The organism is Pantoea sp. Mhis, from assembly GCF_009830015.1.
The window spans coordinates 1-57,671 of sequence record NZ_SZZX01000004.1; the positions used below are offsets into that span (position 1 = coordinate 1).

At 28.5% G+C, this 57,671-nt stretch carries 46 protein-coding genes, 4 tRNA genes and 4 pseudogenes; 38 read left to right on the forward strand and 16 right to left on the reverse strand.

What is annotated here, in order from left to right:
- Window positions 1–768: 768 nt before the first annotated feature.
- From rapZ to kdsD, 6 genes are all read right to left on the reverse strand, one after another.
- Window positions 769–1,656 carry an RNase adapter RapZ gene (gene rapZ, locus FD727_RS01965; protein WP_159938492.1) on the reverse strand — a complete coding sequence of 296 codons (888 nt, stop codon included), beginning with the start codon at window positions 1,654–1,656 and terminating at the stop codon, window positions 769–771.
- Window positions 1,657–1,724: 68 nt separating this feature from the next.
- A complete protein-coding gene (gene ptsN, locus FD727_RS01970) occupies window positions 1,725–2,192 on the reverse strand; it encodes a PTS IIA-like nitrogen regulatory protein PtsN (RefSeq protein ID WP_159938493.1) in 468 nt (155 codons plus the stop codon).
- Window positions 2,193–2,943: 751 nt separating this feature from the next.
- Window positions 2,944–3,669 carry an LPS export ABC transporter ATP-binding protein gene (lptB, locus tag FD727_RS01975; protein ID WP_159938494.1) on the reverse strand — a complete coding sequence of 242 codons (726 nt, stop codon included), beginning with the start codon at window positions 3,667–3,669 and terminating at the stop codon, window positions 2,944–2,946.
- Window positions 3,670–3,691: 22 nt separating this feature from the next.
- The gene (lptA, locus tag FD727_RS01980; protein ID WP_159938495.1) at window positions 3,692–4,231 is read right to left on the reverse strand and encodes a lipopolysaccharide transport periplasmic protein LptA; all 540 of its coding nucleotides are present in this window, start codon (window positions 4,229–4,231) and stop codon (window positions 3,692–3,694) included.
- 15 nt (window positions 4,232–4,246) lie between these two features.
- Complete coding sequence (gene lptC, locus FD727_RS01985) at window positions 4,247–4,768, reverse strand: LPS export ABC transporter periplasmic protein LptC (protein ID WP_159938496.1); 522 nt, start codon at window positions 4,766–4,768, stop codon at window positions 4,247–4,249.
- Between the two features lie 95 nt (window positions 4,769–4,863).
- A complete protein-coding gene (gene kdsD, locus FD727_RS01990; RefSeq protein ID WP_159938497.1) occupies window positions 4,864–5,847 on the reverse strand; it encodes an arabinose-5-phosphate isomerase KdsD in 984 nt (327 codons plus the stop codon).
- Between the two features lie 935 nt (window positions 5,848–6,782).
- On the opposite strand from kdsD, the gene mlaF reads away from it, so the two are divergent.
- The 26 genes and pseudogenes from mlaF to FD727_RS02115 form a co-directional block, all read left to right on the forward strand.
- Entirely contained in the window at window positions 6,783–7,598 is an 816-nt protein-coding gene (gene mlaF / locus FD727_RS01995; protein ID WP_159938571.1) for a phospholipid ABC transporter ATP-binding protein MlaF, read from the forward strand.
- 4 nt (window positions 7,599–7,602) lie between these two features.
- The gene (gene mlaE, locus FD727_RS02000; RefSeq protein WP_159938498.1) at window positions 7,603–8,385 is read left to right on the forward strand and encodes a lipid asymmetry maintenance ABC transporter permease subunit MlaE; all 783 of its coding nucleotides are present in this window, start codon (window positions 7,603–7,605) and stop codon (window positions 8,383–8,385) included.
- A gap of 4 nt (window positions 8,386–8,389) precedes the next feature.
- A complete protein-coding gene (gene mlaD, locus FD727_RS02005; RefSeq protein ID WP_159938499.1) occupies window positions 8,390–8,872 on the forward strand; it encodes an outer membrane lipid asymmetry maintenance protein MlaD in 483 nt (160 codons plus the stop codon).
- A gap of 54 nt (window positions 8,873–8,926) precedes the next feature.
- Window positions 8,927–9,556, forward strand: a complete 630-nt coding sequence (gene mlaC, locus FD727_RS02010) for a phospholipid-binding protein MlaC (RefSeq protein ID WP_159938500.1) — start codon at window positions 8,927–8,929, stop codon at window positions 9,554–9,556.
- Window positions 9,557–9,558: 2 nt separating this feature from the next.
- Window positions 9,559–9,873, forward strand: a complete 315-nt coding sequence (gene mlaB / locus FD727_RS02015) for a lipid asymmetry maintenance protein MlaB (RefSeq protein ID WP_159938501.1) — start codon at window positions 9,559–9,561, stop codon at window positions 9,871–9,873.
- 41 nt (window positions 9,874–9,914) lie between these two features.
- Complete coding sequence (gene ibaG, locus FD727_RS02020; RefSeq protein ID WP_159938502.1) at window positions 9,915–10,169, forward strand: BolA family iron metabolism protein IbaG; 255 nt, start codon at window positions 9,915–9,917, stop codon at window positions 10,167–10,169.
- 56 nt (window positions 10,170–10,225) lie between these two features.
- Window positions 10,226–11,500, forward strand: a complete 1,275-nt coding sequence (murA, locus tag FD727_RS02025) for a UDP-N-acetylglucosamine 1-carboxyvinyltransferase (protein ID WP_159938503.1) — start codon at window positions 10,226–10,228, stop codon at window positions 11,498–11,500.
- Between the two features lie 671 nt (window positions 11,501–12,171).
- Window positions 12,172–12,510: a 50S ribosomal protein L21 gene (rplU, locus tag FD727_RS02030; protein ID WP_159938504.1), complete on the forward strand. Its 339-nt coding sequence runs from the start codon at window positions 12,172–12,174 to the stop codon at window positions 12,508–12,510.
- A complete protein-coding gene (gene rpmA, locus FD727_RS02035; RefSeq protein ID WP_159938505.1) occupies window positions 12,500–12,766 on the forward strand; it encodes a 50S ribosomal protein L27 in 267 nt (88 codons plus the stop codon). Before rplU ends, rpmA begins: the two co-directional genes overlap by 11 nt.
- A gap of 217 nt (window positions 12,767–12,983) precedes the next feature.
- Window positions 12,984–14,006: pseudogene (cgtA, locus tag FD727_RS02040) on the forward strand (Obg family GTPase CgtA); the annotation flags it as partial.
- Between the two features lie 684 nt (window positions 14,007–14,690).
- Complete coding sequence (gene greA, locus FD727_RS02045; RefSeq protein ID WP_159938507.1) at window positions 14,691–15,167, forward strand: transcription elongation factor GreA; 477 nt, start codon at window positions 14,691–14,693, stop codon at window positions 15,165–15,167.
- 432 nt (window positions 15,168–15,599) lie between these two features.
- Complete coding sequence (gene rlmE, locus FD727_RS02050) at window positions 15,600–16,229, forward strand: 23S rRNA (uridine(2552)-2'-O)-methyltransferase RlmE (protein ID WP_159938508.1); 630 nt, start codon at window positions 15,600–15,602, stop codon at window positions 16,227–16,229.
- Between the two features lie 171 nt (window positions 16,230–16,400).
- Window positions 16,401–18,326, forward strand: a complete 1,926-nt coding sequence (ftsH, locus tag FD727_RS02055) for an ATP-dependent zinc metalloprotease FtsH (protein ID WP_159938509.1) — start codon at window positions 16,401–16,403, stop codon at window positions 18,324–18,326.
- 80 nt (window positions 18,327–18,406) lie between these two features.
- The gene (folP, locus tag FD727_RS02060; protein WP_159938510.1) at window positions 18,407–19,240 is read left to right on the forward strand and encodes a dihydropteroate synthase; all 834 of its coding nucleotides are present in this window, start codon (window positions 18,407–18,409) and stop codon (window positions 19,238–19,240) included.
- A 4-nt stretch (window positions 19,241–19,244) separates the two neighbouring features.
- Window positions 19,245–20,582, forward strand: a complete 1,338-nt coding sequence (gene glmM / locus FD727_RS02065; protein WP_159938511.1) for a phosphoglucosamine mutase — start codon at window positions 19,245–19,247, stop codon at window positions 20,580–20,582.
- 221 nt (window positions 20,583–20,803) lie between these two features.
- Entirely contained in the window at window positions 20,804–21,136 is a 333-nt protein-coding gene (secG, locus tag FD727_RS02070) for a preprotein translocase subunit SecG (protein WP_159938512.1), read from the forward strand.
- Window positions 21,137–21,161: 25 nt separating this feature from the next.
- Window positions 21,162–21,245: transfer RNA gene (locus FD727_RS02075), tRNA-Leu, on the forward strand.
- A 55-nt stretch (window positions 21,246–21,300) separates the two neighbouring features.
- Window positions 21,301–21,374: transfer RNA gene (locus FD727_RS02080), tRNA-Met, on the forward strand.
- A gap of 553 nt (window positions 21,375–21,927) precedes the next feature.
- Window positions 21,928–22,035: pseudogene (locus tag FD727_RS04135) on the forward strand (hypothetical protein); the annotation flags it as partial.
- Window positions 22,036–22,059: 24 nt separating this feature from the next.
- Window positions 22,060–23,547, forward strand: coding sequence for a transcription termination factor NusA (gene nusA / locus FD727_RS02085; RefSeq protein WP_159938513.1), 1,488 nt, complete (start codon window positions 22,060–22,062; stop codon window positions 23,545–23,547).
- Between the two features lie 17 nt (window positions 23,548–23,564).
- Window positions 23,565–26,267: a translation initiation factor IF-2 gene (gene infB / locus FD727_RS02090; protein WP_159938514.1), complete on the forward strand. Its 2,703-nt coding sequence runs from the start codon at window positions 23,565–23,567 to the stop codon at window positions 26,265–26,267.
- A 36-nt stretch (window positions 26,268–26,303) separates the two neighbouring features.
- Entirely contained in the window at window positions 26,304–26,711 is a 408-nt protein-coding gene (gene rbfA, locus FD727_RS02095; protein ID WP_159938515.1) for a 30S ribosome-binding factor RbfA, read from the forward strand.
- A 6-nt stretch (window positions 26,712–26,717) separates the two neighbouring features.
- Window positions 26,718–27,656, forward strand: coding sequence for a tRNA pseudouridine(55) synthase TruB (truB, locus tag FD727_RS02100; RefSeq protein ID WP_159938516.1), 939 nt, complete (start codon window positions 26,718–26,720; stop codon window positions 27,654–27,656).
- 165 nt (window positions 27,657–27,821) lie between these two features.
- Window positions 27,822–28,091, forward strand: a complete 270-nt coding sequence (rpsO, locus tag FD727_RS02105; RefSeq protein ID WP_159938517.1) for a 30S ribosomal protein S15 — start codon at window positions 27,822–27,824, stop codon at window positions 28,089–28,091.
- Window positions 28,092–28,321: 230 nt separating this feature from the next.
- Entirely contained in the window at window positions 28,322–30,445 is a 2,124-nt protein-coding gene (pnp, locus tag FD727_RS02110) for a polyribonucleotide nucleotidyltransferase (protein WP_159938518.1), read from the forward strand.
- A gap of 688 nt (window positions 30,446–31,133) precedes the next feature.
- Window positions 31,134–32,819, forward strand: a pseudogene (locus tag FD727_RS02115) (DEAD/DEAH family ATP-dependent RNA helicase); the annotation flags it as partial.
- Window positions 32,820–33,238: 419 nt separating this feature from the next.
- Here the strand turns inward: FD727_RS02115 and FD727_RS04035 are convergent.
- From FD727_RS04035 to pepA, 7 genes and pseudogenes are all read right to left on the reverse strand, one after another.
- Window positions 33,239–33,586, reverse strand: a pseudogene (locus FD727_RS04035) (Rid family hydrolase).
- Between the two features lie 95 nt (window positions 33,587–33,681).
- On the reverse strand, window positions 33,682–34,122 hold the full coding sequence (pyrI, locus tag FD727_RS02120) for an aspartate carbamoyltransferase regulatory subunit (RefSeq protein ID WP_159938572.1): 441 nt from the start codon (window positions 34,120–34,122) through the stop codon (window positions 33,682–33,684).
- Between the two features lie 43 nt (window positions 34,123–34,165).
- On the reverse strand, window positions 34,166–35,101 hold the full coding sequence (gene pyrB / locus FD727_RS02125; protein WP_159938520.1) for an aspartate carbamoyltransferase: 936 nt from the start codon (window positions 35,099–35,101) through the stop codon (window positions 34,166–34,168).
- 74 nt (window positions 35,102–35,175) lie between these two features.
- On the reverse strand, window positions 35,176–35,397 hold the full coding sequence (locus FD727_RS04140; protein ID WP_159938573.1) for a hypothetical protein: 222 nt from the start codon (window positions 35,395–35,397) through the stop codon (window positions 35,176–35,178).
- Window positions 35,398–35,547: 150 nt separating this feature from the next.
- Window positions 35,548–35,817: a hypothetical protein gene (locus FD727_RS02135; protein ID WP_159938521.1), complete on the reverse strand. Its 270-nt coding sequence runs from the start codon at window positions 35,815–35,817 to the stop codon at window positions 35,548–35,550.
- 770 nt (window positions 35,818–36,587) lie between these two features.
- Window positions 36,588–39,443: a valine--tRNA ligase gene (locus tag FD727_RS02140; RefSeq protein WP_159938522.1), complete on the reverse strand. Its 2,856-nt coding sequence runs from the start codon at window positions 39,441–39,443 to the stop codon at window positions 36,588–36,590.
- A 539-nt stretch (window positions 39,444–39,982) separates the two neighbouring features.
- Window positions 39,983–41,497, reverse strand: coding sequence for a leucyl aminopeptidase (pepA, locus tag FD727_RS02145; protein WP_159938523.1), 1,515 nt, complete (start codon window positions 41,495–41,497; stop codon window positions 39,983–39,985).
- A 241-nt stretch (window positions 41,498–41,738) separates the two neighbouring features.
- On the opposite strand from pepA, the gene lptF reads away from it, so the two are divergent.
- The 3 genes from lptF to FD727_RS02160 all read left to right on the forward strand — a co-directional run bounded on the left by lptF (window position 41,739) and on the right by FD727_RS02160 (window position 44,070).
- Window positions 41,739–42,839 carry an LPS export ABC transporter permease LptF gene (gene lptF, locus FD727_RS02150; protein WP_159938524.1) on the forward strand — a complete coding sequence of 367 codons (1,101 nt, stop codon included), beginning with the start codon at window positions 41,739–41,741 and terminating at the stop codon, window positions 42,837–42,839.
- The gene (gene lptG / locus FD727_RS02155; protein ID WP_159938525.1) at window positions 42,839–43,918 is read left to right on the forward strand and encodes an LPS export ABC transporter permease LptG; all 1,080 of its coding nucleotides are present in this window, start codon (window positions 42,839–42,841) and stop codon (window positions 43,916–43,918) included. Before lptF ends, lptG begins: the two co-directional genes overlap by 1 nt.
- A 70-nt stretch (window positions 43,919–43,988) precedes the next feature.
- Window positions 43,989–44,070: transfer RNA gene (locus tag FD727_RS02160), tRNA-Leu, on the forward strand.
- A gap of 240 nt (window positions 44,071–44,310) precedes the next feature.
- On the opposite strand, the gene FD727_RS02165 is transcribed toward FD727_RS02160, so the two are convergent.
- Window positions 44,311–44,394: transfer RNA gene (locus FD727_RS02165), tRNA-Leu, on the reverse strand.
- Between the two features lie 2,607 nt (window positions 44,395–47,001).
- Between FD727_RS02165 and FD727_RS02170 the strand changes: the two genes are divergently transcribed.
- Both FD727_RS02170 and thrA read left to right on the forward strand, forming a co-directional pair.
- Entirely contained in the window at window positions 47,002–47,472 is a 471-nt protein-coding gene (locus FD727_RS02170) for a CreA family protein (protein ID WP_159938526.1), read from the forward strand.
- A gap of 437 nt (window positions 47,473–47,909) precedes the next feature.
- The gene (thrA, locus tag FD727_RS02175; RefSeq protein WP_159938527.1) at window positions 47,910–50,378 is read left to right on the forward strand and encodes a bifunctional aspartate kinase/homoserine dehydrogenase I; all 2,469 of its coding nucleotides are present in this window, start codon (window positions 47,910–47,912) and stop codon (window positions 50,376–50,378) included.
- Between the two features lie 18 nt (window positions 50,379–50,396).
- On the opposite strand, the gene FD727_RS04070 is transcribed toward thrA, so the two are convergent.
- Complete coding sequence (locus tag FD727_RS04070; protein WP_255454569.1) at window positions 50,397–50,531, reverse strand: hypothetical protein; 135 nt, start codon at window positions 50,529–50,531, stop codon at window positions 50,397–50,399.
- A 228-nt stretch (window positions 50,532–50,759) separates the two neighbouring features.
- Between FD727_RS04070 and FD727_RS02180 the strand changes: the two genes are divergently transcribed.
- The 3 genes from FD727_RS02180 to FD727_RS02190 all read left to right on the forward strand — a co-directional run bounded on the left by FD727_RS02180 (window position 50,760) and on the right by FD727_RS02190 (window position 51,655).
- Window positions 50,760–50,897: a hypothetical protein gene (locus FD727_RS02180; RefSeq protein ID WP_159938528.1), complete on the forward strand. Its 138-nt coding sequence runs from the start codon at window positions 50,760–50,762 to the stop codon at window positions 50,895–50,897.
- Window positions 50,898–51,056: 159 nt separating this feature from the next.
- Window positions 51,057–51,212: a hypothetical protein gene (locus tag FD727_RS02185; protein ID WP_159938529.1), complete on the forward strand. Its 156-nt coding sequence runs from the start codon at window positions 51,057–51,059 to the stop codon at window positions 51,210–51,212.
- A 242-nt stretch (window positions 51,213–51,454) separates the two neighbouring features.
- Window positions 51,455–51,655, forward strand: coding sequence for a hypothetical protein (locus tag FD727_RS02190; protein ID WP_159938530.1), 201 nt, complete (start codon window positions 51,455–51,457; stop codon window positions 51,653–51,655).
- Between the two features lie 377 nt (window positions 51,656–52,032).
- On the opposite strand, the gene FD727_RS02195 is transcribed toward FD727_RS02190, so the two are convergent.
- Window positions 52,033–52,173 carry a hypothetical protein gene (locus tag FD727_RS02195; RefSeq protein WP_159938531.1) on the reverse strand — a complete coding sequence of 47 codons (141 nt, stop codon included), beginning with the start codon at window positions 52,171–52,173 and terminating at the stop codon, window positions 52,033–52,035.
- Between the two features lie 6 nt (window positions 52,174–52,179).
- Between FD727_RS02195 and FD727_RS02200 the strand changes: the two genes are divergently transcribed.
- The 4 genes from FD727_RS02200 (at window position 52,180) to dnaJ (ending at window position 57,524) form a co-directional block, all read left to right on the forward strand.
- Entirely contained in the window at window positions 52,180–52,425 is a 246-nt protein-coding gene (locus FD727_RS02200) for a hypothetical protein (protein WP_159938532.1), read from the forward strand.
- 498 nt (window positions 52,426–52,923) lie between these two features.
- Window positions 52,924–53,877: a transaldolase gene (gene tal / locus FD727_RS02205; RefSeq protein ID WP_159938574.1), complete on the forward strand. Its 954-nt coding sequence runs from the start codon at window positions 52,924–52,926 to the stop codon at window positions 53,875–53,877.
- Window positions 53,878–54,371: 494 nt separating this feature from the next.
- Window positions 54,372–56,285: a molecular chaperone DnaK gene (gene dnaK / locus FD727_RS02210; RefSeq protein ID WP_159938533.1), complete on the forward strand. Its 1,914-nt coding sequence runs from the start codon at window positions 54,372–54,374 to the stop codon at window positions 56,283–56,285.
- A gap of 102 nt (window positions 56,286–56,387) precedes the next feature.
- Window positions 56,388–57,524, forward strand: a complete 1,137-nt coding sequence (gene dnaJ, locus FD727_RS02215; RefSeq protein WP_159938575.1) for a molecular chaperone DnaJ — start codon at window positions 56,388–56,390, stop codon at window positions 57,522–57,524.
- The last annotated feature ends 147 nt before the right edge of the window (window positions 57,525–57,671 follow it).

Below are 57,671 nucleotides of genomic sequence, written 5' to 3' on the forward strand. Positions count from 1 at the left end.
TCGTAATTATCATGACAACGTACCCTTTACTATCTTCGATGAGACACTCCACAGCTTGTTTTACTTCCACAAAAACTTGAGCAGGAATTTGACGATCGTTCAAGATTTAGATCCACTTGATATTAGCCCAAAAACATAATTAGTTAACAATGTAATCGATACATGGTTGTTTTGGTACCCTCTTGAAAGAAACATAGCTTAACTCTTTGATCCGTTTCCATATCGCTGGTCGGGAAGAAGGATGTCATATCTCAAAAAAACCGAATCCTCCAAACATTTATTTAAAAAATCCATAATGAATTTCGGCTCAAAAGAAAAATTGAATGTGATCAAACTTTGTAAATAGTATCTTTATGACTAGTCCAGGCATTTACCGATATATTCCTTTGAGACATCACCGAAATTAAAAAAATAAAATATAGATATGACTAAAGGTAATTTTTGACTACTGACTGAAATATGAAAATTTAATTTCGAGTGGAAATTAAAGTAAATAAAGATGTGACATATTTGTCTAGAGAAATCAATTAATTTAAAGTTTATTTATATAATATATTATATATATTATATAAATTAATTATTAATTTTATCTATATATATTTTGAGCTATTTTTATTAAAATAATTTATATTTACATTATTTATAACATTTGCTCATTTATAAAAATGATACAATGAAGATTTAATTAAGTAGTGGTATATTATTATAATAATAAAATTGTATTATTATAATTAATCTTAATATTAAATAAGTAATGTAATTCATGTCTTAACTTAATGTACAAGTTTGTGCTTTACGTCTATAATTTATGACTTTTTCTAGGGTACGATGGCGTATTAATACATTTTTACCGCATGAGCGGAAATAAGTGGCTAACTGTTCAACTATATAGACCGATCGATGTTTACCTCCTGTACAACCAATAGCTACAGTAAGATAACTTCGATTATTGTTTTCTAACATAGGGAGCCAAATTTCTAAATAATTACGTGTTTGATAAATAAAATTGCGTACTTCATTGTGACAATCCATAAATGCTATGACTAGACGATTTAGACCTGTCATAGAACGCAATTTAGGATCCCAGTGAGGATTTGGAAGAAAACGTACATCAAAAACATAATCTGCATCCATAGGAATACCGTATTTAAAACCAAAAGATTCAAATACTATTGTAAGTTCACGTCCATGTTTACCCAATAAACGGGTACGTAATATTTCTGCTAATTTATGTACAGACATTTCTGATGTATCAATGATTAAATCTGCACGCGAACGAAGACATTTAAGTAAATTATTTTCTTCATCTATAGCATGTTCTAATGATAAAGTTTTACTAGAGAGTGGATGAAGTCGTCGCGTATCGCTATAACGACGGATGAGTGTTTTGCAATCAGCATCTAGAAATAGTAATTGCGGTGAATAAGAATTGGATAAATTATTAATTACTTTATCAAAGATTTCTGGTGATTCAGGCATGTTACGAACATCAATACTAACCGCCGCGGATATACTACGCTTCATTAAAGTATTTGCTAATTCAGGTAACATTTGTATTGGTAAATTATCAACACAATAGAAGCCCATATCTTCAAGTACACGCAGTGCAACTGATTTTCCTGAACCAGAGCGTCCGCTGACGATCATCATCACCATTGCATTTTCTCCATTTAAACCAGTATATAAATTCCGGTAAGAGCTTTTGTTTTCTGAGATTAGACTATTTATGATTCTGTAATAATTGCATAAAGTTCAGCATCATTTTGTGCTGCACGTAAATTTTTACAAACTGTTTTATCGGTTAAGCGTTTTGCGACTAGCGATAAAGTATGTAAATGTGTTTTGCATTGATTTGCTGGGACTAAAAGAGCAAATAATAAATCTACAGGTTGATTATCAACAGCGTTGAAAGCAATTGGTTGATCAAGACTAATTAGTACACCTACAGCACATAATCTATCCGTTTCTAATTTTCCATGAGGAATAGCTATACCATTCCCAATGCCAGTGCTACCCATACGTTCGCGAGTTAAAATTGCTTTAAAAAGTTTTTGATATGGTAAATTAATTTGCTTAGAAGCTAATTCACTAATAATTTCTAGTGCATGTTTTTTACTTTTACAGTGTATACCACTGCGAGTACAGTCCTGAGAAAGAACCGAGCTTAATTCTATCGTTAAATCGTTGTTCATATTTGTTTCACTTGCTAGTTTACATACTCAAAAGGATGATTCAATTTTATCGTAAAGCGAAAAATTGTAGTTTACCTAAAGTAGTTTGTACAGAATACAAATGGGGCGAATTAATCGCCCCATTTGTATTATTGTGATCCACAAACTGCATAGTACTCTGCAAACCTGCAGTAAGTTAGCATATTTTAGTGATTTAGTTTAATTACTTAATATTAAAAAATCTAAATAATTAACTGTATTATTTTTCATTTTTTTTTACATATATAGTGTATATATTATTAAAATTAGTATATGAATATTAATATTTATCTGAACTATTTTACTATTTTAGATTGAATATATATATATATATATTCAAATATGATACATATACTTAGAACCTTTAAAATATTTAAATAAATAATTTTTATTTAAAATGAATGTATTTTCATACACATTAATCAAATTTTTGATAAAATATAGCAATATTTATTTAAATATTTTTCAAAGATTATTTAAATAATTACATATAAAAATTTATTAAATACCAAAAAATATTTTGCTTATTCAAAATTTATATAGTATTTTCCTCATTAATACACATATGTGTCTATGTTTGTTTTGAATAGTTTATTAAGATTTAATTTAATTATGTGATGATTAAATTTAAAATCATATTAACGATATATTATATATTACTATATGTAATATATATGTATAAAATTAATCAATATATATTAAATTTCATAATTTAATATTAAATATAAATAATTTATAAAGTGAAATTTTCTCCTAAATACACGTGTTTTACTTCTTTATTTGAAAGAAGTAAGTTCGGTATACCTTGTGCTATCATAGAACCTTGATTAATAATATATGCTCGTTTACACACACTAAGAGTTTCTCTTACATTATGATCAGTTATTAAAATTCCTAAACCTTTACTACGCAATTGTTCAATAATTTTTTTAATATCTATTACTGATATTGGGTCAATTCCTGCAAAAGGTTCATCTAATAAAATAAATTTAGGATTAGCTGCTAGTGTACGAGCAATTTCTACCCTTCGACGTTCACCACCAGATAATGTTTGACCAATATTTTTAAAAAGATATGTAATATTAAACTCTTCCATTAATTCATTAGCAATAATTTTGCATTGTTTTTTATTTAAATCTTTACGTATCTCTAACACAGACATTAAATTATCATAAACACTCAAACGACGGAAAATAGATGACTCTTGTGGTAAATAACCAAGACCTAGACGTGCTCTTGCATATAGAGGTAAAAAACTGATATCTTCATTGTTAATACTAATTTGACCTTCATCATGAGCTACTATACCTATTACCATATAAAACGTTGTGCTTTTTCCCGATCCATTTGGACCAAGTAATCCAACTATTTCTCCACCCATTAATTTTAAAGTAATATTTTTTACTACACATCTACCTTTATAGGATTTTACTAGATTTTTAGCAATTAAAGTATTCATAGTAACAATTAATTAATATTGTCTATTTTAAAAATAAATGATTTGTTTTTTGTAATTGAGATGGAATTATTACAGTAGTAACTCGTTTTTTTTGATTTAGACTATATGCTTGTATTTTTTTTTCTTTTATTAAATACTTAATACGATCTCCCTTAATATAATTATTTTGCTTTTGAATAGATGCGTTCCCTATTAACTCGATAAAATTTTTAGCAGAATCATAGCTCAACTCATTAGTATTACCTATAATTATTTTACCATCGTTCTCTACCTGAGAGAATATCACTGGATTACCGTAAGCATGAATTGTTATTTTATTATTTTGATTATTTAGACGTAAAGCTACTACTTTTTGAGCAGAAATTTTAATTGAACCTTGAGTAACTATTACTTTTCCGTTAAAAATTGATATATTATTCTTCAGATCTATTAGTTGTTTTAGAGCTATTATATTAATAGGTTTATCTGTATCTCCTGTTAAAGCTAATATTGGTGAATTTATTATTAAAAGTATTATTGCTATAAATAATCTAAATTTATTTAACTTAATTTTCTTTTTCATAAGAACTTATCTTTTTTAAACAGAGTTTGCACGTTTTTTATACAAATATTTATCAAATATATTAGGAATTAAATATTGATCATAAAAAGTGATTTGATCGTTAGTAATTATTTGTTGTGTATTTAAATTAACTTGAACATTCTCAGTTTTAATATACTTAAGTTGTATATTCTTAATTAATGTATCTAATTCAACATGACCATAAAGATACAAGATATAATTTTTAGTTAATTTTCCTTTATCGGCATGTATGAACCAAGTTGGATTGTTATTTTTAACATATATAATCATATTTGGATGTTCGAACCAGGTTAATTCACTAGATGAAAAATAACTGATTTTATCTGACATTAATTTGTAATTTAAATGACCATAAGAGTCATACATCAAAGTTTTTATATGTTCACAGGTATAAGTAGGTGTATCATCATTAATGTTTATTGATATTTTATTATTATTTACATCAAATTTCCAAATAATAAATATTAAAGTTATAGAGAATAAAACTAAAATCAACCAAAGTTTACTTTCAATCATAATACTATCTCTTTATTGGATCAATTATATTAATTTTAAATTATAAAGATTTCTTTAATTATATTAATTTTAATAATAATTATTATTTTATAATTTTATATTACAGCGGCACGTAACATATCATGTAAATGTATTACTCCTAATAATTTATCATTATCATCAGATACCAATAAAGCATTTATATTTTTATTTTGTATTAAATTAAGTGCGTCAATAGCTAGCATATTTGGAGGTACTCTAATACCTCCATGCGTCATTACATCCTGAATAAAAGTTAGTGTAAAATCTATACCTAAGCTCAAAGCCCGACGTAGATCGCCGTCAGTAAAAATTCCTTCAATTTTCATAAAATGATCAACAATAACTGTTAATCCAAGTTTTTTGCGAGTGATTTCTAATAATGCATCACGTAATAAGGTATCACGTGTAACATGGGGAATATCTTGTCCACTATGCATAATGTCACTAACATGTAGTAATAATTTTTTACCTAATGCTCCACCAGGATGTGATAACGCAAAATCTTGCTGAGTAAAACCACGTGCTTCTAATAACGCTACAGCTAATGCATCACCCATTACTAATGTTGCCGCACTACTGCTAGTAGGAGATAGTCCAAGCGGACATGCTTCCTGCGGTACTTTTATACACAAATGTATATCGGAAGCTTGACCCATACTACTTTCTGGACGACTGGTAATACATATAAGTAGTATGTTTTGACGTTTTAGCATAGGAATTAGCATAAGTATTTCATTACATTCTCCACTATTAGATATTGCTACTACAATATCATTAGTGCTCACCATTCCCAAATCACCATGACACGCTTCTCCAGGGTGTACAAAAAACGCTGGAGTTCCAGTACTAGCTAAAGTTGCTGCTATTTTGCTACCAATATGTCCAGATTTTCCTATACCCATTATTATCACTTTGCCACAACAGGTCAGAATCATTTCACAAGCACGACTAAAATCTATATTTATATATTGATCGAGTTGTTCAATGCTTTCGTGCTCGATCCGTACTACTCTTTTACCTACTGATTGATAATCAAAATTTGATTGCTGATTCAACATGTTAAATTTGCCCTTAATACAGTGTTGACATTGAGATAAAATCAAAATTAACAGTATAAATGCAGTTAATATATAAATTATCATGAGAGAAATGTGTTAAGTAGTATATCTAATACTATAATAATTTTTATAGAGTAATCGTAGAGGTTGGTAGATAGCAGATTATTATCTATTTAGTGTAAAGTTTTATTAATTATGTGCAATATTTAAAATAATTATTGATATTATTAGACTCAATAAGTAATGATTATTTTTTTGCTTATTAAGCAATAAAATATTTTAAAAACTGCTGTATTAAAAATATTTTTGTTAACTTTATTTTTCATTCATTTATATTAAATAAATATATAGGACTACAACTATATAAACGTCTATTATAATACGAGTTAAATATAAAATAAATAATTTATAATCAATAAGTTTTATCTATGCAATTTAATTCATGTATATAATGTATGACCATGATTCATATTATTTTAATGATATTATATAATTAATTATATTGCATAAATCATTTACTTATTTAATAACCTATTGTTTTTCTATGAATTTATATTTATAAATAAACTATAAAAATAATAATATAAAATAAATCTCTATAAGAAAATAGCAGTGCTATAGTAATTCATACATAAACAATAGATAATTGCATATAAAGATCAATTTTATATAAAAATAAGTAGAAGAATAACATTCTAATACCATACATATTAATAGTTATATATTTATGATTTAGATCATAGATATAATATATTACGTTGAATAATAATTTCAATTCAAGCGTATTAATAAAGTGGAAACAAACTACAATCCAATTTTGTTATAAATACAAAACAAGTTTCTATAAAATTATTGTGTAATAAAATTTAGTCATTTAGCATTCATGTGTTTTATTTTGTAGTATAAAAATCGCTTGATATATCAAGAGGTAAATGATGATGGAGCAGCAAACGAATCTAGTAGAGGTTCGTAGCGTCAGTTTCTCACGCGGAGATCGTGTCATTTTCGACGATATTTCTCTAACAATTCCCATTGGGAAAGTAACTGCAATCATGGGGCCTTCTGGTACCGGCAAAACCACATTATTACGTCTAATTGGCGGTCAATTACATCCTGATAAAGGTGATATTTGGTTCCGTGGAAATAATATCACAGCTCTTTCGCGTAGTAAGTTATATGAAGTGCGCAAAAAAATGAGTATGTTATTGCAATCCGGTGCACTTTTTAGTGATTTTAATGTTTATGAAAATACCGCTTGGCCTTTACGAGAACATACAAAGTTACCAGAACCTCTATTACATAGCACAGTAATGATGAAATTGGAAGCAGTAGGTTTACGAGGAGCTGCTAAATTAGAACCTGCAGAACTTTCAGGGGGTATGGTACGTCGTGCTGCTTTAGCAAGAGCTATTGCATTGGAACCAGATTTAATCATGTTTGATGAGCCTTTTGTTGGACAAGACCCAATTACTATGGGTGTACTAGTAAAATTAATTAATGAATTGAATCATGCATTAGATGTAACTTGTATTGTAGTATCGCATGATGTACCTGAAGTGTTAAGTATAGCCGATCATGCTTATATTATAGCTAAACAAAATATTATTGCTCAAGGAAATGCAATAGAGTTATGGGAAAATCCAAATCCTCATGTGCGCCAATTTATTGAAGGACGTGCTGATGGTCCAGTATCATTTCGTTATGCTGCAGGTGATTACCTTAGCGATTTAATTCGTATAAGGAGAATCTAAATAGATGTTATTAGATATATTAGTCTTATTTGGTAATAAGGGTATTAAAATTTGTTCTGGTTTCGGTCGGGCAGGTTTAATGTTATTTCATTCATTAATAGGGAAACCTGCTTTTCGTAAACACTTATCATTAATAATTAAACATCTTTATGATATTGGAGTATTATCTTTATTAATCATCGGGATATCTGGATTATTTATTGGTATGGTTTTAGGATTACAAGGTTATTTAATATTAAGTACTTATAATATACAAAGTAGTTTAGGAATGTTAGTTGCAATTTCATTATTACGTGAACTTGGTCCGGTAGTTACTGCATTATTATTTATTGGTCGAGTAGGATCTGCATTAACAGCCGAAATAGGTTTAATGAAAACTACTGAACAACTTTCTAGTATGGAAATGATGGCAGTTGATCCTCTCCGTCGCGTAATATCACCGCGTTTTTGGGCTGGTTTTTTAAGTTTACCTTTGTTGGTAATGATATTTACTACTATGGGAATTATAGGAAGTATATTAATAGGTGTAAGTTGGAAGGGTGTTGATTTTGGTTTTTTTTGGTCTGAAATTCAGAATGCAGTAAATTTTCGTACTGATGTGGTCAACTGCATAATCAAAAGTATAATTTTTGCTATTGCAGCAAATTGGATAGCATTATTTAATGGTTATGATTCCATTCCAACTGCAGAAGGAATTAGTCAGGCAACAACACGTACAGTGGTACATGCTTCATTAGCTATACTTAGTTTAGATTTTGTATTGACAGCACTAATGTTTGGAAATTGATGTTATGCAAAGCAAAAAAAATGAAATATTGGTAGGTGTATTCATGTTAATAGCATTAGCTTCATTGCTATTTCTTAGCTTACGAGTTTCTAATCTCAAAGAGTTTAGCACTGAACTTACTTGGAAACTATATGCTACCTTTGATAATATTGGTACTTTAAAAATTAATTCACCTGTAAAGATTGGAGGAGTAGTTATTGGCCGTGTCATTAATATTACGTTAGATAAAAAATCTTTATTGCCATATGTCACTATGTCAATTAATAAAGCATATATAAATAAAATTCCAGATAATAGCTCTTTAGCAATTCGTACACAAGGATTATTAGGAGAACAATTTATAGCATTAAATTTGGGGTTTGATGGCCCTGAATTAGGTTCAAAAATGTTAAAAGATGGTGAAATATTACGTGATACTAAACCTACAATGGCATTTGAAGATCTTTTGGGTCAATTTCTTTATAAAAGCTGTAATAATAACGGTTAATAAAAAATCAAAAACATTTAGCATAATTATCATTTATAATAAAAGGTAAAAATTATGTTTAAATATTTATTAATGATTATTATGCTAGCACTTATACCTTTAACAGTTAAAGCTTTAGATAAAAATAATCCTTATAAATTAATGGAGGAAGTAGCCTTAAAAACATTTACTCGTTTGAAAGATGAGCAACTTAAAATTAAGCAAAATCCCAATTATTTACGTGATATAGTACGTGAAGAATTATTACCTTATGTACATATTAAATATGCTGGTGCACTAGTTCTTGGTCGTTGCTATGGTAAGGCAACACCATCACAACGTGCTGCTTACATTGCAGCTTTTGGTGATTATTTAGCACAGGTTTACGGACAGACTTTAGCATTGTATCATGGACAGACTTATAAAATTCAACCGGAGCAACCAATTGGTGATGCCAGAAATATAATAATTCGTGTAACTATATTTGGAATAAACGGACATCCACCAGTTCGTCTTGATTTTCAATGGCGTAAGAATACTCAAACAAACCGTTGGCAAACGTATGATATGGTAGCTGAAGGTATTAGCATGATCACTACAAAACAAAATGAATGGAGCAAATTACTTCGTACTAAAGGTATTGATGGTTTAACTGCTCAGTTAAAAACTTATTCTTCACAATCTATTACACTGGATATACCGTAATTATGAACAACAGAACATTACATTGGCAATGTACTTCTAGTAAATTAGTTCTAAGCGGTAAGCTAGATCGAGATACATTAATGGTATTATGGCAACAACGTAAAAGTATAATGACTAATATTAATACAATTGATGTTAGAGCATTAGAGAGAGTTGATTCAGCTGGTTTAGCATTGTTAGTGCATTTACGTGAAATAGTAAGAATGCAAGGTGATACACTAATCTTTACTGGTATTACTGATAAATTACAATCATTAATTATTCTTTATAATTTACAACAAATTATTGTTTCTGAAAAAGAAACAATATCATTATAATTTCTATTATAGATAAAATTAGAATCAAGTGAAAATAAACAATGGAAAATATTGAAGTGCAAGCTGTTTTAATGCGATCATTACCTTTACAAGCAGTACATGTAATAAGCAATGATAATAGTCATTTTCAAGTAATTGCGATAGGTGAAATATTTAATAATTTAAGTCGAGTAAAAAAACATCAAGCTGTATATGCACCACTAATAGAATATATTGCAGATAATCGTATTCATTCAGTATCTATCAAAACTTATACACCTGCTGAATGGGCACGTCATTGTATGTTAAATAGTTGATTACTTATAAGGTTAATACATAGACATAGAGCTAATAAATTATTAAGGCAGTTTCAATGGATAAATTTTGCATACAAGGTTCCACTAGCTTAAATGGAGAGGTAATTATTTCTGGAGCAAAAAATTCTGCTTTACCTATTTTATTTGCAACTCTTCTTTCAGAAGAATCTATAGAAATTCAGAATGTTCCTAAATTACTTGATATTTATACGACCATGAAACTGCTGCGGCAAATGGGTGCAGATATTGAACATAGTGATTCGATCCATATTAATACTTGTGCAGTTAATGTTTTTTGTGCACCATATGAACTGGTTAAAACAATGCGTGCTTCAATATGGGTTTTAGGTCCGTTAGTAGCTCGATTTGGACAAGGACAAGTTGCTTTACCAGGTGGATGTGCTATTGGTGCAAGGCCAGTAGATTTGCATCTTAAAGGACTTGAACAGTTAGGTGCTAAAATTAAATTAGAAGAGGGATATGTTAAAGCTTATGTTGATGGTCGTTTAAAAGGAGCACATATTATTATGGATAAGATTAGCGTAGGTGCAACAGTGACTATTATGACTGCAGCAACATTAGCTATTGGTATTACCGTTATTGAAAATGCAGCACGTGAACCAGAAATTGTTGATATAGCAAATTTTCTTATTGTTTTAGGAGCAAAAATTCATGGTGCAGGAACTGATAAAATCATTATTGAAGGCGTAAATAGCTTATCAGGAGGTGTCTATCGAATTTTACCAGATCGTATTGAAACGGGTACCTTTCTCGTAGCAGCTGCGATTTCTCGTGGTAAAGTGTTATGTCGAAATACTCAGCCAAAAATATTAGATTCTGTATTAACAAAATTACGTCATACTGGTGCAGATATTAAAATTGGTGAAGACTGGATTAGTCTTGATATGCATGGTCAGCGACCAAAAGCTGTCAATGTAAGTACTGCACCATATCCTGGTTTTCCTACAGATATGCAGGCACAGTTTACATTACTAAATTTAGTAGCAAAGGGAATAGGTATAATTACTGAAACGATTTTTGAAAATCGTTTTATGCATATTCCGGAACTTATTCGTATGGGTGCACATGCAGAAATTATAAATAATACAGTTATTTGTTACGGTGTAGAAAATCTTTGTGGTACTCAAGTAATGGCAACCGATTTACGTGCTTCTGCAAGTTTAGTATTAGCTGGTTGTATTGCGGAAGGAATAACTTTAGTGGATCGTATATATCATATTGACCGTGGTTATGAATGTATTCAAAATAAATTAAAAATGATTGGTGCAAAAATTACTCGAATAAGTATAAAAAATAATTTATGTCCTTAATAAAAGATCTAATAATATCTATTATATTTTTTAAAAATTTCATGATTTTTACTTATTTTGATAAATTGTCTCATATTGCCTAATAATTTAATTATTAATTTTTTATACTTCAAGTATTATTACTATTTTTTATAAAGACAAATTCATTCATACGTGAATTAATCATTTATTAATTATAATTATCATTATAAGAATTTTCTAACTTTAAAAATTATTATTGTGTACAGTTATTCTAATTAATATAACTGTAAATAATTCTATTGATATTAATAAAGATATAATTCTAGTAAAATTATGTATTTGCTTATTATTATAAATGCTAAAATAGATAACTAATGTTTTTAAATTATATTTAATGTGTTTATTACATTAATATTCGTAAATAATATACATATATTTAAATTATTGTACTGCATCATTAGTATATACATTTATTGAACATTTATGATAGTAGTCATATATAGTATATTAATTATTTGTATATATAAATCACTGATCAATCAACTAGATATATGTAATTGATTGATTAGAAATAATTTATTTATGCAATGCATCAAAAAGTTTTTTATTTTATATTAAAGAGTTGCATTACATTATTATGTAATAGTCAATATTCATAATTTACCTAATGAATAAATCATAGGATAACAAAAAAGCGGAGTTTTATATTTATGTACGCTGTTTTCCAAAGTGGTGGTAAACAACATAGAGTTAGCCCGGGTCAAACTATTCGTCTCGAAAAACTAAATATTGAAGCTGGTAAAATAATTAAGTTTAATCAAATTTTAATTATACAAAAAAATAATAACGTAATAATTGGTACCCCATTAATTTTAGGAGGGATAATTGAAGCTGAAGTCCTTGCTCATGGTCGTAATAAAAAAATAAGAATTGTTAAATTTCGTCGTCGTAAACATTATAGGAAACAAACAGGACACCGCCAGTGGTTCACTGATGTAAAAATTACTAGTATCAGTTTTGATACAGGAGATATGTTAAATGGCACATAAAAAAACTGGTGGTTCAACTCGTAACGGTCGCGATTCTCATTCTAAACGTTTGGGTATAAAACATTTTGGTGGTGAAAGAGTATTAGCAGGAACTATTATTATTCGTCAACGTGGTACTAAATTTCATGCTGGAAATAATATGGGATGTGGACGTGACCATACCTTGTTTGCTACAGCAAATGGAACTGTAAAGTTTGAGATAAAAGGTTTAAAAAACCGTAAATATATTAGTATTATTACTACAAAAAATATTTAAATACAATCGTATTTGAATGATAAATTAATATCTATGAAATCTATAGATTTTTGTATTATTTAAGAAATAGTTATTATGTAATAATGCTATTCATATATATTAACTATAATGCTTGTTGTAAATAATATAATAAAATTGATATTTATCAATTTTAGAAAATTATAAATATTTTATTTATAATCAATTATTATTAAAATTTAAATATAATGAGGAAACAATGAAGTTTGTTGATGAAGCCATAATTTCAGTTATTGCCGGTAATGGAGGTAATGGTTGTATTAGCTTCCGACGCGAAAAATATATTCCTAAAGGAGGTCCAAACGGTGGTGATGGCGGAGATGGTGGAGATATTTATCTATTATCAGATGAAAATCTTAATACTTTAATTGATTGTCGTTTTAAAAATTTTTTTCAAGCTGAAAATGGTCAAAATGGTCAAAGTCATAATTGTACTGGTAGACGCGGTAAAGACGTTTTTATTAAGGTGCCCGTAGGAACTAGGGTAAGAGATCAAAATACTTGTGAAGTACTAGGTGATTTAACGTATCATCGTCAAAAATTAATGGTAGTTAAAGGAGGTTGGCATGGTTTAGGTAATACTCGTTTTAAATCATCTTTAAATCGTACACCAAGACAAAACACAATAGGTACACTTGGTGAGAAACGTAATTTACATTTAGAGTTAATATTAATAGCTGATGTAGGCATATTAGGCATGCCAAATGCAGGCAAATCGACACTCATTAGCTCAATATCTTCAGCTAAACCTAAAATAGCAGATTATTTATTTACTACATTAATTCCTAATCTTGGGGTGGTTTATGTAAATAAGGAAAAAAGTTTTGTTATGGCTGATATTCCAGGACTTATTGAAGGAGCAGCTGAAGGAGCTGGACTTGGAATTCGTTTCCTTAAACATCTTGAGCGTTGTCGCGTTTTATTACATCTAATTGATATTAGGCCTATTGATGGCTCTGAACCAGTAAGAAATATTTGTGTTATTCTTAATGAACTTAAAAAATATAGTGATAAACTTTTTAGAAAACCGTGTTGGTTGGTATTTAATAAAATTGATTTGTTAAGTAATTATGAAGAAGCAGAAAAAAGAGTGCAAAATATTATAAATCGTATAAATTGGAATGATAAGTATTATTTAATTTCTGCTATTCGAGGTGACGGTATTTATGATTTATGTAATCATATAATGCAATTTATTGATATTCATCCTAAAATAAGAGAAGAAAGTGAACCATTAGTTAATTTATAGCTATAGGGAGGAAATACCCATAGCTATAATATTTTTAATACATAAATCTAAAATAAGTATAAAAATGCACTTTTTAAACTAAAAATATTTTGCTTTTTATCTAAGTTAAATTACTTACTTTAAATAAATAATAACGATGCATAATTTTATCAATATTTATTTATTTTCATAATAAATTTACTGTTTAGATATTTTATACAATAGATACAAAGTTAATTATAGGATTTGTATGTTTAGTTATAGATTTGTCTAAATTATTTATGAAATAGTAATAAATAATTTATGATTAATATCATCAAAATTTTGTGTAATTTCCAATTTACTTTATAGACTTTATTTAATTGAAATCAATTTCATACATCTTTTCTGATGAAAATATATTAATTAATGATTTTTTAATAAACTAAAGATAAATCTTTTAAAAGATTGAATAAAAATATTTTTTCTAGAAATAAAATGTAAATAATGTCTTGTTTTAAGTATTATATAACATATATATGTTATATATATAAAATTTATTTATAATAAAAGTGTTTTCTATACTTAAGACTATTATATTAATTTTATTTAATTTATTATAAATAATAATAGTTTTTAAAACTATTATTATTTTAAACACAACCAATCAATTTTGATATATGATAATAAGGAAGTAAAATGAATCAGATTCCTATGACATTAAAAGGTGCTGAGCAACTTAGAGATGAACTAAAAGAATTAAAAACTGTAAAACGTCCTCGTATTATTGCTTCTATTGCAGAAGCTCGGGAATATGGCGATTTAAAAGAAAATGCTGAATATCAAGCAGCTCGTGAAGAACAAGGGTTTTGCGAAGGTCGTATCCAAGAAATAGAAGCTAAACTTTCTAACGCACAAGTTATAGATGTAACTAAAATACCTAGAACGGGACAAGTTATATTTGGTTCAACAGTGACAATTTTAAATATAAATACAAATGAAGAAGTTACTTATCGTATTGTAGGTGATGATGAAGCTAATTTTAAAAAAAAATTAATATCAGTAAATTCACCTATGGCTCGTGGATTGATAGGAAAAAAAATTGATGATATCGCCATTGTTAGAACACCAGTTGGTAATGTAGAATATGAAATTTTAAAAATAGAATATATATAAGATATATTATATTTATCTTTTATTCACAAGATCTTATAAACAATAAAAACATTATTCATTAATAAAGTAAAAACTAATTTTTTTCTATTTAAAATATTTAGGTGGATAGTAACCTGTTATTCATTTAATATACTTTTATATAAAATACAATAAACTATAAATAATTAATCAGCTAATTTAATTATATAATATGGTAGTATACAAGATGACAGCTAAGAAAAACTATTTTTAAATATTATATTGGAAATAATTTTATTTAAATGTCATTTTATTATTATATATAACATGTTTAACATCATGAATATTTTAATTAAAACTTAAAAAGTCACTCTACAACTATGTCAAGTAGATTATACTTGAATAATGTACTTTTATTTATATTATTATATAACTTTATAACGATATAAAAATTAATTTACTGTAATAAAAGTTATGATGATTAAAAGGCGTTTAACCAATTCTAATGCTTGGATTCGTGAACATATTAATGATAAATATGTTCAAATTGCTAAAAAAAAAAGATTACGTTCACGAGCGTGGTTTAAAATTGAGGAAATACAGAACATCTATCATATTTTTAAAAGTAACATAACAGTAATAGATTTAGGATGTTCTCCTGGTAGCTGGTCACAATATGCAGTCCAACAAATTGGACCTAACGGTCGTATTATTGCTTGTGATCTTTTACCAATGTCTCCTATTGTTGGTGTAGATTTTATTCAAGGAGACTTTTGTGATAATAAAGTTTTTGAGACTATATTAAGTTATATAGGTAACCAAAAAGTACAAGTGGTTATGTCTGATATGGCACCTAATACAAGTGGTATACCTATTGTTGATGTTTTACGTTCTATGTATTTAGTAGAATCAGTGCTAGATACCTGTTCTCGTATTCTCGCTCCTAACGGAAACTTTATAGTAAAAGTTTTTGAAGGAAATGGATTTAATGAATACCTTAAAAAAATTCGTTCTAGTTTTATAAAAACTAGGATTTGTAAACCGATTGCTTCAAGGTTACGTTCACGTGAAGTATATATTGTAGCTAAAGGCTATAAAATATAGCTGTACTTTTATTTTAGCAATTATGACTAATAAATTTATTATAATTATAAATCTTAATGTATAAAATAAATAATTAAAATCATTAGCACCATTATTTTAAGTATCAAGGATGTATAGTACCCGATACTGTCTGTTAACACCGTTGTATATGAGGTTAATCCCTTGAGTGATATGGCGAAAAACCTAATTCTTTGGTTAGTCATAGCAGTTGTGCTAATGTCAATTTTCCAGAGTTTTGGGACCAACGAATCAAATAGACGTAATGTTGATTATTCTAGCTTTTTGTCAGATGTTAATCAAAAACAAGTTCGTGAAGCACGTATTAATGGACGTGAAGTTAGCGTTATTAAGAAAGACAGTACTAAATATATGACATATATTCCTGTCAATGACCCAAAATTACTTGATAGTTTATTAATTAATAATGTTAAAGTAGTTGGTGAAGCACCAGAAGAACCAAGCTTATTGACTTCTATTTTTATTTCATGGTTCCCTATGCTTTTACTAATTGGTGTGTGGATCTTTTTTATGCGACAAATGCAAGGTGGCGGAGGAAAAGGTGCAATGTCATTTGGTAAAAGTAAAGCACGTATGCTATCTGAAGATCAAATAAAAACTACTTTTGCAGATGTAGCTGGTTGTGACGAGGCAAAAGAAGAAGTTAGTGAATTAGTAGAATATTTACGAGAACCTAGTCGTTTTCAAAAGCTTGGTGGTAAAATTCCTAAAGGTGTGTTAATGGTAGGACCACCAGGTACTGGTAAAACTTTATTAGCAAAAGCAATTGCTGGAGAAGCTAAAGTTCCATTTTTTACAATTTCTGGCTCTGATTTTGTGGAAATGTTTGTGGGGGTAGGAGCATCACGTGTTCGTGATATGTTTGAGCAAGCAAAAAAAGCTGCACCTTGTATTATTTTTATTGATGAAATTGATGCTGTAGGACGTCAAAGAGGTGCTGGTTTAGGTGGAGGTCATGATGAACGTGAACAAACTTTAAATCAAATGTTAGTTGAAATGGATGGTTTTGAAGGTAATGAAGGCATTATTGTAATTGCCGCAACTAATCGACCAGATGTACTTGATCCAGCATTACTACGGCCAGGACGATTTGATCGCCAGGTAGTTGTTGGTTTACCAGATGTTCGAGGACGAGAACAAATTTTAAAAGTGCATATGCGTCGTGTGCCATTATCAACTGATATTGATGTTATAATTATCGCGCGAGGTACTCCAGGATTTTCCGGGGCTGATTTAGCCAATTTAGTTAATGAAGCTGCTTTATTTGCGGCACGTAGTAATAAACATGTTGTTTCTATGATAGAATTTGAAAAAGCTAAAGATAAAATTATGATGGGTACAGAACGTCGTTCTATGGTTATGACTGAACTACAAAAAGAATCTACTGCTTACCATGAAGCAGGGCATGCAATTATTGGTCGCTTAGTACCAGAACATGATCCAGTACATAAAGTGACTATTATTCCTCGCGGTCGCGCATTAGGTGTAACATTTTTTTTACCAGAAGGCGATGTGATCAGTGCTAGTCGTCAGAAACTGGAAAGTCAAATTTCAACGCTTTATGGTGGTAGATTAGCTGAAGAGATAATTTATGGTATAGAACGTGTTTCGACTGGTGCATCTAATGATATTAAAGTTGCAACTAATTTAGCCCGTAATATGATAACACAATGGGGTTTTTCAGAAAAATTAGGACCTTTACTATATGCAGAAGAAGATAGTGAGGTATTTCTTGGAAGATCAGTTGCTAAAACAAAACATATGTCTGATGAAACTGCACGTATTATTGATCAGGAAATAAGAAAGTTGGTTAATGATAACTACGAACGTGCACGTTGTATTTTAAATGAAAATATGGATATTCTTCATGCTATGAAAGAAGCATTAATGAAATATGAAACGATTGATGCTTTACAAATTGATGATTTAATGAAGCGCAAAGAAGTTCGTCCGCCAATAGGTTGGGAAGAGCGAGACATTGAAAACTCGAATAGTAAATTACCTAAAATCCAGCATCAATTAGACAATTTGCATACATTAAGTCAAGATACTAATATACTAAACAAATTTAATAAATAACTATTAATATATAATTGAACCCCGGCAATTCGGGGTTTTTTATGCTTATATATTTGTATTTTTATCTAGAGGGATATTTTATGAAGTTATGCGTTCGTAATACCTATCTGGATTTGTCTTTCACACGAGTAATGGGTATTTTGAATGTGACTCCAGATTCTTTCTATGATGGAGGTAGACATAATACATCATCGGATATACTTGGATATGTTAGTAAAATGATTAAAGAAGGAGCATCGATTATTGATATTGGTGGTGAGTCAACACGACCAGGTGCAGAAGAAATTAGCTTACAAGAAGAACTAGAACGTGTAATTCCTGTAGTAGAAGATATAGCAAAACGCTTTTCAGTATGGATATCAGTGAATACTTCAAAATCTACAGTAATACATGAGGCCGCACGAGCAGGCGCTCATATGATCAACGATATTCGTTCACTTACTAAACCTGATGCATTAGATGCTGCAGTGCAAACTGGATTAGTAATATGCCTTGTACATATGCAAGGTGAACCATGTAATATGCAACATGCTCCATACTATAATAATATTGTAAGTGAAGTAGATGAATATTTCACTATTCAAATATCTCGATGTAAAGAAGCAGGTATTAAAGAAAATAATCTACTTTTAGATCCTGGTTTTGGTTTTGGTAAAGATCTTCATCATAATTATGAATTATTAGCTAATCTTAAATATTTTCATCGTTTTAAAATACCTATTTTAATAGGAATATCTCGTAAATCTATGGTTAGTCGTCTTCTAGAAATTAAGACTTCACAGAGCCTAACAGGCAGCCTTAGTTGTGCAGTTATTGCTGCTATGCAGAAAGTGCATATTATTCGCGTTCATGATGTAAAAGAAACCATTGAAGCATTGTGCATTGTGAAAGCTACACAAATAGCAAAGGGATAACGATATGAATAATCGTAAGTATTTCGGCACAGATGGTATTCGTGGTAAAGTAGGAGAAATTCCGATTACTCCAGATTTTGTATTAAAATTAGGTTGGGCCGCAGGTAAAACGCTAGCACAACATAGATCACGTAAAGTATTAATTGGTAAAGATACACGTATTTCTGGTTATATGTTGGAGTCAGCTCTCGAAGCTGGTTTAGCAGCAGCTGGTTTATCTGCAGCATTTACAGGACCTATGCCGACGCCAGCTATTGCTTATTTAACACGTACATTTCGAGCTGAAGCAGGTATTGTAATTTCAGCTTCACATAATGCTTTTGACAGTAATGGTATTAAATTTTTTTCTGCTGAAGGAACTAAATTATCAGACGAGATAGAAGAAGCAATTGAATTGCAGATGGAAAAACCTTTTACTTGTGTAGAATCAGCTAGGTTAGGACGAGCTAGCCGTATTGTTGATGCAGCAGGACGTTACATTGAATTTTGCAAAAGTACATTTCCTAACGAAGTCAGTCTTAATGGCCTTAAAATTATGGTTGATTGTGCTAATGGTGCAACCTATCATATTGTTCCAAATGTATTACGTGAATTAGGTGCGCAAGTAATTACTATTGCTGATAAACCTAATGGTATGAATATTAATGAATCCTGTGGTGCCACTAATTTGCATAACTTACAACAAAATGTACTTACTCAAAAAGTAGACTTAGGTTTAGCATATGATGGTGACGGTGACCGTGTCATGATGGTTGATCATTTTGGTAACAAAGTAGATGGTGATCAAATCCTTTATATTATTGCTCATGAATGGTTACGTTATGGTCAGTTACAAGGAGGAGTTGTTGGTACTTTAATGAGTAACATGGGTTTAGAATTAGCGTTAAAACGATTGGGTGTTCCTTTTATCCGTTCTAAAGTTGGTGATCGCTACGTTTTAAAAAAAATGCAAGAAAATGGTTGGCGTTTGGGAGCAGAAAATTCTGGACATATTATTTTATTAGATAAGAATACTACAGGAGATGGTATCGTAGCTAGCTTGCAAGTACTTACTGCTATTGTACGTAATTCTACAACTTTATATGATCTATGTAAAGATGTTAAGATGTTACCACAGGTATTAATTAATGTAAATTTGCGTAATGATAATGATGATCCATTAAAAAATAATATGGTAAAATCTATTAGCGCGGAAGTAGTAAAAACATTAGGAGGACATGGCCGATTACTATTACGTAAATCTGGCACAGAACCAGTAATTCGTATTATGGTGGAAGGTGAAGACGACAAACAGATTACTAAATTAGCATATAAAATCGCTGATGTGGTTAAATCTGTTTAAAACTTTAGTACATATAAAAGCATTGTAATTGATTGTTATTTAGTTATATTAAATAAGAATTTAATTAAACATCAGAATTTTTTTAAAATATTCTTGCAGAATTATATTCCTTTAGGTAATATTTATTATAATTGTTGAAGTCAATAATGATTAAGGTTTATGCATACTGTGCAACGATCATTATAGCTGCATAAATAAAATATTAAATAAAGTGATTGATTATGTATTCAGTTCTATTAGTTATTTTTTTAATTGTAGCAATCAGTCTTGTTAGTTTAATTATTTTACAAAAAAATAAAACAGATATAAGTGTTTCATCTGGTGCAGGATCTTCTAGTATCCTCTTTAATTCAGTTGGTTCTGCAAGTTTCATTACACGTATGACATCGATATTAGCGGTATTTTTTTTTATTATAAGTTTAATTTTAGCAAATTTACATAGTAATAAATCTATTAAAGCAAATAATGTAAAGGATAAGAATAATGTGATTTATTCTGCGCCTAAGAGTTATCCATCTAAAATAGATATAACTAATAATGATATACCAAAATGAAATTTTCTCTAGTCTTAATTAAAAAACCGAGGTGGTGGAATAGGTAGACACGCTACCTTGAGGTGGTAGTGCTCCATTAGGCTTACGGGTTCAAGTCCCGTCCTCGGTATCAAATATCTTTTAAGTTGTATTTTTTATCAGAATAGCGTATTATGACTTCTAGTAGCGGGGTGGAGCAGCTTGGTAGCTCGTCGGGCTCATAACCCGAAGGTCGTCGGTTCAAATCCGACCCCCGCAACCTATTTTAGAGTTCCCTGCATATATTAATTTATTTTTTCATTATGATAGATAGGTATTCATACTAGATAAGTTATATAGAAAATAGGTTCTATTCCGTTCTATGATAAAATAATAATATATTTAATTATATAATTTTGCTTTTTATGTTTTTTAGCAAATTTTAATATTTTGGGCTATGCGCCCTTTTTTTATGTCTTAGAGGAGGTTTATATTATCAACTAAATCAAAAGATTTACTCTTGGTATAGTATAATTATCTATATCATAAGTTAATAGTTACCGATTGGTTTTATCATTATATATCAATTTTAGTTATTTATATTGATAATTAAAATATATTATTAATAATGGTGATAATATGAGAATCTAAAGTAGTAGATTGTTGCTATTATAATACAAATAATTCTATTATATGAAGAGTATAGTGATTACATAATTAAAGTTTTTTTAAAGTTATATATTTTCATTGCTAAATATTATATGAATTTTATTGGCAAAGAAGTACATTTGGTACTATGAATGCCTATTTAAGATTACTATAACTGGAAGGGCCGAATTAAGTCTGTTAAAGGAGAAATAATCACCTTAATGATTAAAGATAATAACGCAGTATTCGCGCTGAACAGTATTCAGACAGCACACTTGGTCCCTTACTGTTAAAAATTTGAATTTTAGGTTACCAAGATGAATAAAGAAATCTTAGCTGTAGTAGAGGCTGTTTCTAATGAGAAAGCTCTACCGCGTGAAAAAATTTTCGAAGCATTGGAAAGTGCCTTAGCAACTGCAACTAAAAAAAAATATGAACAAGATATAGAGATACGAGTTAGTATTAATCGCCGGAATGGAGATTTTAACACTTTTCGTCGTTGGCAGATTGTTGAAGAAGTTACACAACCAACTCGAGAAATTACTTTGAGTGCAGCGCGTTTTGAAAATGAAGCGCTTAATCCAGGTGATTATATTGAAGATCGAATTGAATCTGTTACTTTCGATCGTATTACTACTCAAACAGCTAAGCAAGTTATTGTTCATAAAGTAAGAGAAGCTGAAAGAGCAATGATTGTCGAACAGTTTCGTGAACATGAAGGTGATATTATCACCGGTATAGTTAAAAAAGTTAATCGTGATAATATCACTTTAGATCTTGGTAGTAATGCAGAAGCTATAATGATTCGTGACGATATGTTACCACGTGAAAATTTTCGTCTAGGAGATCGAGTTCGTGGTGTACTTTATGCTGTACGTCCTGAAGCTCGTGGTGCCCAATTATTTATGACTCGATCTAAACCCGAAATGTTAATTGAATTATTTCGTATTGAAGTTCCAGAAATTGGTGAAGAAGTAATTGAGATTAAAGCAGCAGCTCGCGATCCAGGATTACGATCAAAAATTGCAGTGAAAACTAATGATAAGCGTATAGATCCCATTGGAGCATGTGTTGGGATGCGAGGGGCACGTGTGCAGGCAGTATCTAGTGAATTGGGCGGAGAACGTATTGATATTATTTTATGGGATGATAATCCAGCACAGTTCGTTATTAATGCTATGGCTCCTGCAGATGTAGTATCTATCGTAGTAGATGAAGATAAACATACAATGGATATTGCAGTTGAAGCTAGCAGCTTAGCTCAAGCTATTGGACGTAGCGGACAAAATGTTCGTTTAGCTTCTCAATTAAGTGGTTGGGAGCTCAATGTCATGAGTGTTGATGATTTACAAAGGAAGCATCAAGCTGAAGTTCATACCGCAATTAACGTCTTTACTAAACATCTTGATATTGATGAAGAACTTGCTAAATTAATCGTGGAAGAAGGTTTCTCCTCTTTAGAAGAATTGGCATATGTTCCAATTAATGAACTGTTGGAAATTCGTAGCATCGATAAAATTACCATTGAAACCTTGCGTAAAAGAGCAAAAAATGCTTTAACTACTTTAGCAATAGCTAATAAAGAAAATGTTAGAAATCAAAAACCCAATGAAGATCTTTTAAATCTTAAAGGTTTAGATCATGTACTGGCGTATCGTTTAACGTCAAAAGGTATCTATTCATTAGAGGATCTTGCTGAACAAAGCATTGATGATTTGATAGATATTGAAGAATTAAATGATGAAAAGGCAGGTATGTTAATTATGGCTGCACGTAATATTTGTTGGTTTGGTGATGATTTGTAATAACAGGAAATAATAGGATGACAGACATAACTATAAAATCGCTGGCCGATGAGATTCGAATTCCTGTAGAACGTTTGATACAGCAATTTCTAAATGCAGGGATTTGCAAGTCTGTACACGATATAGTATCACAGCAAGAAAAAGAAATCTTACTTTCTCACCTAAACCACGAGCATGGTCAGATCAATTCAGAAACGCTGACATTACAACGCAAAATTAAAAGTACCTTAAATATTCTAGGAAGTGGAGGTAAAAGTAAGTCAGTAAGGATAGAAGTGCGTAGAAAAAGAACGTATGTAACGAATAATACTAGTACATCATCTGAGAAACCCCAGATATTAATTGAATCTCAATCATCGCATATAGAAAAAGAAAAAGTACATGGTGTTATAAAAAAACACATATATCAGGAACATTCGTATAAAACACCATATAAAATAGAAGAAAAAACAAAACATGAAGTTGCTGAAAAATCTAAATTTAGGTCTGTAGAAAATAGGAAATCAAATCATTTATTTATTAATAAAATAACTAAAATTTCACCAGTTCATAAAGTCAATCCAGAAACTAAACTTGCTGAAATAAATTATAAAGTAAAAAAAGAAATGCGACTTAAATTAGAAGAAAATGTAAGAAAAGTCGCCGCAGGAACTCGCCGTTTAGGTAAAGAAAAGTTAGTTGGATGGAAGAATAAAGTTGACAACTATGAACAAAATAATTATTTGAACACAACTTCTACCCATATTCGTGAAGTAGAAGATGAAAATGAGCGCGAAGTAGAACAAAATGTTCGTGGTCGTGTTCGTAATAACAAAATGTTACGTTCAGCAAAGAAAAGTAATAAACATTCGGAAGCTAAAACTGATCGTGAAGAAGCTCGGGCGGCAATACGTAGTGGTAAAGTAGGTAAAAATCGCAAACTAACATCATTACATCAAGGCTTTAATAAGCCTATGCAAGTAATCAATCGGGATGTGATAATTGGTGAAACTATTACTGTATCTGAATTATCAAATAAGATGGCAGTAAAAGGATCTTTGGTTATAAAAGCAATGATGAAAATGGGAGTTATGGCTACCATAAATCAAGTCATTGATCAGAAAACAGCGCAGATGATTGCGCAGGAAATGGGACATAAAGTAATTTTACGTGGTGAAAATGAATTAGAGAAAGAAGTAATGGTAGACCGTGATACTAATGCTATGCAGGAATTTCGTGCACCAGTTGTAACTATTATGGGACATGTTGATCATGGAAAAACTTCTTTATTAGATTATATTCGTTCAACTAAAGTAGCCGCTTGCGAAGCTGGTGGTATTACCCAACACATTGGTGCATATCATGTTGAAACTGAAAATGGCATGATTACTTTTCTTGATACTCCGGGCCATGCAGCATTCACAGCAATGCGTGCACGTGGTGCTCAAGTAACTGATATCGTTGTTTTAGTTGTAGCTGCCGATGATGGAGTAATGCCACAAACAGTTGAAGCTATCCAACATGCAAAAGCAGCATCTGTACCAATTGTAGTAGCTGTAAATAAAATAGATAAAGCCGAAGCAGATCCTAATCGTGTAAAAAATGAATTATCTCAACAGGGAGTGATATCGGAAGAATGGGGTGGTGAGAATATATTTGTCAATATATCTGCTAAAAATGGCACTGGTATTGACCATATATTAAATGCAATTTTATTACAAGCAGAAATGTTAGAATTGACTGCAATACGTAAAGCTATGGCAACAGGTGTAGTTATTGAATCTTTTCTTGATAAAGGGCGTGGACCTATTGCTACCGTATTAGTACGTGAAGGTACTTTAAATAAAGGTGATATTGTTTTATGTGGTTTTGAATATGGTAGAATTCGTGCAATGCGTAATGAATTAGGTCATGATGTTATAGCAGCAGGTCCTTCCATTCCGGTAGAAATACTTGGCTTATCTGGTGTAGTTGTAGCTGGTGATCAAATTACTGTGGTTCGTGATGAAAAAAAAGCTCGTGAAGTAGCGCTATATCGTCAAGGTAAATTTCGTGAAGTAAAGTTACTACGTCAGCAAAAATCTACATTAGAAAATATATTCCCTAATGTAAATAGTAATGAAGTTTCCGAATTAAATATTGTACTAAAAGCTGATGTTCAAGGTTCTGTTGAAGCTATTACTGATTCTCTTCTAAGACTATCAAATGACGAAGTAAGACTAAAAATTATAGGTTCAGGGGTAGGTGGTGTGACTGAAACTGATGCGACTTTAGCCGCTGCATCTAATGCTATTATTCTTGGATTTAATGTTCGTGCTGATACAACTGCACGTCGTATCATTGATGTTGAAAATTTGGATATACGTTATTATTCAGTAATATATGATTTAATCAACGAAGTAAAATCAGCAATGAGCGGTATGTTAGCTCCTGAATATATACAACAAATCATTGGATTAGCAGAAGTCCGTAATGTTTTTAGATTACCTAAACTTGGTTCCATTGCTGGATGTATGGTTATTAAGGGTACTATTAAACGTCATAATCCCATGCGTATATTACGTAATAATGTAGTTATTTATAATGGTGAATTGGAATCACTACGTCGCTTTAAAGATGATGTTAATGAGGTACGTAATGGTATGGAGTGCGGGATTGGTGTTAAAAACTACAATGATGTTTGTAGTGGTGATATAATTGAATTTTTTGAATTGACTGAAATTAAACGTACTATTAACTAATTCTTAAATTACTCAATGAAATTTAGGAGAAATTTCATGATCAAGGAGTTTAGTCGTTCAAAACGTATTGCACAGCAATTAAAAAAAAATATTTCTATTATTTTACAACGTAACATTCAAGATCCACGATTAGAAATAATGATCACTGTTTCTGCTGTAGAAGTGTCAAGTGATTTAGCTTATGCTAAAGTATTTGTTACATTTTTAAATAATAAAGATAAGGAACTAATAAAAAATATACTAAAAATTTTACAAAATGCTTCAGGCTATATACGTAATTTACTTAGCGGATTAATGTATTTATATATTGTACCAAAATTAACTTTTTTTTATGACAGTTCTTTAGATGAAGGAATACGTATATCAGATTTAATTTTTAATACTTTAAAGAATGATATTAAATTGCAAGCTAAAAACTTATGTGTAACAGATGACAAGGAATGAGTAGTCATGAGTAGTTTTCCTCAAGGAGATTTAGATTTACATGGCGTGCTATTGCTTGATAAGCATAAAGGAGTATCATCTAATCATGTTGTACAAAAAATAAAGCATTTATTTAATGTTAATAAAGTTGGACATGCTGGAACTCTAGATCCTTTAGCAACTGGCATGCTGCCAGTTTGTTTAGGAGAAGCTACAAAGCTAACACAGTATTTAATTAATTCAGATAAACATTATCGAGTAATTGCCCGCCTTGGAGAAAATACAGATACTTCTGACGCTACTGGTAGATTAATAAGGACTCGACCAATTAATTTTAATCAAAATAAACTTAATGAAGTATTAGATAGCTTTCGTGGTAATACATTACAGATACCTTCTATGTTTTCAGCACTTAAATACCATGGTCGTCCTCTTTATAAATACGCACGTCAAGGTATAAACATTGAACGTAAGGCACGTCCTATTGTTATATACAAATTACTGTTGATACGCTGGGAATACAATGAACTTGAATTAGAAATTCATTGTTCAAAAGGAACTTATATTCGTACTATTATTGATGATTTAGGTGAAAAATTATGCTGTGGAGCTCATGTTATCATGCTACGTCGTTTACAAGTAGCCACTTATTCAGTAGATAAAATGGTTACTTTAGAAACAGTACAAAAATTAATGCAAAAGTTTAATGGGAATAATTTTGTCTTATTAAAATTAATTAATTCATTATTATTACCCATAGATAGCCAAGTTTCTTGTTTTCCAGAAGTTAATTTATATAGTCCAATAATAAATTATTTTAAACAAGGACAACGGGTTAAAATGCAAGGAATAACTGTTCAAGGTTTAGTACGTATTACAGAAGGTAAAGATCGTAAATTCATTGGTATGGGTGAAGTAGATCACAAAGGATTTATTATGCCCCGACGTTTGAGAAGACTTTATTGAATAATAAAATAGAGCAAGCGTAATATACTTCTTTTTTTATAGTATATTTTAAATATAAAAATATATTATAATTAACCATATAATATATATATGTATATTTATATGTAAGTTGCTGAATTAGAGATCGGCAATTAAATTTTCATTGTATTATAGGAGTAATTTATTATGTCTCTAAATATAAAAGATAAAGCAAAAATAGTAGCTCAATATGGTCGCAATCATAACGACTATGGATTAACTGAGGTACAGGTAGCATTGTTAACCTTTAGAGTTAATCAATTGCAAAGTCACTTTTCTAAGCATAAAAAAGATCACCACAGTCGACGAGGTTTATTGCGTATGGTTTCTCAACGTCGTAAATTACTTACTTATCTCAAAGGTAAAAATTTTATTCGTTACAATAAGTTAATTGAAAAATTAAATTTACGCCGCTGAATTATATACTTAAGTATATAGTTTTATATATTTAACATATGCAAAAATTTAGTTTTACCTATCAAATTTTTGATAAAGTAAAACAATTATATATTATTGTTTATTGAAATTTAACGCATATGCATAAATATTGGATATTCAAAGTAATAATAAAGTAATCAAATATAACTGAAAATAAGTAATTTTGGTGAGCTAAAGAAGCTCTACTTCTGAATTTAAGGACTTAAATTTTGTTAAATCCGATTGTACGTAAATTCCAATATGGTCAACATACTGTTACGTTAGAAACTGGCATAATGGCACGTCAAGCTACTGCTGCTGTAATGGTTAGCATGGATGATACAGCAGTTTTTGTAACTGTTGTAGGTCAAAAAAAAGTAAAAACAGAACAAGAATTTTTTCCATTAACTGTAAATTATCAGGAACGTACTTATGCCGCAGGGCGGATTCCTGGTAGTTTTTTTAGACGAGAAGGAAGACCTAGTGAAAGTGAAATTCTTATAGCACGTTTAATTGATAGACCAGTTCGTCCTTTATTTCCTGAAGGTTTTATGAATGAAGTGCAATTAATAGCTACTGTGGTATCTGTTAATCCACAGGTTAATCCAGATATCGTTGCAATGATCGGTTCATCTGCTGCGTTATCATTATCAGGAATACCATTTAATGGTCCAATTGGCGCTGCCAGAGTAGGTTATATCAATAATCAATATATATTAAATCCAGTTGCTAATGAAAGCAAAATATCTCGTTTAGATTTAGTGGTTGCCGGTACACAAAAAGCAGTCTTAATGGTAGAATCTGAAGCTGATTTTTTAACAGAACATGAGATGTTGAATGCTGTAGTATTTGGGCATAAAGAACAACAAGTTGTTATCGAAAATATTAATGCATTAGTAGCTGCAGTTGGTAAACCAAGATGGGATTGGCAACGTGAAAATATTAATGAAGATTTAATTGAACGTGTTTCAGTATTAGCTGAAAAGCGTATCAGCGATGCTTATCTTATCAAAGATAAGCAAGAACGTTATGCAAAATTGGACATTATAAAAAATGAAATTATTTTATCGCTATTAGAAGAAGATAAAACATTACATGAAGTTAATATAATTAATATATTACATAATCTAGAAAAAAAAATTGTGCGTTCTCGTATACTTAATGGTGAACTACGTATTGATGGTCGCGAGAACGATATGGTTCGTAGTCTTGATATACGTACAGGAGTTCTACCACGTACACATGGTTCTTCGTTATTTACTCGTGGTGAAACACAAGCATTAGTAACTGCTACGTTAGGAACGGCACGTGATGCACAAAGTTTAGATGAATTATTAGGTGAACGTACTGATAATTTTTTACTGCATTATAATTTCCCTCCATATTCTGTGGGAGAAACTGGTATGGTAGGTTCACCCAAAAGACGTGAAATTGGTCATGGTCGTTTAGTAAAACGTAGTGTACAAGCAGTAATGCCAAAACAAGAAGATTTTCCTTATACCGTACGAGTCGTATCTGAGATTACAGAGTCCAATGGTTCATCTTCTATGGCTTCAGTATGTGGAGCATCTTTAGCCTTGATGGATGCTGGTGTTCCAATTAAAGCAGCTGTAGCTGGTATTGCTATGGGTTTAATGAAGGAAAATGAAAAGTTTGTAGTATTATCTGATATCATCGGCGATGAAGATCATCTTGGAGATATGGATTTTAAAGTAGCGGGGAGTCAAGAAGGGGTAACTGCCTTACAAATGGATATTAAGATTGAAGGTATTACTCAAGAAATTATGGAAGTAGCTTTACATCAAGCTAAAGCTGCTCGTTTACATATTTTAAATGTTATGAATCAAGCTATTAGTACTCCACGTCAGAATATCTCTGAATTTGCCCCTCGTATTTATGCTATAAAAATTAATACTCAAAAAATTAAAGATGTTATTGGTAAAGGTGGATCTGTTATTCGAGCACTTACTGAAGAGACTAGCACTATTATTGAAATTGAAGATGATGGAACTATAAAAATTATAGCTACGGATGACTTAAAAGCTAAAAAAGCTATTCGACGCATCAAAGAAATTACTGCAGAAATTGAAGTAGGACGTATTTATACTGGTAAAGTTACTCGTATTGTTGATTTTGGTGCTTTTATAACTATTGGTGTTAATAAAGAAGGATTAGTACATATTTCGCAAATTGCAAATAAAAGAATTGAAAAAGTAATAGATCATTTGCAAATAGGGCAAGAAGTTTTAGTTAAAGTAATAGAAGTAGACCGTAATGGTCGTATACGTTTAAGCATTAAAGAAGCAGTACAGCAAAAATTAGAAGGAATATCTATAGTTGATTCCTATGATTAAAGCTATATTAAATGTAATCTACATTTAACTTAAAAAGTAAATGTAGATTTAGCTAAAAATTAACTATAGACAACATAAATACAGACTAAATTTAGTATTTAAATACTACCTCATGAGAGATAGAAAAACACCTTCAACATGCTTAAACTTATAAAAAGTAAGTCAAACTATTAACAAAATGATTTTCTTAAATAAAATTATGTTGATGTTAATATATACTTCACAAATATTTTATCCAAATGATTCTAATATTCCTCTTTATAATTTTTAAGATATTTTATTTTAAATTTCAAAATTTTCCAAATATTATTAGTATAATACTTGGAAAGATCAAAAATAAGTACACAATATTAATAGATAGTTATATATATATAATAGATATAATCTTTCTTAATCTAATTTAATTTAGATTTTTAAAAATCTACTTTGTTTAGGTTGAATACATTCAAATAATTAGGAGTTTATCATGATTTAGATTATTTTTTCTATCACTATAAATATTATGCTTTAATGCATACAACTAATATTTAGTACATTTACTAAATTATATTAGTTGTTAGTTTTTGTATTTTTATTTAATTAGTAAATAATTATATTTATGAATATACAATATTATGTTATCTAAATGTAATTTGATATTAAAAGTTGTATTGATTAATTGCTGCAATTCAAGAGGTTTATGTATTACATGACTGATATTCAAACTACTTTTTCTGATCTGGGGCTTAATAAGTTCATCCTATCTGCTGTAAACGATATGGGATATGTAAATCCATCGCCGATCCAGATCGAATGTATTCCACATTTACTAGCTGGACGCGATGTATTGGGTATGGCACAAACTGGCAGTGGCAAAACTGCTGCATTTTCACTTCCATTATTAAATAATATTGAACCATCGCTTAAAGCTCCACAAATTTTGGTACTAACACCAACTCGCGAATTAGCTCTACAAATAGCAGAATCCTGTAATAATTTTGCTAAACATATGTGCGATGTTAATATATTAGCATTGTATGGTGGTCAACGCTATGATGTGCAGTTACGTGCATTATGTCAAGGTCCACAAATTGTTGTTGGCACTCCTGGACGTTTATTAGATCATTTAAAACGTGATACCTTAAATTTATCTAATCTACGTGGTTTAGTATTAGACGAAGCTGATGAAATGCTACGTATGGGATTTATTGAAGATGTTGAAACTATTATGGCTCAAATTCCAAAAGGACATCAAACTGCATTATTTTCTGCTACTATGCCGGCAGTAATTCGACGTCTTACTAAAAATTTCATGAAAAATCCACAGGAAATTCGTATTCCTACTAATGTAACTACACTTCCGAATATTAATCAATCTTATTGGGCTGCTTACGGCCGTAAAACTGATGCTTTAGTACGTTTTTTAGAAGCAGATGATTTTGATGCTGCTATTGTATTTGTACGTACTCAAAATGCAACTCTAGAAGTCTCTAAAATATTAGAACGTAGTGGTTACAATAGCGCTGCATTAAATGGTGATATGAATCAAACTTTACGTGAACAGACCTTAAAACGTTTGAAAAATGGTAATTTAGATATTTTAATTGCTACTGATATTGCTGCTCGTGGTTTGGATGTAGAACGTGTTAGTTTTGTTATAAATTATGATATTCCAATGGATGCAGGATCTTATGTTCATCGAATTGGACGTACAGGTCGTGCTGGACGTCCAGGACGTGCGTTATTATTTGTTGAAAATCATGAAAGGCGCTTATTACGTAATATTGAACGTAATATGCAATTAAACATTCCTGAAGTTTTATTACCAAACGCAGAATTATTGGGTCAACGTCGTTTAATTCAATTTGCAAGTAAAGTACAACAACAATTAGAAAGCAAAGATTTAGACCTATATCGTTCATTATTGAGTAAAATACAACCTAAACAACCACTAGATATGGAAACTTTAGCTGCTATATTAATGAAAATGGCACAATGTGATCGTCCACTAATTTTACCTAAAGAAGATGCTCCTATTCCTCATCCACAGCATCGTGGAACGTATAATCGTAATAATTATCGACAATTCTCTGATTCATATGGTTCAAATGATAATCGCAATAATACTAAACGATTATATCACGAACGTCGTTATATTGGAGAAATGCAATTATATCGTCTCGAAGTAGGTCGTAATGACGGTGTTGAAGTACGTCATATTGTAGGTGTTATTGCAAATGAAGGTGATATTAATAGTCGTTGTATCGGTAATATTAAATTATTTAGCACACATTCCACTATTGAGTTACCTAAAGGTATTCCTGGTAAGATGTTGCAACAATTTACCCATACACGTATTTTAAACAAAAGAATGAATATGAGATTATTAGGAGATGTTAATTCAGGAGATAAAATTAATCGTTATAAGCAAGATCGGAATCATCGAGCAGATAAAAAAATTATAAGTTGGAAAAAAGTGTGAATGTAAATTTATAAATCATGATTCTCGATAGTTATACTACCACAATCATAAATTATGAACTTATATTTTTTAATAGCTACGAGAATCAATATATTAATTAATTATTTTAAATTAATTGTAAGATACTAAGTATAAAATAATTAATATAATTAAAGTGTATCAATATTTAAAATATTTTAAATTCAAAATTAAACTGGATAAATGAAATTTAGTTTTTAGATAAGTAAATATAAAAAATTAATTTTCATATTTTAATTGAATTGAATACTTTTATACCTAAAAACTATTATAAATATATATATGCATTTATGTGTATTATTTGGTGGTAAATTTTAATTATTATAATATAAAGCCTGAACTGCAATTGCTTCTATTTCGATCTTTGAATCCTTTGGTAAATAAACGAGATATTTCTACATAAGAGTATGCTGGAAAACAAGCATTATTTTCGATGAAAATTTTTTCATAAAGAAAATTAACTACTTTAAGATCATCAAGATCTTTTTAAAAAAAGGTATTTTAACGATGTTAACTAAGTTAAAGTTAGATGATTCGATAATTAGTTTTATATTTTACAATGCTTGACGAATTTGTGTAAATATATTTTTAGCATAAGTTCAAGTTTGTGTATTTATTGGAATTTGACCAGATCTGATTATCACATTATTACCAAAATTTATTCCTTGAACGTAAGGAGCTAATTGCTACAGGCGCTTTTTTTTAGTATTAATTATCTAAAACATCACTACTAATCCTTCAACTTTTATGATTCTTCTTAAATAACAACCGCCCGATGCATAAATTCATTTTCACAATATTTGCATTTTAATATAATATTATTATTGTGCTTTTTTACAGCAAAATTTGACAAAACCGGTTCATTACGACTTATGCAATTAGTATTTGGACAGATTAGAATGCGTTCAATATATTTTGGTAATATTGGAATAATTTTTGCTACTACCATATAATCTTCAATGCGATTTACTGTAACATGTGGTGCGTATATTACGAGTTGATTTATTTGATCATCATTAAGAAGAATATTTTCTATTTTTATTAAATCCTTACTAATTATTTTAATAGATGGTAGATTTAATCCAATTGTTATACGTTGCTCTGTTTCTGTTAGGCGGAAAAGTGACAATAATTTAAATCCCATTTGAGCTGGAATATGATCAATTACTGTTCCTAGTTTAATAGCTTCAACTTGCATTTTATTATTATTGTGATATTTCACTTAATTATTACTCTTCTCTTCATAATGATAAATGTTTCTTCAGTACTAAAGCTAATAAAGCTTGACGAGTAAATATACCATTTTCAGCTTGCTGAAAATAAAAAGCATATGGAGTATGATCTACTTCAATAGCTATTTCATCGATACGCGGTAATGGATGTAATATTTTCATATTATTACGTGCACCAACCAGATCTGTTAGACGCAAAATAAATTTTGATTTAACATTAGCATATTCAGATGAATTAAGTCGTTCTTTTTGTATACGTGTCATATAGACAATATCTAGTTTAGGCATTATGTCTTTTAAATTATCGTGTTGTGACCAAATGATATTTTGCTCATCTAACATATTAGTGATGGAAATAGGCATAGATAATGCATTTGGAGCTATAAAGAAAAAACGATTACCTTTAAATTTCTGCATAGCTTGTGTTAATGAATGCACGGTTCGACCATATTTGAGATCTCCCACCATAGCTATATTTAGATTTTCAAGACATTTTTGAGTTTCGAAAATTGTAAATAAATCTAATAATGTTTGTGTAGGATGCTGGTTAGCTCCATCACCTGCATTGATAATTGGTATATCTCTAGAGAATTCTGATGCTAATCTAGCTGCGCCATCTTGGGGATGGCGTATGATGATTGCATCTACATAAGTACTGATTACTGAAATAGTATCAGCAAGTGTTTCACCTTTTTTACCTAATGAGGTACTACTTTCGTTAGTAAATCCTATAACAGAAGCATTAAGACGATGTATAGCTGTCTCAAATGAGAGACGAGTACGTGTAGAAGATTCGAAAAAACAACTAGCTATGACATTATAGCTTAATAATTTAGGCTGTGGATTATCTTTTAGTTTAGTTGCAGTATACAATATTAAATTAATTTCATCACGATTAAGATCATTAATAGAAATAATGTGTTTACGATATAAAGGATTATTCACAGTTAACTCCATTTTAGATATAGGGTTAACAAACAATTATAACAAATCGTATCATTAACTATATTTAAATAATATTAAGCAAATATTTTTATATTGATCTTAGTCAATGATTTTAAATTTTTTATTTTACTCAAGAGATTATTATTACTAAGTGTTGCTGCTATTAATGCTTTAATAGCATGCATGCGATTTTCTGTTTGATCAAATACAATACTATAAGTTGATTCAAATATTTCATTAGTAACTTCCAGAACATGATAAAGTTCATATTCTTTTGCTATTTTTTGTCTTAATATACTTTAATTATCATGAAAAGATAAAAGATAATGTAAAAATTTTATCTGTTAGTTACCACTAAGAGATAACATTACATTATTGACTTAATATGCATTTAATAAATCAATACATTTTTTCCATATAGAATTTAATTTACTCATTGATATCCATCATATATTAGTACAAATAAAATTAATATTTTTCACAACTTTATAAATATTTAAACTTAAAGTGTTTTTACACTCCATGTTTTTACTTGCAGTAGCATATATCTCTATTAATTTATCTTGAGGCCAATAACTTTTTGGTGCTACTAAATGTAGATCTAATCCTATAATCGATAAGATTTCTAGCATACTATTGCTAATAGTATTAAGAACATTACCTATATTCACTAATATCATATTATTTAATATGTTACTAGGTAAAGATTTCTGCATAGTTCATAGAGCAGCTAAAATTTAAGTAGGATACAATTAGGCAGTTAACGCATTTCAAACAGCAACTTTTGCAAGTTGTGCTAAATTTTCAAGTAATTCTTGACTATAACCACGATATTGAAAATAACGTCATATATACGTTCTAATAGACGAAGAACATCCTCCCCCACTCCCTCCTCCGTGTATTAATTGTTATTTATAGCCTATTTAGCTATAGCTTGGTCTTAAATAAGCAATATTTGCACCTTGATCATATGCAGTAGCAGCTACCTTCAAAGTAACATCGTTTACAAGTTGAATTTTCTAAAAATAAGTAAAATATACTACTTTTGAGATGTTGCTCTTCTAAGAGTGTTTTTTGCAGATTTAAATCTCTTTGCTAATTTTAATAAATATGCTATTTCCAAAAAATTAAAATTTAATCATCTCAAAAAATATCGTTTATATAAACTATTCATATAATAGTTCCATTTATACATATTAAAAACAATTAACATGATAACATCAAAATTTGCTTAAAATTTTATCAAACCTTTTAATTTTCTAAAGAAAAAATAATTATAAGTATTATGTAAATTAATATAATTATTTATTTGGAATAATAGATAATACTATAAAAGTATCAGTAAACGACATTGAGATCATAGATTTAAATAATGTTTAATTTTATAATTAAATCTTTAATTTTATTTTATATAAATTATAAAATTTTTTCTCAAGGAAATTAAGAAACAATTAAATTTATCTGTACAACAATACAACTTAATATCTTATAATAAAGAGATTTTGCATTGATATTCAATTAATTTTTCTTTATTTTTTTCTAACTCTATAATTTTATTACGTTCCTTTAAAACTATTGCGGATGGAGCATGTAATATAAACTCCGTATTTTCTAATTTATTTTGAGTTTGTTTTATCTCAATATTTAACTTAATTATTTCTTTTGCTAAACGTTCTAATGCAGTTTTTTTATTTACTACCTTACTAAGCGGAATCAATAATTCAGCTCCTTCAATCACTTTAATTACTGAAATAGGTATTTTTGTATCTCTAGATATAATGCTTATATTTTCTAAATTTGCTATATGTAATAGAAATTTACAATGCTCACTTAATCGATTTAATACTGTTAATGAGCAATTGCTGAGTAGAATATTAAGTTTATCATTTAATGGAATACATAATTCCGCACGGATATTACGTATAATAATAGTAGTTTGTTTTATCCATTCTATATCAATTTTAGCTTTAATATCTTCTTGTTGTTTATTGTAGATTGGAAATGGTTGTGTCATAATTGTAGGACCATTGATATTTCTTAAAACTTTAACACATTTCCAAATGGTTTCAGTAATAAATGGAATAATTGGATGTGCTAACCTTAATGTTATTTCTAATACTTTTAATAAAGTATCTCGTACACTTCTTTGTTCAATTACTGAACCTTCTTGTATGGTAAATTTACTAAATTCCAAGTACCAATCACAAAATTGATTCCATATAAAATCATATAAAATATTAACTGCTACATCGAATCGATAATTATCTAATGCTTCACGATATATTTTTACTGTATTATTAAGAAGATTTATAATCCATTTATCTGGTAAAGTTATTTGTTTTTCACCTCCATATTGACCATAGTCGTAATTTTCTGTATGCATCAATACAAAACGGCTTGCATTCCATAATTTATTACAAAAATTACGATAACCTTTTAAACGTTCCATATCCCAGTTAATGTTACGACTAGTTGAAGCCAATGCAGCAAGTGTTAGACGCAATGCATCGGTACCAAAAGATATAATGCCATTTGGAAATTGTTTTTTAGTACTAATCTGAATTTTTTTGGTTAATTGAGGTTGCATCATATTATTAGTACGTTTTTTAAGTAAATCTGGTAACGAAATACCTTCAATCAAATCTATAGGATCTATAACATTCCCTTTTGATTTGGACATTTTCTGCCCTTTTTCATCTCTAATCAAACCTGTAATATATATTTTTCTAAATGGAATTTGTGGTTTTGCATTTGGTTCTTTTATGAAATGCATAGTTAACATAATCATTCTAGCAATCCAAAAAAAAATAATATCAAATCCACTTACTAAAACATCAGTTGGGTGAAAAGTGTGTAATTCTTTAGTATTTTCTGGCCAACCCAGACTAGCAAAAGTCCATAAACTTGATGAAAACCAAGTGTCAAGCACATCATTATCTTGATGTAGATTGACTTCCATTGATAAATTATTTGCTTGGCGAATTTCTTTTTCATTATCACCAACGTATATTATTCCATTTTGATCGTACCAAGCAGGAATACGATGTCCCCACCAAAGTTGACGTGATATACACCAATCCTTAATGTTATTCATCCAAGAAAAATAAATATTTTCATATTTTTTAGGAATAAACAGAATATCTCCATTTTTTACTGCTTCAATTGCTATTTTAGCTAATGGTTCAGTACGTACATACCACTGATCGGTTAGCATTGGTTCAATTATAACATTACTACGATCACTATACGGTACTGTTAAAATATGAGATTTGATATTATCAAGTAAACCAATTTTTTCTATTTCAGCTATAATAGCTTTACGTGCAATAAAACGTTCCATTTTCTGAAAGCTTATTGGAATATTAGCTGTCATTTCTTCTATAATTTTACCATTACTATCAAATATTTTAGTTGTTTTACAAATATGTCCATCAGCAGTTAAAATATTGATTAATGGTAATTTATGACGCATTCCTACCTTGTAATCATTAAAATCATGCGCAGGGGTAAGTTTTACACAACCAGTTCCTTTATTAATATCAGCGTATTCATCACCTACAATTAATAAATAACGATTTACTAAAGGTAAAATTACTTTTTTACCTATTAGATTTTTATATCTATCATCTTTTGGATTTACTGCTATGCCAGTGTCAGCTAATAAAGTTTCTGGTCGTGTAGTTGCTATTATTAGATAATCCTTTCCTTCAAGGGTCTTTACTCCATTGGCTAATGGATAACGAATATACCATGTGAATCCTTGAACTTCACGATGTTCTACTTCTAGATCTGAAATAGCTGTACATAATTTAGGATCCCAATTTACTAAACCTTTACCTCGATAGATTAAATTATCTTTATAAAGACTAATAAATACTTTTTTTACAGCTTTAGAAAATCTTTGATCCATAGTAAATCGTTCACGTTCCCAATCCACTGAACTGCCAAGACGTCGCATTTGACGCGCAATATTATTACCCGATATTGTTTTCCAATACCAAACTTTGTCAATAAAATCTTCTCTATTAAAGTCATGCCTTGTTTTATTTTCTTCATCAAAAATTTTATTTTCTATCACTAATTGTGTGGCAATACCAGCATGATCAATACCTGTTTGCCATAAAGTATTTTTCCCTTGCATTCGCTGATATCGAATTATTATATCTATAATAGTTTGCTGAAATGCATGACCCATATGCAAATCACCAGTAATATTTGGTGGTGGAAGCATAATACAAAAACTCTTTTTGTTCTTATCACCATTGGGTTTAAAGTAACCGTTTATTTCCCAATTATCATAAAGAGATTGTTCTATATTTTGTGGATTATATATTTTTTCCATTTTACTTATATCATAATTGCTAAAATAATTTAATTATATTTCAATAAAATACAAAGATAAGATGTATTTTACTTGATCAATTGCTATTTTTATAAAATTTTTATAAATAAAAACTTTATAATTAGGAACACGAAATACTATAGTAGTAAATTTAATTATTAAATTAATTAATCATTTAAGAAGTTAATCGTAATAATTTTATTATTATTCTATTTATGCACTGAAGATATAAATCTTCATAATTTAAATTGTAAAAAGATAAAAAATTATTGGTAGAATAGTATTATTACACTATGTTCAGATAATTTTCTTAAAATTTATTTTTACAAGTTATTAAACTATGCTAGTCATTTAATCCAATACATTGAATTAACATTAAATTGCATATTTTTATGTTAATAACAAATACGTAATTTTTAGTATCATTATTAAATTCTATTAATTTAAAATTAATTATTTCATGAAAGTATACTTTCATTTTTATGATTACTTATATTTCTTAAAATAAATATAAGTGATAAATAACTATTTAACACATACTAACAATCATTATTAAAATCTACGCGATTTAATAAAAATTGTGCAATCATAGGTACTGGTCTTCCAGTAGCCCCTTTAAGTGGCTTGCTAGAACGCCATGCAGTACCAGCAATATCTATATGTGCCCAATTAAATTTACGAGCAAAACGCGCAAGAAAACAAGCTGCTGTTATTACACCAGCTGATCTACCTCCAACATTCGCTATATCAGCAAAATTAGATTCCAATTGTTCATAACATTCATCTATAATCGGTAAACGCCATGCACGATCACTAGATTGTTCAGAGGCAATAATTAATTCATGTGCTAATGGATTATGGTTCGATAGTAGGCCACTAACATGATGACCTAATGCAACTACACATGCACCGGTTAGTGTCGCAATATCAATTACTATTTCTGGATTAAATTTTTCAGCATAAGTGAGTACATCACATAAAATTAAACGACCTTCAGCGTCAGTATTTAATACTTCCACAGTTTGTCCTGACATAGTAGTTAATATATCTCCAGGACGTAATGAACGACCATCAGGCATATTTTCACAACCAGCTAATATACCTATAATATTGAGGGGTAAATTTAATTCTGCTACTATATGCATTACCCCATAAACCGATGCTGCACCACACATATCAAACTTCATTTCATCCATTGCGTCATCTGGTTTAAGTGAAATACCTCCAGAATCAAAAGTTAATCCTTTGCCAATAAGCACAATTGGATGAGCTTCTAGATTACTACTACCCTTATATTCTATTACTGACATTAAGGATTCATTATTTGAACCAGCACCTACCGCTAAATAAGCGTTCATACCTAATTGTTTCATTTGTTGCTCACCAATTATATGAGTAATCATATTTTTATTGAAAATATCAGCTAATTGACGAGATTGTGATGCTAGATACATAGCGTTACATAGATTAGGTGGCATATTACTAAGATCTTTTGCCGCTTTTACACCTGCTGATATAGCTAGACCATGTTGAATTGCACGTTCACCAATTATTAATTCACGGCGTGTTGGTACATTAAATACCAGTTTACGTAATGAACGACGTGGTTCAATTTTATTGCTTTTTAATTGATCAAAACTATATAAAACTTCTTGTGTAGTTTCGACTGCTTGACGAACTTTCCAGTAAGTGTTACGGCCTTTAACATGCATTTCAGTTAAAAAACATACAGCTTCCATTGAACCCGTGTCATTTATAGTGTTGATAGCTTTTTGTATAACTTGTTTATACTGACGTTCATCCAATTCACGTTCCTTTCCACAACCAATTAATAAAATTCTTTCAGATAAAATATTAGGAACATGATGTAGTAGTAATGTTTGGCCAACTTTTCCTTCTAATTCACCACGTCGTAAAAGAGCACTAATATATCCATCACTGATTTTATCTAGTTGCTCTGCAATTAGTGATGTACGACGAGGTTCAAAAATGCCTACTACAATGCATGCACTGCGCTGTTTTTCTGGACTACCACTTTTTACACTAAACTCCATGTAATCTCCTGAATCTTTAAAAACGACAAATTTATCTGTTATTAAAATAAATACAGCATCGTAAATGAAAATCATTACTGTAGTAAAATATTATAATAAGTAAATATTGTTTGAAATAATTAAGATGTATTTACAATACATTATTTTTAATATTTTAACATTGTTATATTAAAAATAATATTTACAATAATTCTAAATTATATAAAATTTTTTATAAAAAGTTTATATAGGTTAATTAAAAGTGATAATTATTAAATATTTATTTGGAGAATTATTCAAAAGTCAATTAGCTATTTTATTTATTTTATTACTAATTTTTTTATGTCAAAAATTAATACGTATTTTAGGTGGTATAATAGATGGTAATATTCCAATAAATTTAATTTTTGCATTGTTAGAACTAGGTTTGCCTGAAATAATTAAATTAATTTTACCTTTAAGTCTTTTTTTAGCTATTTTATTGACATTTGGAAAATTTTATAACTCCAATGAAATTATAGCTATGAACTCTTGCGGGTTTAGTAATATTGTATTAGTTAAATCTACCATGATTTTAGTTATATTGACTTCAATGATAGCAATAGTTAATGTTATTTGGTTGGCGCCATGGTCTGCATGTTATCAAGAAAAAATAATAAAAAATGCTATAATTAATCCTATTAGTTTATCAGTAATTAATGGAAATTTTCAAACATTTAGTGACGGTAATACGGTGTTATTTATTGAAAAGGTAAAAGGTAATAAATTTGGTAAAATATTTTTAGCACAGTTAGAGTTCAAAAAAAATGTGCATCCTTCAGTAATTTTAGCAGATAATGGATATATACAACAAAATCTAAACGGTTCACAAATAATTATATTAGATAAAGGAACTCGTTTTGAAGGAATAGCAACATTAGGTAATTTTAATATAACACATTTTATTAATTATCAAGCAAGAATTAATTATAAAAAAATCAATCTTAATTTTGATAATCCTGAACAACTAAGTTTAGGTGTATTATTTAAAAATAAAAAAATGCAATTTAAAGCAGAATTATATTGGCGTTTAACGTTAGTCTTATCGGTATTAATAATGGGTATTATGGTTATACCTCTTAGCCTAAATGATTTTTTTTATGATCGTACATTTTCCATGTTGCCCTCTATGTTTTTATACTTAATATTTTTTTTATTAGAAACTTCATTTAAATCTAATGCAGAAAAAGGAGACGCAAACTCATTGAATTGGATGTTAGCAATTAATTTGTTTTATTTTATATTAGCAATAATTTTAAATTTATGGCAAATAGGTATCATACGTCGTTTACGTGCATATTTTTCTTTTAAAAAAGTTTTTTAATGTTGAATATCCTTGATCGTTATATAGGCAAAACCGTCATTAACAATATTATTATAACGTTGTTAATATTGGTCACATTATCTAGTATTATTAAATTCGTTGAGCAATTGCATAAAACTTTAAATAGTTCTTATACTATTTTAGATGCTGGCTATTATACATTACTTAGTATACCAAAAGATATTGAAATTTTTTTTCCTATGGCAACATTGTTAGGTGTTTTATTAGGATTAGGAATTTTAACTCATAATAACGAAATTATGGTAATGCACGCTTCAGGTTATACTCGTATAAATATTATACAGTCAGTAATAAAAACTGCTGTTCCTTTGATCTTAATAAGCATTATTATCAATGAATTTATTGCTCCTAAAGGAGAACAAAGTGCCCGTAATTATCGTGATAAAAAATTATATAAGAGTACGTTTGTTGCAAATCATAAAAAATTATGGTTTAAAGACCTTAATTCCATTGTTTATATCAAAAATATTAAAAATATAAATGAAATTAGCGAAATCAATATTTATTTATTTAGTAATCATCGTCGTTTATTAAGTATATGCTATGCAAAAACAGGAATTTGGAATAAAAATAAAAAGATATGGGAACTATTAGAAGTAAAGGAATATAATTTTAAAAATCTTAGACAAATTAATATATCACATAAAATAAAAATTAAATGGCAAACCAACTTAACGCCAGAAAAAGTAAATACTTTATCTATAGCTGTGAATCCAGATTCTTTATCCATTAGAAATCTTTATATTTATAACAAGTATTTAAAACAAAGTGGTCAAGAATCAAAACGTTATCTTTTAAAGATGTGGTATAAAATTTTTCAACCATTATTTATACTAGTAATGATGTTACTGGCTCTATCATTTGCTTTTGGTCCTTTATATAATCTTTCAGTAAGCGCACGTATAATCAGTGGTATGAGTTTTGGTTTTTTGTCTTATGTTATAGACAGAATATTAGGAGAATTAAGTTTGATTTATGGAATTCCACCAGTATTAAGTGCAATAATGCCTAGTTTAATATTTTTATTAATTAGCCTATTATGTTTAATAAAAAAATAAAAATTTTATATATAGATGTACATTATTCTGTAATAATGTATATTACTGGTATAAATTGTTTAATTCTAATGCCGAAGTGGCGAAATCGGTAGACGCAGTTGATTCAAAATTAACCGTAGAAATACGTACCGGTTCGAATCCGGTCTTCGGCATTATTCAACATAAACATTTAAATTACTATTTTTCATTATTTAAAATATAATGATTTAATTTGATATAATTACAGTTGATTTTTTTCAATTTTTCTTTTATTTAAAATTTTTTGATTAATGCATAAATTTTATTACATAATAAAATTTACGATTAAGTTATAATTTATATCTATTAAATATAGTTATATAGTTCTTATATTCATATAAACATATTTTCTATATGTTTTTAAAGTTTTATTTTGCGAAGAGAGGGACTTGAACCCTCACGTCATTAAAGACACTAACATCTGAAGTTAGTGCGTCTACCAATTTCGCCATCTTCGCATACTAGGAAATAAATAATATTTAAATTTATATATAATTTTAAATTATTAGATAATATAATCTTTTAATTACATTAATATATACTATATAAATATGATATTACTAATTAAATGTATATTCAATTAAATTGTTTAATGTAATAAATTTATAGTTATTAATAATATAAATAGAAACCAGTTCATGACGTGTAATAAAGTTATTTTTAATGATTTATGATTAATTAATATGTTATACATTTTTAGTTTAAATTAAAATTAATGTATTATCTAATCCAATGACATTTTAATAAATATTTATTAGCATGAAATTCCATTATACATTATATAATATATAAAATATAAATTACCGTAACTAATTTTTAAAATATATATATTTTAAAAATTAAAAAGAAATCTATTGTATTCTAATTTTTAGACTCTGTTTGATAGAACATATTTCTATGTAAAATAATAGTTTAGATTGAATCTAAATTTGTAAAGTACGTATTTTCTAATGATATAAAATTATCATGTCTATTTTAATAACTACATTACTAAAAACCAAGAAAAGCATATTTTTAATATCAAATATTTATTATATGATAATTATATTTTAATAACCTAACATCATGTAATATTGATTTATTATAGATTAATTCTACATCTATGATGTAGATAAAATTATTGATTAGTTATGTTTCTATTATTTTATTTTTTGATATTATATCTTATGTAGAATTTTATACCAATATGTAGATTATACATTATGAAATAAAATTATTCATATTTTTTAATGTATATATTAGTATCTTAATCATTTAATTAAGTTTGAAAACTAATATATCCTTATTCAGGTATATGTAAATATTGAAATATTCAATATATGCAATAATAGATTTTATCTAAATTAATATATTGTACATACTGAAAAAATCATCTTTATATATAATATAAAGTTATAAAATAACCATATTTTAATTAATTTTAAAATATTTAATTGAGTAATAATTAGATGGTTAGAATATAATAACTTATATTAGTTTAATTGAGATAATTTTTTAGTTTTAAAAAATTTTGATATAAATCATGATTCCATAAATTAAAAATAAATATTATTTTTAATTATATTCATAATAATATCTTACTTATAGTAAGGATATATTTTTAATAAAAGATAAGAAAAGAATATAATTATTTTTATAAAACTATATAATTTAAGATAAAATTAATTAATTACATTTAATTAATTAATTTTATCTACAGATATTAACTAGATTGTAATTACTTAATAATTTCACTAACAATGTAATAAATCTTAAAAAATATTACTAAATATTAAAAAAATAATCAAATTAACTAAAATAAATGTAATTTATCTTTATTTAGCAAGAATAGATAAGTTATTATGATTCTTTAATATTAAAAATGCAATTATTTTTTTACAAAATAGTATTGTCTAGTTCTTAACTATTTGTGGTTCTTGACAAGAACCACAAATAGTTAAGAACTAGAAATTATTTAGATTAAGCTTTTATATACTAATAACATAATTATATGTAAAATAACTCATACAATAAAATATATAATGCATGTAGAAAATTAATTTTATATTTAAAATATTTAATATAAAATAAAACTTTAAATTATATAGTAGTTAATAAAAATTAAATTATGACAACTTAGTTTATATATTAAAATTTTGATGATTATTAATAGTTAAAATTAATTAAATTCGAGTAATTTTAACATATTATTTTTATGAAAATATTTTTGATTAAGCATAGAACAATAATATTATTATTGTTCTAATATTAGAGGTTCTACCTTTTAGGTAGATTTTGTATTAAAGTAATTTAAATGTAAATACTTTTAAAGGAAAAACCTAATTGATTGTTATTGCTATAGATTATTCATTATTAAACCATATTAATTATATTTAAAAAATTAATTAAATAATTTATTTAATTAAAACTAAAACATAATCTCACTAAATTATCTATATATAATAATTGATATTCATTGCAATTATACTACACATTAGTACTTATATTATTTGACATTATAGATATAATATATATTCATAAATATACATTGGTCTAATTATACATATACTATATAATATGTTTTTGTAAAAAACTACAATAAAACATTGTATGAATCCCTCTCATTCTCTTTTCTATCATGGAAATTAATCATCTTTTTTAAAGATAATGAGTTATGTTTTATTAGATCTTATACATGTACTTTTACTAATGTAGTAGTATCACCTTTATTGTAAGTACTAATAGTATTAGTTAAACATAAAGTTAATGTAAATTTCTGCTTATTATAGGAAAGTTAATTGAAGAAAATATAAGTCAGCATAATAAAAAAATAAATTAGTATCGTTTTTAATATACTAACATTAAATATAGTCTAATATCTTTAAAATAGAATTATATTACTCTTAATTTATAGTTAATAAGGATCTACCTTATGGAATATCATTAATATATAAAGTAATAAAAAATATAAATTAATTAATAAAATTTTTAATATATATCAAATATATAAAAACGAAAGATACTTAATTAGATTTAGTATTATTGAAATCCATATTTTATAAATTTAGGTATTTTATAAAAAATCTATGAAAATAAATATTGCAATTATAACTATCATAATAACATATTTGTTTAGTATAAGTTTATATGCTGAAGAAATTGGTTCAGTTAATACTGCTTTCAAAATATTTGGTCCTAACCATAAAATTGTTGTTGAAGTATTTGAAGATCCTGATTTTAAAAATATAACTTGTTATATTAGTCGTGCTAAAACCGGTGGATTTACAGGTGGTCTAGGATTAGCAGAAGATACATCAGATGCTGCGCTTGCTTGTCAACAAATTGGTCCTGTAGAAATTAATGCAAAAAATATTCAAAATATTACACATACAAAAATTGTATTTCGTAAAAGAACATCATTAGTTTTTAAAAAACTTCAAGTGGTACGTTTTTTTGATCATAAACATAATACTTTTATTTATTTAAGCTATTCAGATAAAATAGTTAATGGATCTCCAAAAAATGCTTTAAGTGCAGTCGCAATTAGACATTATTAATATAATTATTTGTGATATTTTAAGTATATTAATTATATATATATATTTAATAGTACTAATATACTTTAAAAGTATTCATTCAATATAAATTGATTCAATATACTATGTTTAACAAACAGATGAAATTTTATTAAAAGATAAGATATTAAAATTTAAAATATATCATCACTTACTTAATTAATTAATTAAGTAATGTAAATTAAATACAACATAATAAATAGTCATCAATATACTAAAATAGTAAAAAAATGATGTTTTTTAATTAAGTAAAAGTAAAATATATAGTAAATTAAAAATTTTGTATTCATTAAATGAATATTAATACAGATATTAATAGAAAGATTAGCATTTGCAATGGTATTAACTGATGTGTATTAAAGTAAAACCATACTTATAAAAGTATGGTTTTTTATAATAATTCAGGGGGAATATTAACCATGCGAGTGCTAAAATTTAGCAGAACATTCATAAATAATGAAGATTATTTTCTGCGTATAGCAGATGTTGTAAAACATACTAGACAACAAGAGCAAATTGCTATTGTACTATCTGCATCAAAGAAAATTACCAGCAGTTTGATAAAACTAATAAAAAAAACAATTAACGGTAAAGACATATTATTGGATATTATTAATATCGAATATGATTTTATCAAAATATTGCAAAATATATCTAAGATCCAATCTGGACTCAACTATAAGAAACAAAAAAATATTATAAAAAATGAATTTAATAAACTAAAAAAATTATTTGATACTATTAAATTATCAGGTCAGTGCACAAATGTAGTTAATGCTACCATTATATGCAGTAGTGAAAAATTATCAATTATTATTATGGCAGCACTTTTACAAGCACGTGGCCATAAAATTACTATTATTAATCCTATGCAAAAACTGCTTGCTTTCGGTCATTCTCTTGAATCTAGTGTAGATATTGCTGAATCTAGACGTCGTATTATTAAAAATCAGATTCCAAAAAATCATATAATTTTAATGGCAGCTTTTATAGCTGGTAATGAAAAAGGAGAATTAATGCTTTTAGGACGTAATGGTTCTGATTATTCGGCAGCAATATTAGCAGTTTGCTTACAGGCTAATTGTTGTGAAATTTGGAATTATACTGGAGGTATTTGCAGTTCTTCTGAACCTAATTTAGTACCACATACACGTCTATTAAGATCAATATCTTATCAAGAAGCAATGGAATTTTCCTATTTTGGTTCTAAATTTCTTCATCCTCGTACTATAGCATTAATTGCTCAATTTAAAATTCCTTGCTTAATTAAAAATATTATTAATCCAAGAATTTCAGGTACCTTAATTAGTAGTCAGAAAGATAGAATTAAACCTTTGGTAAAAGGTATTACTACTTTAAAAAATATGGTTATGTTTGATGTGTCTGGTGATGCTTTGAAAAGAGAAGGTATTATCACTGTAACTTCACGTATATTGAAAATAATGTCCTTTACCGGTATTTCAGTAATCCTTATGACTCAATCCTATGCTGAAAATAGGATTAGTTTGTGTGTTTCGCAAGAACAACAGATACGAGCTTATACTTTATTAAACAATAAGTTAAGTTATGAAATAAAAAATAATCTTTTAAATCAAATACAAATAATTAAAAATTTAGCAATTATTTCCATAATCGGCGATGGGATACTGAATATATCCATTATCTATGCTAAAATTGTTTTAGCTTTAGCAAGAGCTAACATCAATATTATCGCTTTTTCTAAAGAAGCATATAAATCCTCTCTCTCCATAGTGATTAATAATAACGATGTAATAACAGGAATACGTGTGTTACATAAAATATTATTTATAAATATTAATAAAATTATTGAAGTATTCGTAATTGGTATTGGAGGTGTAGGTAGTGCACTTTTATCTCAATTATATCATCAACAAATTTGGTTGAAAAAGAAATATATAGATTTAAGAGTATGTGGCATTGCTAATTCACGAGCATTAATAACTAATGTATATGGTATTGATCTAAGCAATTGGCAATCTCAATTAAGCATAAAACAAGAGAAATTTACAATAAATAATTGGATGTATTTAGTTAAAAAATATAATTTAATAAATCCCGTAATAGTAGATTGTACCTCTAGTCAAGAAATAGCTAATCAATATGTAAACTTTCTTAAGAAAGGGTTTCATATTGTTACTTCAAATAAAAAATCGAATACATCATCATGGAAGTACTATAATCAAATACGTATAACCGCAGCGAAATGGGGTCGTAAATTCTTATATGATACTAATATTGGTGCTGGTTTGCCAATAATAGAAAACTTACAAAACTTATTCAATGCTGGGGATAAATTAATAAAATTTTCGGGAATTCTTTCAGGTTCATTATCATTTATATTCGGTAAATTAGATGAAGGTATTTCTTTTTCAAAAGCTACAATAATGGCACGTAAATTAGGTTTTACTGAACCTAATCCCCGCGATGATCTTTCTGGAATTGATGTCGCGCGTAAACTTTTGATTTTAGCACGTGAAAGTGGTTATAAGCTAGAACTCAGTGACGTAATAATTGAACCAATATTACCTACAAATATTATGGAAATAACTAATATTGAACATTTTATACAAAATTTATCTAAAATAGATAATGTTTTTGCGAAACGTGCTACCAACGCACATAATCAAGATAAAGTATTACGTTTGGTTGGTATTATTGAAAATAATGGTACTTGTAAAGTACAAATTCATGAAGTAGACAGTAATGATCCTTTATATAAAATAAAAAATGGTGAAAATGCTTTAGCATTTTATAGTAAATATTATCAGCCGATTCCTTTAGTAATTAGAGGTTATGGAGCAGGAAATAATGTAACAGCAGCTGGTATATTTGCAGATCTTCTTCGTACTTTATCATGCAATTTATGAGTTTAATCATGATAAAATTTATGCACTAGCATCGACAGGTAACGTTAGAGATGTTTTCGATTTATTAGGTTCAGCTATATTACTAATCGATAAAATATTATCAGGTGATTGCGCCTCAGTAGAGGCTACTAATAATTTTAGTCTAAAAACCAAGGATATTTTATAAATAAGTTTCTTAAAATTTACAGAATAATATTATATATCAGTGCTAGCAATCTTTTTGCCAATTAATTGGCAAAAAGTATTAATAATAATTCTGTTTAAAAAAATATACCAATTGGTTCTGGTGTAGACTTTAGTGCTTGCTCGATGATAGCTAGTTTAATGGCTATCAATGAATTTTGTGATAATCCATTAAATTATCATGATTAATTTTTGTTAATGTGTGAAATGAAAGGTCTTATTTCTGGCAGTATACATTATGATAATGTTGCTCTATGTGTTGTAGGTGGTATGCAGTTAACAATTCAAAAGCAGAATGTTATTCTGCGTTATTTAACAATTGATTTTAAGTTATAGATGATTATCTGGGCATTAAACAACTATCTACTGTAAATATTCGGCTCGAGCTGTTTTACCCGCACAATACTGCAAAGATAACACAATTAAATATGGAAGTCTATTAGCAAGTTTATTCATTCTTGTCATATCCGTCAGTTCATATTAGCATTAAAGCTAATGCAAGCTATTGTTAATGAACCATATCTTGCTAAACTATTATCTGGATTTACTGAATCTCATAAAGCTATCGAAAAAATTAGTGCAATGATATGCATGATTGCTGGTTTAACTCCAATAATTTTTACTATTTGCAATACAATTAACACAGTATAATTAATGGCTGAATGGTTAAGACATTTTTACATAAAGAATGAAAATTTTTTTGTTTATATATGCTGTATCGATACATTTGGTGTACGTCAAATAGTATAATAAATATATGAAATTTTACAATGTTAATAAGCATAACGAACAGTTCTTTTTTTAATAAGAAGGACAAGGATTACATAATAATCAAGGTTTTTTCATGTAAATTACCAAAATTTCAATTATATTATATAAATATGATGTTAGATATGAATTTTATTCAACATATTAGCAAGATCCTATCGTTCTATATTGATAATGAAATTGATTTCAAGCAACTTAAAGGATATGTAAAAAACGTTTTTTTCAGTATCAATTGTTGCAGCACTAAAAATATTGCATGTGGTGTTGAAATTTTTCATGGGCGAACATTAGCGTTTAAAGATTTTGGTGGCAGATTTATAGCATAAATAATTCCCAATCTTATTTGCATCAATGAGCAACTCATTATTTTAATTGCAACATCAGGTAATACTAGAGCAGATATTGTTCATGCATTTTATAAAATGAAAAATGTATGAGTAGAATTTTATATCCAAAAGCTAAATTAGCATATTACAAGAAAAATTCCTTTGTACATTGTTTGAAAATATTAAAACGGTTGCTGTTGATAGAAGTTTTGAGATATATATCAAATGATGATAAAACAAATCATTTGCTGACAAAAAATTTAAAATAAATTAATTTAAAATTGTGCTAATTTTATTAATATTAGACTTCTAATATCACGAATATGCTATTATTTTGAATCTATAGCACAATTAATTGAATTAATTGAGGATAAATATCAACAATTAGCAATATCAGTACCAAGTGAAAATTTTGATAATTTAACTGCTGAATTATTAGTAAAATCATTAGGTTTACCGATAAAACGTTTTATTGTTACTACTAGTATTAATAGTACAATACCTCGTTTTTTAAACAATGGAAAATGCCTACCAAAATAACTGAATCTACGTTATTGAACGCTATGTATGTTAGTGAATCAAATAATTTACCTCGTATTGAAGAATTATTTTATAGAAAAAATTGGAGTTTAACTAAATTAGCATATGTTACAGTATCAGATAAAATCATTAAATTAACTATAAAAGAATTACCGCAAATAGGCTGTAGTTCTGAACTATATGCAACAATTGCATATAGTTCATTACATGATCAATTAAAGAAAACTTAATATAGTTTATTTTTAGATACTCTGCATCTTGCTAAATTTAAAAAATAATTTAGAAAAAATTATTGAAAAATATTAATTTTATCTAAAACATTATTTAATAAAATTGAAGTATAGATTTTATCTTATTAGTTACAAACTAATTATGTAGCATTACCTAATTTTTTGTTAAGACTAATTATAACATAAAAACATATTATTTGCTCATTGCAATTTTATTTTGATAGAACCATACATTTATATGTAGTAATACAAATTTTTCGTTATAATATAAAACTGTTAAATATAAACTTTTTAAGTTTAGTTTTAATGAATTATGTAGTTTTTTATTTATCCTATTAATTAATAATATAATTTTTTAGTCAAAATTATATAGTAATTTGTAAATTCATTGATTTTACAGTTAAAAAGTCAGCATTATAATCCACAATAATTTTATTACGTGATATTATCGCTTTATTTATATAGTGCAACTTAAGTCAAAGAGAATAGCAAAATATGATAGATAATAAACTTACTTCACTACGTCAATTTACTACTGTAGTTGCTGATACTGCAGATATTAAAATGATTGGATCATATCATCCACAGCATGCAACTACGAATCCTTCTTTAATTCTTAAAATAGCTCAACTATCTGAATATCATAAATTAATTGATGAAGCTATAATTTGGACACGTCAATATATTGGTAATAAAAAAATAAATTTAGAATTACTTTCAGATAAGATCGCTGTTAATATTGGAATACAAATTCTTAAATTAATTCCTGGTCGTATTTCAACGGAAATTGATTCACGTCTTTCTTATAATACACAAGCAAGTATTTTTAAAGCTCGTAATCTTATGAAACTCTACAATGATGCTGGTATTGATAATAATCGTGTCTTAATTAAATTGGCTGCAACTTGGCAAGGTATTCGTGCTGCTGAACAATTAGAAAAAGAAGGTATTAATTGTAATTTAACATTGTTATTTTCGTTTGCACAGGCACGAGCATGTGCTGAAGCTGGTGTTTATTTAATTTCTCCATTTGTAGGAAGAATCTACGATTGGTATAAAGCTAATAATGATGACAAAAAATATAATGTAGATGAAGATCCAGGTGTATTATCACTGTATAAAATATATAATTATTATAAGCAATATGGGTATAATACTATCGTTATGGGAGCAAGCTTTCGTAATATTGATCAAATTATTGCATTAGCTGGCTGTGATTGTTTAACTATTTCTCTACCTTTGTTAAAACAATTATCAGAAAGTAAAGGAATAATCAAACGCAAACTACATTATAATGGTGAAATAAAAAAACGACAAGAAAAAATGACTGAGTCTGACTTTTTGTGGGAACATAATCAAAATCCTATGGCTGTTACTAAATTATCTGAAGGAATTTGTAATTTTGCTCGTGATCAAGAAATGTTGGAAACCATACTTGCTAAAGCAATATAATTCAATTAATTTATATAATTATCTTATACAGATTATTTATCAATAGTTTACTTATTAAGTATTATTTCTAATGTTTGGATTGAAATAATATTACATAAAATTATTTGTTAAACGTAACATACTTACGTTGTTTATGTTTGTTGTAAAATATGTTATTAACTTATTACTTAAATATTTATATGCAAAATATTTAAGATATGTGTGTTATTGATATGTGATTTTAATCACATGAAAGTATATTTTCATGCTTAATTCAAATATGTTAGCAATTCTATTCAGGAATAGAATTATTAATATATATATTTATCAAAAATAATATGGTATACACAGAAAATAAATATCAGAATAAATAATTTTTTTATTTTAGCCCTTGATGCCTTTCAAAGCGGCCCCATTTAGTTGTCATCGAGCGTTGTTTTAAGAGCGGTTATTTTAGCCGGCACCTTTATTTCTACAACCCAATTCAATAAAGAATTTAAGTGGGGGACGTTTAGATGGGTAAAATTATTGGTATTGACTTGGGTACAACTAACTCATGTGTAGCCATTATGGACGGGGCTAAAGTGCGCGTGCTTGAAAACGCTGAAGGCGATCGTACCACACCGTCAATTATTGCTTATACGCAGGATGGAGAAACTCTGGTCGGTCAACCTGCTAAACGTCAAGCAGTGACCAACCCACAGAACACTTTATTTGCGATAAAACGACTAATTGGTCGTCGTTTTCAAGATGAAGAAGTTCAGCGTGACATTAAAATTATGCCTTATAAAATCATTGAGGCTGATAATGGTGATGCATGGTTAAATGTAAAAGGTCAAAAAATGGCTCCACCGCAAATTTCTGCAGAAGTGCTAAAAAAAATGAAAAAAACTGCAGAAGACTATCTCGGTGAAGCAATAAATGATGCAGTAATTACAGTTCCAGCGTATTTCAATGATGCTCAGCGTCAAGCAACTAAAGATGCTGGACGTATTGCTGGTTTAGATGTAAAACGTATTATTAATGAACCAACTGCAGCAGCATTAGCTTATGGGCTAGATAAAGACCATGGAAATCGCACAATTGCAGTATATGATTTAGGTGGTGGGACTTTTGATATTTCTATTATTGAAATTGATGATGTTGATGGAGAAAAAACTTTTGAAGTATTAGCAACTAATGGGGATACACATTTAGGTGGTGAAGATTTTGATAGTCGTTTAATTAACTATTTAGTTACAGAATTCAAAAAAGATCAAGGTATTGATTTACATAATGATCCATTAGCTATGCAGCGTCTAAAAGAAGCTGCTGAAAAAGCAAAGATTGAATTATCTTCTGCTTTACAAACTGATGTAAATCTTCCATATATCACAGCAGATAGTACAGGTCCAAAACATTTAAATATTAAAGTAACTCGCACTAAATTAGAATCATTAGTTGAAGATCTAGTTATGAGTTCAATTGAACCATTAAAAATTGCTTTACAAGATGCTAGTCTATCAGTTTCTAATATTAATGATGTTATTTTAGTAGGTGGTCAAACACGGATGCCTATGGTACAAGCTAAAGTAGCTGAGTTCTTTGGAAAAGAACCACGTAAAGACGTAAATCCAGATGAAGCTGTTGCTATAGGTGCTGCCGTACAAGGTGGAGTTTTATCAGGTGAAGTAAAAGATGTTTTATTATTAGATGTTACTCCTTTGTCTCTAGGTATTGAGACTATGGGTGGCGTCATGACTTCGTTAATAACTAAAAATACCACAATTCCTACTAAGCATAGTCAAATATTTTCAACAGCTGAAGATAATCAATCTGCTGTAACTATTCATGTAATTCAAGGTGAACGTAAGAGGGCAGGTGATAATAAATCTTTAGGTCAATTTAATCTTGATGGTATTCAACCAGCACCTCGTGGTATACCTCAAATTGAAGTTACTTTTGATATTGATGCCGATGGCATTTTACATGTTTCTGCTAAAGATAAAAATAGTGGTAAAGAGCAAAAAATTACTATTAAAGCATCTTCTGGTTTAAATGAAGAAGAAATTGCAAAAATGGTTCGTGATGCTGAAGCTAATGCAGAAGCTGATCGTAAATTTGCGGAGTTGGTCGCAACGCGTAATCAAGGTGATCAGATTGTTCATAGTACACGTAAACAACTAGATGAAGCTGGTGATAAGATTTCATCTGAAGATAGAGCATCTATTGAATCTGCATTAACAGATCTTAATACTGTATTAAAAAGTGAAAATAAAACAGATATTGAAGCTAAAATACAAGTATTAATAGGAGTTTCGAGTAAACTGATGGAGTTGACAAAACAACAGAATAGTCAATCTCATTCAACTTCAAATAACTCTTCTACTTCTTCAGGAAAAAAAGATGACGATGTCGTAGACGCGGATTTTGAAGAAGTAAAAAAATAATTGCTCTGATCGGACACTATGGCTGGCCTGACAGCCTTTGAAACCAGCACGGGCGTTGGAGTTTTCTCCACGCCCGTCAATTGTATGTTAAGGGCAGAAAATATGGCAAAAAGTGATTTTTATGAGATTTTAGGCATCTCAAAATCTGCAGATGAACGTGAAATTAAAAAGGCCTATAAGCGCTTAGCGATGAAATATCATCCAGATCGGAATCCTGGCGATAAAAATGCTGAAGCTAAATTTAAAGAAATCAAAGAAGCTTATGAAATTTTAACTGATGCACAAAAACGAGCAGCTTATGATCAGTATGGTCATAGAGCCTTTGAACAAGGAAGTAGTGGATTTAGTAATGGTAATTTTACTAATACTAATACCGATTTCAGTGATATTTTTGGTGATGTATTTGGTGATATTTTTGGTAGTGGACGTCGTCAACGTGCCTCTAGGGGAACTGATTTACGTTATGATATAGAATTATCTTTGGAAGAGGCAGTATGTGGTGTAACAAAGGAAATTCGAATACCTTCTTTAGAAGAATGTAAGGTTTGTCACGGCAGTGGAGCAAAAATTGGCACTCAACCACAAACTTGTAAAACTTGTCAAGGTAATGGTCAAATACAAATGCGCCAGGGATTTTTTACCGTACAGCAAACTTGTCCAACTTGTCATGGACGAGGCTCAGTAATTAAAGATTCATGTGCTAGCTGTCATGGACGTGGTCGTATCGAAAGTACTAAGACTTTATCAATAAAAATTCCGGCTGGAATTGATAGTGGAGATCGTGTACGTCTTAGTGGTAAAGGTGAAATTGGTGAACACGGTTCAGCAGCAGGAGATTTATATGTTCAAGTTTCAATAAAAAAACATCCGATTTTTAATCGTGAAGCTAACAATCTATATTGTGAAGTGCCAATTAATTTTTCGATGGCCGCTTTAGGTGGAGAAATTGAAGTTCCTACATTAGGTGGAAGAGTAAAATTAAGGATACCTAGCGAAACTCAAACTGGAAAATTATTTCGTATGCGTGGAAAAGGTGTAAAATCAATTCGTGGAAGTGGAATTGGTGATTTATTGTGTCGTGTTGTAGTAGAAACTCCTGTTAATTTAAATGAAAAACAAAAAACTATACTACGTGAGTTAGCTGAAAGCTTTAATGGACCAACTGGTGAAAAGAATAGTCCACGTTCTAAAAATTTCTTTGAAGGTGTAAAAAAATTTTTTGATGATTTAACACGTTAAATTATTTTTCTTTTAGTGTTGTAGAAAATACAAAAAGTGGAAAAATAATATAAATTTGCCACTTTTTGTTATTTATATTTTATATATCAACTTTAAAAAAGTTAGTTTAAAATATCTAAATATTACTTTTTAAACAAAATAATATTA

Excerpts from the sequence above, each read along its gene's own strand:
- rapZ (WP_159938492.1), bottom strand. The coding sequence starts at position 1,656 with ATGGTGATGATGATCGTCAGCGGACGCTCTGGTTCAGGAAAATCAGTT.
- ptsN (WP_159938493.1), bottom strand. The coding sequence starts at position 2,192 with ATGAACAACGATTTAACGATAGAATTAAGCTCGGTTCTTTCTCAGGAC.
- lptB (WP_159938494.1), bottom strand. The coding sequence starts at position 3,669 with ATGAATACTTTAATTGCTAAAAATCTAGTAAAATCCTATAAAGGTAGA.
- lptA (WP_159938495.1), bottom strand. The coding sequence starts at position 4,231 with ATGAAAAAGAAAATTAAGTTAAATAAATTTAGATTATTTATAGCAATA.
- lptC (WP_159938496.1), bottom strand. The coding sequence starts at position 4,768 with ATGATTGAAAGTAAACTTTGGTTGATTTTAGTTTTATTCTCTATAACT.
- kdsD (WP_159938497.1), bottom strand. The coding sequence starts at position 5,847 with ATGTTGAATCAGCAATCAAATTTTGATTATCAATCAGTAGGTAAAAGA.
- mlaF (WP_159938571.1), top strand. The coding sequence starts at position 6,783 with ATGATGGAGCAGCAAACGAATCTAGTAGAGGTTCGTAGCGTCAGTTTC.
- mlaE (WP_159938498.1), top strand. The coding sequence starts at position 7,603 with ATGTTATTAGATATATTAGTCTTATTTGGTAATAAGGGTATTAAAATT.
- mlaD (WP_159938499.1), top strand. The coding sequence starts at position 8,390 with ATGCAAAGCAAAAAAAATGAAATATTGGTAGGTGTATTCATGTTAATA.
- mlaC (WP_159938500.1), top strand. The coding sequence starts at position 8,927 with ATGTTTAAATATTTATTAATGATTATTATGCTAGCACTTATACCTTTA.
- mlaB (WP_159938501.1), top strand. The coding sequence starts at position 9,559 with ATGAACAACAGAACATTACATTGGCAATGTACTTCTAGTAAATTAGTT.
- ibaG (WP_159938502.1), top strand. The coding sequence starts at position 9,915 with ATGGAAAATATTGAAGTGCAAGCTGTTTTAATGCGATCATTACCTTTA.
- murA (WP_159938503.1), top strand. The coding sequence starts at position 10,226 with ATGGATAAATTTTGCATACAAGGTTCCACTAGCTTAAATGGAGAGGTA.
- rplU (WP_159938504.1), top strand. The coding sequence starts at position 12,172 with ATGTACGCTGTTTTCCAAAGTGGTGGTAAACAACATAGAGTTAGCCCG.
- rpmA (WP_159938505.1), top strand. The coding sequence starts at position 12,500 with ATGGCACATAAAAAAACTGGTGGTTCAACTCGTAACGGTCGCGATTCT.
- greA (WP_159938507.1), top strand. The coding sequence starts at position 14,691 with ATGAATCAGATTCCTATGACATTAAAAGGTGCTGAGCAACTTAGAGAT.
- rlmE (WP_159938508.1), top strand. The coding sequence starts at position 15,600 with ATGATGATTAAAAGGCGTTTAACCAATTCTAATGCTTGGATTCGTGAA.
- ftsH (WP_159938509.1), top strand. The coding sequence starts at position 16,401 with ATGGCGAAAAACCTAATTCTTTGGTTAGTCATAGCAGTTGTGCTAATG.
- folP (WP_159938510.1), top strand. The coding sequence starts at position 18,407 with ATGAAGTTATGCGTTCGTAATACCTATCTGGATTTGTCTTTCACACGA.
- glmM (WP_159938511.1), top strand. The coding sequence starts at position 19,245 with ATGAATAATCGTAAGTATTTCGGCACAGATGGTATTCGTGGTAAAGTA.
- secG (WP_159938512.1), top strand. The coding sequence starts at position 20,804 with ATGTATTCAGTTCTATTAGTTATTTTTTTAATTGTAGCAATCAGTCTT.
- nusA (WP_159938513.1), top strand. The coding sequence starts at position 22,060 with ATGAATAAAGAAATCTTAGCTGTAGTAGAGGCTGTTTCTAATGAGAAA.
- infB (WP_159938514.1), top strand. The coding sequence starts at position 23,565 with ATGACAGACATAACTATAAAATCGCTGGCCGATGAGATTCGAATTCCT.
- rbfA (WP_159938515.1), top strand. The coding sequence starts at position 26,304 with ATGATCAAGGAGTTTAGTCGTTCAAAACGTATTGCACAGCAATTAAAA.
- truB (WP_159938516.1), top strand. The coding sequence starts at position 26,718 with ATGAGTAGTTTTCCTCAAGGAGATTTAGATTTACATGGCGTGCTATTG.
- rpsO (WP_159938517.1), top strand. The coding sequence starts at position 27,822 with ATGTCTCTAAATATAAAAGATAAAGCAAAAATAGTAGCTCAATATGGT.
- pyrI (WP_159938572.1), bottom strand. The coding sequence starts at position 34,122 with ATGCAAGTTGAAGCTATTAAACTAGGAACAGTAATTGATCATATTCCA.
- FD727_RS02135 (WP_159938521.1), bottom strand. The coding sequence starts at position 35,817 with ATGCAGAAATCTTTACCTAGTAACATATTAAATAATATGATATTAGTG.
- FD727_RS02140 (WP_159938522.1), bottom strand. The coding sequence starts at position 39,443 with ATGGAAAAAATATATAATCCACAAAATATAGAACAATCTCTTTATGAT.
- pepA (WP_159938523.1), bottom strand. The coding sequence starts at position 41,497 with ATGGAGTTTAGTGTAAAAAGTGGTAGTCCAGAAAAACAGCGCAGTGCA.
- lptG (WP_159938525.1), top strand. The coding sequence starts at position 42,839 with ATGTTGAATATCCTTGATCGTTATATAGGCAAAACCGTCATTAACAAT.
- FD727_RS02170 (WP_159938526.1), top strand. The coding sequence starts at position 47,002 with ATGAAAATAAATATTGCAATTATAACTATCATAATAACATATTTGTTT.
- thrA (WP_159938527.1), top strand. The coding sequence starts at position 47,910 with ATGCGAGTGCTAAAATTTAGCAGAACATTCATAAATAATGAAGATTAT.
- FD727_RS02180 (WP_159938528.1), top strand. The coding sequence starts at position 50,760 with ATGTGTGAAATGAAAGGTCTTATTTCTGGCAGTATACATTATGATAAT.
- FD727_RS02185 (WP_159938529.1), top strand. The coding sequence starts at position 51,057 with ATGCAAGCTATTGTTAATGAACCATATCTTGCTAAACTATTATCTGGA.
- FD727_RS02190 (WP_159938530.1), top strand. The coding sequence starts at position 51,455 with ATGAATTTTATTCAACATATTAGCAAGATCCTATCGTTCTATATTGAT.
- FD727_RS02200 (WP_159938532.1), top strand. The coding sequence starts at position 52,180 with ATGCCTACCAAAATAACTGAATCTACGTTATTGAACGCTATGTATGTT.
- dnaK (WP_159938533.1), top strand. The coding sequence starts at position 54,372 with ATGGGTAAAATTATTGGTATTGACTTGGGTACAACTAACTCATGTGTA.
- dnaJ (WP_159938575.1), top strand. The coding sequence starts at position 56,388 with ATGGCAAAAAGTGATTTTTATGAGATTTTAGGCATCTCAAAATCTGCA.